This window comes from Photobacterium sp. 1_MG-2023 (assembly GCF_030547945.1).
Taxonomy (GTDB): domain Bacteria; phylum Pseudomonadota; class Gammaproteobacteria; order Enterobacterales; family Vibrionaceae; genus Photobacterium.
Window position 1 is genome coordinate 1 of record NZ_JAUORR010000031.1, and the last position, 48,347, is coordinate 48,347.

Sequence of the window (48,347 nt, forward strand, 5' to 3'; positions counted from 1 at the left end):
GAATTGGTAGACGCGCTAGCTTCAGGTGCTAGTGTCCGCAAGGACGTGAGAGTTCAAGTCTCTCCCTCCGCACCAATAACTTTTCTGATGTCAGTGACATCCTACAATTTGCGGAAGTGGCGGAATTGGTAGACGCACCAGATTTAGGTTCTGGCGCCGCAAGGTGTGAGAGTTCAAGTCTCTCCTTCCGCACCATTTAGGGCTATCGCCAAGCGGTAAGGCAGCGGCTTTTGATGCCGCCATTCCCTGGTTCGAATCCAGGTAGCCCTGCCATATTTTGAAGGTAACGAGCATTACCAACTCGATATCTTTCCTGCTTCGGCAGGAGAATGAATACCACGTGCGGTGGTGGCGGAATTGGTAGACGCGCTAGCTTCAGGTGCTAGTGTCCGCAAGGACGTGAGAGTTCAAGTCTCTCCCTCCGCACCAACTTTCGATCTGTTACAGATCACCTGCAGGGCTATCGCCAAGCGGTAAGGCAGCGGCTTTTGATGCCGCCATCCCCTGGTTCGAATCCAGGTAGCCCTGCCATTTTTCACTTCGTTCGGTTGAACGTTTGAAAATGGCTACGTAGCTCAGTTGGTTAGAGCACATCACTCATAATGATGGGGTCACAGGTTCGAATCCCGTCGTAGCCACCATTCTTATTCTCGACCAAGGATTTGAATGGCAACAGAGTCAATATACGCGGTGGTGGCGGAATTGGTAGACGCGCTAGCTTCAGGTGCTAGTGCCCGCAAGGGCGTGAGAGTTCAAGTCTCTCCCTCCGCACCAATTGACTTCTGAAAATTTGAAATTTTAGGGCTATCGCCAAGCGGTAAGGCAGCGGCTTTTGATGCCGCCATTCCCTGGTTCGAATCCAGGTAGCCCTGCCATTTTGCTTCAGACACACTTTTCAGGTGTTTTGAAAGCTCGAGAAGACCTTTGGGTCTGACTCACCATGTTGCGGTGGTGGCGGAATTGGTATACGCGCTAGCTTCAGGTGCTAGTGTCCGCAAGGACGTGAGAGTTCAAGTCTCTCCCTCCGCACCAACTTTCTGGAATTCCAGGGGGTTGTAAAACAATCAGAAGTTACTCCGGTAACGTCGCAAAATGAGCCAGCATCATGCTGGTTTTTTTGTCCCTGAAATTTGCTGCCCCATCGGGTCATACCAATCGCAGTAATTCACTGATCATCCTAGCTTGTTCAAATGTTCGATGACTGCGTTAGATTTTTTGATTGTAGAATAACTACTTATCTAAAAACCCGCCTTGTTCTCAAACATTTTTCCTGCGCTATTTCTGATCATTAACTTACTTTGATTGGTATCAGTCATATCCGTCGCTCAGCTTTCTTCGTTCACTGATCATAAAAAAAGCCACACGACGGTGGCTTTTTCGACTGACGTTGTTACGGATTACAACCCAAGCGCGTATTTCAGAACCCGATGTTTTATCGGACCTGTATGGTCGGCCAGCTTCAATCCGACATTCCGTAACACGGCAAAAGGCAGTAAATCATTGCTGAACGCTTTGTAAAACACATCCATCCCCGTTTGCATGATCAGGTTATCTGGCCGGCGACGCCGCTCATACCGTTGCAGAACGCATGTCTCAAACCAGAAATCACCGCCATTAGCCATTTCATCCAGCAGAACATCGACATCTTTGAAGCCCAGATTCACACCCTGCCCTGCTAATGGATTGATGGTGTGTGCAGCATCGCCCAGCAGCACAATGCCGTTCTGAAAGTAAGTTTGCGCATGTCGCCGGGTCAGCGGGAAGCAGCCCTTGTTTTGCACCGTGATCTGGCCGAGCTCAGCCGGGAAATTCTTTGCTACTTCCTGTGCCAGTTGCGGATTCGGCATCGCTATTAATTGTTTGATGCGGGCCGGATGATCATACCAGACGAGAGAGCCCTGATGGCCCGGCATAGGCAGAAACGAACGTGGCCCTTTCGGGGTAAATTGCTGCCAGGTGATCTCCTGCTGTGGCAGTTCTGTTTCAACGCTGATCAACAGACAGTGCTGGCGGTAATCCCAGGCTGTGATGCCAATCTTTGCCAGTTGCCGGACTCTGGAATTGGCGCCATCGGCCCCAACCAGCCAGCGGCTTTTCAGACGCTGACCGTTATCCAGTTCGATCTCATAGCCGTCTTCCATGGCCTGAAAATTTTCCAGGCGCGCAGGACAAATCAGGGTCAGGTTCGGCTGTTCTTCAAATGCCTGCCACAAACCCAGCTGGATCAAGCGGTTTTCCACCATAAAACCCAGCTCAGGTAATCCTAAATCTGTGGCGCTGAAACGCGTCCGGCATTCCGGGTGCTCCCAGGTTTCCAGACGCCGGAAAGGACACAAGCGCATCGCCCGGATATGGTCCCAGGCTTTGAGTCGTTCCAGCAGTTTTACCGACTGGGCTGAAATCGCGGAGACCCGTAAATCCATCGGTTGCGATTCATGGTAAGCCTCGGGCTTTTCTCCTTCAATCACAGCGACTTTCCGGCCCTGACGGGCCATGCCCAACGCTGCCGCTGCACCTACCATTCCGCCGCCGGCAATCACGACATCAAACTGTTCCATGCTGGTCTCTCAATGCTTAACGTTGACGACATTCTAACGGCTTTCCTCTGCTTGGCTACCTTCTGACATCAATCGACGGTTTTTTCCTGCTAAATCCACCCGTCCTCCCTTCATGTTTCAGCCACAAGACAGCCAGCCTGCCGATTTTATAATCAGCATTGATGATCTGGTCACACCGGGTCGAAAGCAGTACAATACGCGGCTTGCAATTTAAGCTGGCTAACAGAGAAGGGGCACAGCACCTTCCAGACACAGCCGACGCTGCATTCGCAGCATGAAATGCACCGAATTAACACACGAGTGAAGAGTGAGACATGGCGAAGAAACTGCTGATCAAAACCTGGGGCTGCCAGATGAACGAATACGATTCATCAAAAATGGCCGATCTTCTCAACGCGAATGGCGGTTATGAGTTAACAGAAGAACCAGAACAAGCAGATGTACTACTCCTGAACACCTGCTCCATCCGTGAGAAGGCTCAGGAAAAAGTTTTCCATCAGCTTGGCCGCTGGAAGACCCTGAAAGATAAAAAGCCAGGTCTGGTGATTGGCGTCGGTGGCTGTGTTGCAACTCAGGAAGGCGACTCGATCCGCGAACGTGCGCCTTATGTGGATGTGATCTTTGGTCCGCAAACCCTGCACCGCCTGCCGGAAATGATTGCGAAGTCTCAGTCTGAAGAAGCACCGGTGATGGACATCTCCTTCCCTGAAATCGAGAAGTTCGACCGCCTGCCGGAGCCCCGTGCAGAAGGCCCGACAGCTTTCGTTTCCATCATGGAAGGCTGTTCAAAATACTGTACCTTCTGCGTGGTGCCATACACTCGTGGTGAAGAAGTCAGCCGTCCGCTGGATGATGTCCTGTTTGAAATTGCACAGCTGGCAGAACAAGGCGTCCGTGAAGTGAACCTGCTGGGTCAGAACGTGAACGCATACCGCGGTGTCACCCATGACGGTGAAATCGCTTCGTTTGCTGAACTGCTGCGTCTGGTCGCCGCAATCGATGGCATTGACCGGATTCGTTACACCACCAGCCACCCCATCGAATTTACCGACGACATCATCGAAGTCTACGCAGACACGCCTGAAGTGGTCAGCTTCCTGCACCTGCCGGTCCAGAGTGGTTCCGACCGGATTCTGGCGATGATGAAACGTCCACATACGGCTATCGAATATAAGTCGAAAATCCGTAAGCTTCGTAAAGTCCGTCCGGATATCACCATCAGCTCCGATTTCATCGTGGCATTCCCGGGTGAATCCGATCAGGATTTCCAGGACACCATGAAGCTGATCCGCGATATCGATTTCGACATGAGCTTCAGCTTTATCTACTCTGCACGTCCGGGCACCCCGGCGGCGGATTACCCGTGCGATCTGCCGGAAGATGTGAAGAAGCAGCGTCTGTACGAACTGCAGCAACAAATCAACAGCCAGGCGATGCGTTACTCTCGCCAGATGCTGGATACCGAGCAGCGGATTCTGGTAGAAGGTCCGTCGAAGAAGAACATCATGGAACTACGCGGCCGGACCGAAAATAACCGTGTCGTGAACTTTGAAGGTTCGGTGGATTTGATCGGTCAGTTTGTCGATGTCAAAATCACAGACGTATTCAACAACTCCCTGCGTGGTGAGCTTGTCCGTACCGAAGCAGACATGAACCTGCGGATTGCCGTGTCTCCAAGCGAGATCATGGAGAAAACCCGTAAAGAAGATGAATTGGGTGTAGGCGTTTATACTCCTTAATGAGAGGACAGAAATCTCTGCCCATGCCCAATAATTTCGGCCGCCCGTTACAGTGGGCGGCCTACTGAGAGGCAAATCTTGAGCAAAATTATTACTGTAGAACTGAATCTCGAACCCGCCGATAATCACCGCCTGGCCAGCCTTTGCGGTCCATTCGACGACAACATCAAACAACTGGAACGCCGCTTGGGTGTTGAAATCAGCCACCGCAGCCACAGTTTCAGTATCGTCGGTCAACCCCATACCGCCGAAGCCACGGCCAATATCCTGAAACATCTCTATGTGGACACCGCCCCGGTGCGTAATGTGATCCCGGATATTGAGCCAGAACAAATTCACTTAGCGATCAAAGAATCCGGTGTACTGGAACAAGACACCGCCACCAGTATTCCTTATGGCAAAGAAGTAAACATCAAGACCAAGAAGGGCGTGATCAAACCACGGACCCCGAATCAGGCGCAGTACATTGCGAATATGATTGGTCATGACATTACTTTCGGGATTGGCCCTGCCGGTACGGGTAAAACCTACCTAGCGGTTGCAGCCGCGGTTGATGCACTGGAACGTCAGGAGATCCGCCGGATCCTGCTGACCCGTCCTGCGGTTGAAGCCGGTGAGAAGCTGGGTTTCCTGCCGGGCGATCTGAGCCAGAAAGTCGACCCTTATCTGCGCCCGCTGTATGACGCCTTGTTTGAAATGCTGGGTTTCGAGCGGGTTGAAAAGCTGATTGAGCGCAATGTGATTGAAGTCGCCCCGCTCGCTTACATGCGTGGCCGGACACTGAATGATGCTTTCATCATTCTGGATGAGAGTCAGAACACCACGGTCGAGCAGATGAAAATGTTCCTGACCCGGATTGGCTTTAATTCCCGGGCCGTGATCACCGGTGACGTTACTCAGATCGACCTGCCACGTGGTGCCCGTTCTGGCCTGCGTCATGCCATCGAAGTGCTGGCCGATGTCGAAGAAATCAGCTTTAACTTCTTCCAGGCATCCGATGTCGTGCGACACCCGGTCGTTGCCCGGATCGTTCAGGCTTATGAAGTCTGGGAAACTGAAGATCAGAAACAACGCAAACTGGCAGAACAACGCCGTCGCGAGCAGCAAGCTTCGCGTCAGGCCAGCCCAGAAACGGAAGAATAAGCCCGATGGCGATTTATCTGGATTTACAGCTTGCCACTGCTGATGAAAGTGGCCTGCCGACAGAAGCCGACTTCCAGCGCTGGCTGGAAGCAGCAGTCACCCCGTTCCAGGCCGATGCGGAAGTAACGATCCGTTTGGTGGATACCGAAGAAAGCCAGGCGCTGAATCATGAATACCGTGGTAAAGACAAGCCAACCAATGTGCTGTCTTTCCCGTTTGAGGCACCGCCGGGCGTTGAACTGGAGCTGCTGGGCGATCTGATCATCTGTCGTCAGGTCGTTGAAAATGAAGCACAGGCACAGGAAAAACCGCTGTTTGCCCACTGGGCACATATGGTTGTACACGGCTCCCTTCATCTGCTAGGTTATGACCATATTGAAGATGACGAAGCCGAGGAAATGGAAGCGCTGGAAACTGAAATTATGCAGGCTCTGGGGTTTGCCAATCCTTACGAGGCTGACCAATACTAACATCAGCCCAGGCAGTCATTTTAAAGTAATCCGGTCGGCTCCCAATCGTTTGGCGCCGGCTTTCCGTGGCTTGAGCCACTTATTTGAATAGAAAGCAATGAACGACGATAACCCCCAAAATTCTGACGGTCCGAGTCGAAAGACCTTCTTTGAACGTATTGGCCAGCTCTTTCAGGGCGAGCCACAGAATAAGGAAGAACTGGTCGATGTGATCCGGGATTCCGAAGAAAATGATCTGATCGATCATCACACTCGCGACATGCTCGAAGGTGTGATCCAGATTTCTGAGATGCGCGTCCGGGACATCATGATCCCTCGCTCCCAGATGATCACCATAGAACGTTCACAGAAGGTTGAAGATCTGATTGATATCATTGTTGATGCCCAGCACTCCCGCTACCCGGTCATCAGCGACGATAAAGACCATGTCGAAGGCATCCTGCTTGCAAAAGATCTGCTGCGCTACCTGCGCCCGGACAGCGAGCCGTTTGAACTCGACGCCATTCTCCGTCCGGCTGTTGTTGTGCCGGAGAGCAAGCGGGTGGATCGCCTGCTGAAAGAATTTCGGGAAGAACGCTACCACATGGCTATCGTGGTTGATGAATTTGGTGGCGTTTCCGGCTTAATCACCATTGAAGATATCCTGGAGCAAATCGTTGGCGAAATCGAAGATGAATTCGACGACGAAGAAGAACAGGAAATTCGCCAGCTGAGCAAACACACCTGGAATGTGAAGGCATTAACAACCATTGATGACTTCAACAAAATGTTCCAGACCAGCTTCAGCGTCAATGACATCGACACCATCGGTGGCCTGGTCATGACCAGTTTCGGTCACCTGCCAACCCGGGGGGAAGTGGTCGAACTGGAAGGCTACGCGTTCAAAGTCACAGCAGCGGACAGCCGCCGGATCATTCAATTACAAGTGACGGTGCCGCAGGAGGCACATCAACCAACGATGACGCCCTGATGAGACGAATCGACAATTTAAACCTTTGGGGACGGCTGCTGTTAGCCGTCCCGGCAGGTGCGCTGGCAACCCTGTCTTTTGCACCCTATCAATTCTGGTATCTTGCCCCGCTTTCCCTCATTGTTTTCTTTACCCTGCTGCAAAACCAACGCCCGAAAACGGCCTTCTGGACCGGACTGGCATGGGGTTTAGGCCTCTTTGGCAGTGGCGTGTGGTGGGTGCATGTCAGCATTGCCGACTTTGGCGGCATGCCAATCGCCGCCGGCCTCTTCCTGATGGCCCTGCTGATTGGCTATCTCGCCCTCTTTCCGGCCCTGTTTGGTGCACTCTTTGCCAGACTCGGCCATGGACGCCCTTTCCACCAGCTCATGCTGATTGGCCCGGTACTCTGGCTGTTACTGGACTGGCTGCGTGGCTGGCTGTTCACCGGATTCCCTTGGCTGTGGCTGGGATACGGACAAATCCACGGCCCCTTTGCCAGCTTCGCGCCGATTCTCGGTGTAGAAGGACTCACGCTGGCCCTGGTGCTGAGCTGCGGTGCATTGGTTGCTGCGGGTTATTACCGCAACTGGAAACCGCTGATGCTGCCGGCCCTGATTTTTTTCCTGGCTTATCAGACCAAAGGCATTGAGTGGGTTCAGCCAGATCCCTATAAGCCGGTGAAAGTTGCTCTGGTGCAGGGAAATATCCCCCAGGCAATGAAATGGCGGCCGGATCAGCAATGGCCAACCCTGATGAAATATCTGGATCTGACCCGTGAAAACTGGGACGCCGATGTCATTATCTGGCCAGAAGCAGCGATCCCTGCACTGGAGCAACAGGTCGGCACTTTCCTGAGTCGTCTGGACGAAGCCGCACGCATGAATCAAAGCGCGGTGATCACGGGGGTTCTGGACAAAACCGAACAGGGCGAGTTTTTCAATAACATCCTGACGCTGGGTGTGAACCGGGATGGCGAATATCATTACGATACGGTCAGCCGGTACAGTAAACACCATTTGCTGCCCTTTGGTGAATTCGTGCCGTTCGGAGACATTCTGCGCCCGATTGCGCCATTCTTTAATCTCCCGATGTCTTCATTCAGCCGCGGCGATTTCATTCAGCCCAACCTGGAAGCGAACGGATACGCGCTTGCGCCAGCCTTATGTTATGAAATTGCCTTCAGTGAGCAGGTCCGCCAGAACGTGGGGATGGGCACGGATATGCTGTTAACCCTGTCGAACGATGCCTGGTTTGGTCGCTCAATCGGCCCACACCAGCATATGGAAATTGCGCAAATGCGGGCACTGGAAACAGGCAAACCATTACTGCGTGCCACCAATACCGGCGTGACAGCCGTAGTCGATCATCACGGACAAATCATCGCTGAACTGCCTCAATTCGAGACAGGTGTGCTACGCGCCACGGTCACCCCGACCAAAGGCTTGACCCCTTATGTCTCTTTGGGCAGCTGGCCGCTGTACCTGTACATGCTGTGGTCGGTCACTCTATCCTGGTTACTGGTGAAACGCCGCCGGGGGGATTTCCGGGATACCAATCCGCAGGAAGGTGTTCACTAATCAACATCCCTTCATGACAGGGTGCAATGCGCCCTGTCATGCGTTTGCGTTTATCGCCTTAAGGGGCCAGTGGCTGACGGGTAAACTGCGTTCCGCCGCACTTCACACAAGGCTCAATGGTCCGGACATGGGTATATTGCTCATGATGACCACATTTCTCGCAGACAAGATGACCCAGCCCGACGATTTCTCCGGCCTGATACACACCCCGGTGTTTCAGATCATCCATGACTTCCACCCACTCCAGCTGCGTTTTGTCCGTCACCTCAGCCAGACCGCGCCAGATGGTTTCAGACACCAGATGATAAAACGGGCTTTCTGAAAACGGCGCCGGACTTTCCTGCACATTCTGCCCGAATTCCTGCACGTCGCGCTTCAGATACTGTCGGATCAGCGCCAGCTCGTCTTTGGTCATATCACTGGCCGCCTCCCGGTATTTTTCAGTGGTTTCAATCCAATGCTTCAGCTCTTCCGGGCTGTGCTTTAAGGTTTCCGTCATTTCTTCCAACATGGATTCATAGGCTGCTTTTTGTTTACCCATGCAAGATCTCCCTGGTCCTTGGACTCACTCAGCAGTGGCCGGGCTGAATTATCACAATATAACCTGCCCTATTCGGCCTCAGCTATTGTTGCTACCTTTACCTTTAGTTATTCTATGTCGATTATTTTGACTGTGTTTATGTAATTCACAAAGATTCCGGAAGTCATCGATGCAAGAACAATATCGTCCACAGGACATTGAACCGAAAGTTCAAGAACATTGGGACAACAACCAAACCTTTGTTGTAAGTGAAGACCCGAATAAAGAAAAATTCTACTGTCTTTCCATGTTCCCGTACCCGAGTGGGCGCCTCCACATGGGGCACGTGCGTAACTACACCATCGGTGACGTGATTTCCCGTTATCAGCGCCTGCAAGGCAAAAACGTCATGCAGCCAATCGGCTGGGATGCTTTCGGTCTGCCGGCTGAAAATGCCGCGGTGAAAAACAACACAGCACCAGCGCCGTGGACTTACGAAAACATTGATTACATGAAGAACCAGCTGAAACTGCTGGGCTTCGGCTACGACTGGAAGCGTGAATTCGCAACCTGTACGCCAGAATACTATCGCTGGGAACAAGAGTTCTTCACCAAGCTGTACAACAAAGGCCTGGTCTACAAGAAGACCTCTTCCGTGAACTGGTGTCCGAATGACCAGACCGTTCTGGCGAACGAGCAGGTTGAAGATGGTTGCTGCTGGCGTTGTGACACACCGGTCGAGCAAAAAGAAATTCCGCAGTGGTTTATCAAAATCACAGCTTATGCGCAGGAATTGCTGGACGATCTGGACAATCTGGAAGGTTGGCCTGACATGGTCAAAACCATGCAGCGCAACTGGATTGGTCGCTCTGAAGGCGTAGAACTGGCGTTTGATGTTGAAGGCCAGGACGTACCGCTGGAAGTATACACCACGCGTCCGGACACCCTGATGGGTGTGACCTACGTGGGAATCGCTGCCGGTCACCCGCTGGCTGACAAAGCGGCACAGAATAACCCTGAGCTGGCTGCCTTTATCGATGAATGCCGCAACACCAAAGTTGCTGAAGCTGAACTGGCTACCATGGAGAAGAAAGGCATGGCCACCGGCCTGTATGCCATTCATCCGCTGAACGGCCGCCGTGTTCCGGTTTACGTCGCAAACTTTGTGCTGATGGACTATGGCACAGGTGCCGTGATGGCTGTTCCTGCGCACGATCAGCGCGACTTTGAATTCGCCACCAAGTACGGCCTGGACATTGTGCCAGTCATCAAGCCTGCCGACGGCAGTACTCTGGACATCAGCGAAGCGGCTTACACCGAAAAAGGTGTTCTGTTCGACTCGGGTGAATTCGACGGTCTGGCATTTCAGGCTGCGTTCGATGCAATTGCCGCCAAGCTAGAAACAGAAGGTAAAGGCAAGAAAACCGTGAACTTCCGTCTGCGCGACTGGGGTGTTTCCCGTCAGCGCTACTGGGGCGCACCGATCCCGATGGTCACCACAGAAGATGGTGAAGTACATCCGGTCCCAGCTGACCAACTGCCCGTGATCCTGCCGGAAGATGTGGTGATGGACGGCGTAACCAGCCCAATCAAAGCAGACAAAGCGTGGGCCGAAACCACCTTTGAAGGCAGACCTGCACTGCGTGAAACCGACACCTTCGACACCTTCATGGAGTCGTCCTGGTACTACGCACGCTACTGCTCGCCAAAAGCGGACGAAATGCTGGATTCCGATGCGGCCAACTACTGGCTGCCGGTCGACCAGTACATCGGGGGCATCGAGCACGCATGTATGCACCTGCTGTATTCCCGATTCTTCCACAAGCTGCTGCGCGACAGCGGTATGGTCACCAGTGACGAGCCGTTCAAGCAGCTGCTGTGTCAGGGGATGGTGCTGGCAGATGCCTTCTACTACACCAATGACAAAGGCGCGAAAATCTGGGTGTCTCCGACAGAAGTCACTCTGGAGCGCGACGAAAAAGGCCGCATTACGCAAGCGACGGACGAAGAAGGCAACGCGCTGGTTCACTCCGGCATGACTAAGATGTCCAAGTCGAAGAACAACGGTATCGACCCGCAGGAAATGGTCGACAAATACGGTGCAGACACCGTCCGTCTGTTCATGATGTTTGCCTCTCCGGCGGACATGACTCTGGAATGGCAGGAATCTGGCGTCGAAGGCGCAAACCGCTTCCTGAAACGTGTCTGGAAACTTGTTTTTGAACATACCGCAAAAGGCGTGGTCGAAGCTCTGGATGCTACCTCTCTGACGGCAGATCAGAAAGCGCTGCGTCGTGATGTCCATAAGACGATTGCCAAAGTCAGCGATGACATTGGCCGCCGTCAGACGTTCAACACGGCGATTGCTGCGATCATGGAACTGATGAACAAGTTGGGTAAGGCCCCGCAGGATTCTGTCCAGGACCGCGCACTGCTGGACGAAGCCCTGAAAGCTGTGGTTCGGATGCTGTATCCAATCACCCCGCACGTCTGCTTTGAACTGTGGGCTGCTCTGGGTGAGTCTGACGTTGACCACGCTGATTGGCCAGTCGCAGACGACAAAGCGATGATCGAAGATGAGAAGCTCATCATCGTTCAGGTGAACGGTAAGCTGCGTGCCAAACTGACGGTGGCTGCTGACGCTGACAAAGAACAGGTCGAAGCCATTGCGCTGGCGGACGAAAACGTGTCGAAATTTACGGATGATAAAACCATCCGGAAGGTCATTTTCGTCCCGGGCAAGCTACTGAACATCGTCGCCAACTAATCCGGCACACGAACAACGCCTTCCCACCGGGAAGGCGTTTTCTCTTGAATTCTTGATATGTTTGACAAGGAGTAGACACGGTGAGCACCGCTTCATCCCTGCTGTCCCGTTTTCGTCTGGTGATTGTTGTCCTGCTATCGCTGGCAACAGCCTCTTGCGGCTTTCATTTGCGCGGCAACTATATGCTGCCCGACGACATCGCACGCCTGTCTCTGACCAGTTTTGATAAATACGGGCCGCTGACCCGCATGGTTAAATCTCAGTTTAAGCTTCACGGTATTGAAGCCGTTCCGCCGTCATCCCAGGTGCCAAACCTGCATTTGATCAGCGAGTCTCAGGGCGAACGAACCCTGTCGCTGTATCAGAACAGCCGCGCAGCCGAATATGAGCTGACCTACACCGTAAGCTATCAGGTGGTCGTCCCGGAAAAAGGCGCCAAACGCTTTACCACCAAAGTGAACCGGAGCTTTCTGGACAACCCGTTAACGGCGCTTGCGAAGTCTGTAGAGCGCGACATGTTGCTCGACGAAATGCGTGAGCAGGCTGCCCGTCAGATTATGCGCCAGCTGGCACGTCTGACCGCAGATCTGAACCAGTTGGACGAAGACGAGACGCTGTCTGATGACGTTTCAACGGTTGAAACTGAAACCGACCCGGCTCAAGCAGTCACAAATCAACGGTTGCAGACCGGGGACACAGCAACACCATGAGGATTTACCCGGAACAACTGGGGGAACGCCTGAAACAAGGGCTGTCCTCGGCTTATCTGGTTTGTGGTAACGAGCCTTTACTCCTTCAGGAAACCTCAGATTTACTGAGGCAACATGGCAAAACAGCGGGATTTCTGGAGCGCCACAGTTTTTCGGTCGACAACCAGCTCGACTGGACGGAAGTGCTGGATTGCTGTCAGGCGCTGAGCTTGTTTTCTGCCCGGCAAATCATTGAACTGACCCTGCCGGAAACCGGCCTCAACGCCAATCAGGCCAAATCCTTACAAACCGTCCTTGATGCTTTGCATCCGGATATACTGCTGCTGGTTTATGGCTCTCGCCTGAATAAAAAACAGGAGTCCGGCGCCTGGTTCAAAGCGCTGACTGCCCAGGGCATCTATGTGCCGTGCAATACGCCGGATGCCCGCCAGCTGCCGCGATTTATTCAGCAGCGCTGTCAGCAGCTCGGCCTCAAAGCCGATGCAGAGTCCATCCAGTTACTGGCACAATGGCATGAAGGAAACCTGCTGGCGTTATCGCAAAGCCTGCATAAGCTCACCCTGATTTACCCCGACGGCACCCTGACTGTCCCTCGGATTCAGGATGCGCTCAGTCGCCATAATCATTACACACCATTCCAGTTGCTCGACGCGCTGCTGGCCGGACAGGCCAAACGCAGCCAGCGTATTTTGCGTCAGCTGGAAGCGGAAGGGGTTGAAGCCATCATCATTCTGCGGACCCTGCAGCGAGAGCTGACCCAGCTCTACCGGATGCAGGAAATGGGGAAGCAAGGCACTCCCCTGAACCGGATCTTTGAGAACTTTCGGGTCTGGCAGAACCGCCGCGAGCTTTACGTGGGCGCCCTGCACCGCTTACCACTGCCCCTGTTGCTGCAAGCCCTGCATCAGTTGACTCAGTTGGAACGTCAGGTCAAAACAGATTTCGACAACCATATCTGGCCTGGGTTAAGCACCTTGGCCACCCTGATGTGCGGCATGAGCCAGGGCTTACCCCGAGCGCAGTGAGGCAAATTATTGTTAAATCTGGCTGCTGCTCAAAAAATTCCGCTGAACTGCACGCCGCTCAAACCGCCGCACGGATTGAGCGTGCTATACTCCGGCGTTAAAATGTGAACCTGATCGATGCATCCGACGCTAATCTATGAATAGTGTCAGCCATCCTGAATGACCAAAAATAGAGGGAGTCCCTTTGCAGGTACAAGAATTACACGATTTTATTGTTGATAAAATTGATGACATGAAAGCGCAAGATATCGTCACCCTGGATGTGCGCGGCAAATCCAGCATTACGGATCTCATGGTCCTGTGCACAGGGACCTCAAACCGTCATGTGGCTTCTATTGCCGACAATGTCAGCAAAGCCTCCAAACTAATTGATTTCCCGCCTTTCGGGATCAGCGGTGAAGAAGACGCGGAGTGGGTTGTTGTGGACATGGGCAGTGTCATGCTGCACATCATGCAAGAGGATGCCCGAAAAATGTATCAGCTGGAAAAGCTTTGGGGCTAACTGACGGATGAAGTTACAACTGATTGCCGTTGGTACCAAAATGCCCAAATGGGTAGAAACCGGCTTTGAAGAATACCGCCGTCGCTTTCCGAAAGATATACCACTGGAACTGATTGAAATTCCAGCCGGAAAACGGGGAAAAAACGCTGACATTGCACGCATTCTGCAAAAAGAAGGCGAAGCCATGCTGGCTGCCGTCGCCAAAGGAAACCGGATTGTGACCCTGGATATTCCAGGCAAGCGCTGGGATACCGAGCAACTGGCGGGTCAGTTGGAAAGCTGGAAGCTGGATGGCCGGGATGTCTCGATCCTGATTGGCGGCCCTGAAGGTCTGGCTCCGGCATGTAAAGCCGCAGCTGAGCAAAGCTGGTCTCTCTCTCCGCTGACTCTGCCGCACCCGCTCGTCCGCATTGTGATGGCCGAAAGTCTGTACCGGGCTTGGAGTATCACCGCCAATCATCCGTATCACAGGGAATAAGCCGGTATGCGCAAAAAGCGACTTCAGATCCGCGATCATCAGGCCGAATCCTCGTTGTTTTTCCGCCGGGCGATCGTGTCCTTTGTCGGTATTATTGCCCTGATCGGCGTGTTGATCGCCAATCTCTACCATATTCAGGTCAGCGAGTTTGAGGATTATCAAACTCGTTCCAACGATAACCGCATCAAGATTGTGCCTGTAGCGCCGAACCGCGGCCTGATCTACGACCGGAATGGTGTGCTGCTGGCGGAAAACCGACCGGTCTACTCTCTGGAAGTGGTCACGGAAAAAGTTCCGGATCTGGAGGACAGTTTTGCGCGCCTGAAATCTCTGCTGGGCATTACAGACGAAGAGATTGAACGGTTTGAGCGTGAGCGCCGCCGTACTCGCCGGTTTAATTCCGTACCGCTGCGTAACCAGTTGACGGAAAAAGAAGTCGCCCTGTTTTCAGTCAATCAGCACCGTTTCCCTGGTGTCGAAGTCAAAGCTTACCTGAAACGCTACTACCCCTTTGGCGATGCCCTCACCCATGTGCTGGGTTATGTGGCGAAAATCAACGACCGTGATCTGGACGCGCTGGATCGCAACGGTGTCCTCAATAACTACAAAGCGACACGGGATATCGGCAAGTTAGGGGTCGAAAAATATTATGAAGAGATGCTGCATGGCACGTCCGGCTATCAGGAAGTAGAAGTGAACAGCCGGGGCCGGATCATCCGCACCCTGAAGTATGTCCCGCCGATTCCGGGCAAAGATATCCGGCTGAATCTGGATATTGAGCTGCAGTTGTATGTGAAGCAATTGCTGACGGAGAAGAAAACAGATCCGGAAACCGGTGAAGAGTACACCAAGGTCAAACGGGGTTCTGTTGTCGTTCTGGATCCCAAAGATTCCGCCGTGTTGGCGATGGTTTCCAGCCCAAGTTACGATCCCAACCTGTTCGTACACGGCATCTCGTCCAAACAGTACAGCGAATTACTGAATGATAAAGATCGGCCGCTGGTGAACCGGGTGACGCTGGGGATCTATCCACCTGCGTCAACGATTAAACCGCTGATTGCCGTGGCAGCACTGGCTGAAGGGGTTATCACCACCAGCACCACACGAAACGATCCGGGATACTGGAAAATTCCCAATACCAACAGCCGGCCTTTCCGTGACTGGCTGCGCTGGGGCCATGGCCGGGTGAATATTCACAAAGCCATTGAAGAGTCGGTCGATACCTTCTTCTACCAGATTGCGTATGACATGGGGATTGATCGCCTGTCTTCCTGGATGAGCCGGTTCGGTTTCGGTGAATACACCGGGATTGATATCCATGAAGAAAGCAGTGCCAATATGCCGACCCGCGAGTGGAAGCAAGCCCGTTTCCGCCAGCCCTGGTATCAGGGTGATACCATTCCGGTTGGCATCGGTCAGGGATACTGGACAGCAACGCCACTTCAGATCGCCAAGGCAATCACGGTCCTGGTGAACGACGGGGTTGTTCGTGCACCGCACTTGCTGAAAGATATTATGGGTCCGGAGGGCGAACAACCCGGCATGTATGAAGTCTTCCCACCGATTACCGGCGTCGATCCAAAGTACTGGCAAGTTGCAAAAGACGGGATGTACCGGGTGCTTTTCGGCAACCGGGGAACCGCCCGCCGCGCATTTTATGGCTCAGAATATAAGGCTGGTGGAAAATCCGGTTCAGCACAGGTCTTTGGTCTGGCTGAAGATCAGGAATACAACGCAGAAGAACTGGAAGAACATCTGCGCGATCACGCCCTGTTCACCGCCTTTGCGCCTTTTGAAAACCCTCAGGTTGTTGTGGCGATGGTTCTGGAAAATGCCGGTGGCGGTTCCAGAAATGGGGGGCCGGTCGCCCGTAAAATTTTCGACCACATGCTGCTTGAACACAAGGAAGCACATGACACAAATACATCCGCACGTGCAGAGGTAGCACAATGAGTATCATGGCTGCAGCAGGCAGCAAAAACACACTGAGTGATCGCCTGCATATTGATGTCCCTTTGCTGCTGGGCATTCTCACGCTGATGGGATTCGCCCTAGTGGTGATGTACAGCGCCAGCGGGCAGAACATGGCGATGATGGAACGTCAGGCTGTCCGGATGCTGCTGTCGCTGGCGATTATGTTCATTCTGGCGCAGGTTGCGCCAAGGCACTACGAGACCTGGGCCCCCTATCTGTTTGGAGTCGGACTCTTGCTTCTGGTGGGCGTGCTGCTGTTCGGTGAGATCTCAAAAGGTGCCCAGCGTTGGCTGGATCTCGGCGTTGTCCGCTTTCAGCCCTCGGAGTTGATCAAACTGGCTGTGCCGCTCATGGTGGCACGCTTTATCGGGAATCACCCACTGCCGCCCAGCTTGAAAAATATCGTCATTGCCACCCTGATGATCTTCATCCCGACGATTATGATTGCCAAACAGCCGGACCTGGGGACATCAATTCTCATCGCTGCTTCTGGGGTCTTTGTGCTGTTTTTATCCGGGATCAGCTGGCGGATTATTATCTTTGCCGGCATGCTGATTGCCGCTTTCGTGCCGGTGCTGTGGTTCTTTCTGATGCATGACTACCAGCGGACTCGCGTACTGACTCTGTTCAACCCGGAATCCGATCCGCTCGGGGCTGGTTATCACATCATCCAGTCGAAGATTGCCATTGGCTCTGGTGGGATCACCGGCAAAGGCTGGCTGCACGGCACTCAGTCCCAACTGGAGTTTCTTCCGGAACGCCACACAGACTTTATTTTTGCCGTCATTGCCGAAGAGTGGGGCTTGTCTGGCGTCATTGGCCTGCTGGCCCTGTATGTCTTCATCATCGGCCGTGGGCTGCTTCTGGCCAGCCGTGCACAAACCGCATTTGGTCGCATGATGGCTGGTAGTATCGTGCTGAGCTTCTTCGTTTACGTCTTCGTGAACATCGGCATGGTCAGCGGCCTGCTGCCAGTTGTTGGCGTTCCTTTGCCTCTGGTCAGTTACGGCGGAACCTCCATGGTTACCCTGATGGCTGGCTTCGGCATTCTGATGTCAATTCACACTCACCGAAAAATGTTGTCCAAGGCCAATTGATGCGCACTGCTATCCGTATTCTCACACTCACACTGGGCTTCACCCTGTTTCTGGCAGGGTGTAGCACGACCTCTACGTCAAAACGCTACGATATTGAAGATGATCATGCGCCGGAAAGCTCGCCTTCCCTGGATCATATTGAAGATGCCCAGCCAAGGTACGAACCCAAAAGTCTGGCCGGAAACAGCAACTATACCCTGCGGGGCCAGCATTATCAGATTCTTTCTGCAGACCAGCCATTCAGCCAAAGCGGTCTGGCCTCGTGGTATGGCAAAAAGTTTCACGGACACCAGACGTCCAATGGCGAAATCTACGATATGTTCTCCATGACTGCAGCTCATAAAACGCTGCCCTTGCCCAGTTATGTCAAAGTCACCAACACCAGCAATGGCAAAACAGCCATTGTCCGGGTCAATGACCGCGGGCCGTTCCACGAAGGGCGTATCATCGATCTGAGTATGGCCGCTGCCACCAAGCTGGATGTGATTGGCCACGGCACGGCGCCCGTGAGTATTGAGTTGCTCCAGATGCCCAAGCCAGATACAGAAGAATGGCAAAGCGCCAATCCGAAATGGTTTTTCGTTCAACTGGCCGCTTTCAGCGATCTGAGCAAAGCACAACTTGCCGCACAGAAACTGAAAGCGGCATTCCACACACCAGTCGACGTCAAGAAAGCGGAAGCCGCCGCGATCTATCGCCTGCGGCTGGGACCTTATCTGGACTCCCAGGAAGCCGAACAACACCGTGACCAAGCCAGAGAAAATCAGTTCCCCGAAGCTTTTATCGTTTCGGAGCAACGCGTATTGAACTAATTTGTCATTTAAAAGTCTGACAGAAGAATGTCAAAAATTCACAAGATTCCTGAAAGGCCCACTATTCACCGGGTTGAGCACTGTTTATCAGGGCTCAATCTGATATAGTGGTTCCAATTTTTTTGTTATCCGCAATCCAAGTAACCAAGTATCATGAATAAATCTGCTGCATTTTTTCGCTCTGTCGCCGCCTCAGCCGTACTACTGGCAAGTATTTCGGTGGCTGCGGCACCTGCCGCTGTTCCAGACGCCCCGCAGGTAGCCGCAAAAGGTTATATCTTGATGGACTACCATTCAGGCAAGATTCTGGCCGGGAATAACGAATACGAAAAGCTTCCACCAGCCAGTCTGACCAAAATGATGACCAGTTACGTCATTGGTCAGGCGGTAAAAAGCGGTAAAATTTCGCTGGATGATACTGTCGTCATCAGTAAAAACGCCTGGGCGAAAAACTTTCCCGGCTCTTCCAAGATGTTTATCGAGGTGGGCACCGAAGTCAAAGTTGCTGACCTGAACCGCGGGATCATCATTCAGTCCGGCAACGATGCTTGTGTTGCGATGGCTGAACATGTGGCCGGATCTGAAGACTCTTTCGTGAGCCTGATGAATCAGTGGGCTCAGGCACTGGGTATGAATTCCACCCATTTTGCGAATGTGCACGGCCTCGACAACCCAGACCTGTATACCACGCCGTATGACATGGCACTGCTGGCCGAAGGCCTGATTCGTGATGTGCCGGACGAGTTTGCCATCTATAAGGAAAAGTCATTCCGCTACAACGGCATTGAGCAATTCAACCGGAACAGCCTGCTGTGGGACAAAAGCCTGAATGTTGATGGCCTGAAAACAGGTCATACCGACAAAGCGGGTTACAGCCTGGTTAGTACCGCAACGGATGGCCAGATGCGCCTGATCGCTGTGGTCATGGGAACCCAGAACGCCAATGCACGAAAAGCCGAGAGCAAAAAGCTGCTGAACTATGGTTTCCGTTTCTTTGATACCGTTTCACCGCATAAAGCCAACGAAACCTTTGTGACCGAGAAAGTCTGGATGGGCGACAGCGATGAAGTCTCTCTGGGTGTGAGTCAGGATACTTTCGTCACGCTGCCACGCAACTCAGTCAAAGATCTGAAAGCAAGCTTTGTGCTGGAAAAAGAACTGAAAGCACCGATCCGCAAAGGCGATGAAGTCGGTAAGCTGTACTATCGTCTGGGTGATGAAGATGTGGCTGAATACCCGCTTCTGGCCCTGAATGATGTTGAACAGGGCAGCATCTTCAGCCGACTGATCGATTATATCGCATTGTTATTTAAAGGCTGGTTGAGCTAAAGCAACCCAAACGATGAAAGGACAGCCATGCTGTCCTTTTTCTTTGGACAGTCTGAGTTGTCTCAGTAAGTGCGCCCTCTCCCGAACCTCGACTTGAGTTATGGACAGCTTGCCATTAATATGCTGCCCTTACTTGTGATATACCGCATACCTTCCCGGGAGTTCAGCATGCAACAGCAAGAACAGCCAAAATTAAAAGATCTCTTAGAGTTCCCTTGCCAATTTACTTATAAGGTGATGGGTTTTAACAAGCCTGAGCTGCCTGATCTGGTCGTGGAAGTGATCCAGCGCCACGCTCCGGGCGACTATACCCCAAACGTGAAGCCAAGCGGTAAAGGCACTTACAGTGCCGTCTCTATCACGATCACGGCCACAAGTATCGAGCAGGTGGAAACCCTGTATCAAGAACTGGGCGACATTGAAATTGTCCGTCTCGTACTTTAAGGTCTGGTCTTACCGAACAATTGGCGGCTGAAATTTCAGCCGCCAAGCTTTATAATGCACCCATATGGGTATCTGCTGTATCTGAGCGGCTGCCGAAAGACAACATAGGTGTGAATGTGCAACAAAATCTCATTGTCCGTAATCTGGGCCTGATTGACTACGCTGTCACTTATGAGGCCATGCATGATTTCACCGCCGATCGCAACGACGACACTGTTGATGAGATCTGGCTGGTTGAGCATCTGCCTGTCTTTACTCAAGGCCAGGCCGGGAAAGCCGAGCATGTCTTGAATCCCGGTGAGATACCGATTTTTCAGAGCGACCGTGGCGGACAAGTCACCTATCACGGCCCCGGGCAGCAAATGATGTATCTGATGATCGATCTGCGCCGCCACAATCTGGGCGTTCGTGAACTGGTCACACAGATTGAAAGCACAGTCATCAACACACTATCCCGTTTTGGGGTAACCTCCAATGCCCGTCCGGATGCGCCTGGCGTATATGTTGACGGGAAAAAAATCTGCTCACTCGGTCTACGTATTCGTCGCGGCTGTTCTTTTCATGGCCTCGCCCTCAACGTCAACATGGATCTGTCGCCATTTCAGCGTATTAATCCCTGTGGCTATGCAGGCATGGAAATGACGCAGCTGGCTATGTTCAATGGCCCTACAGAACTGGCTGACGTGCAACCTGTACTTGTCGATGAGTTAGTGAAATTGCTCGATTATCAGAGCATAGAGTGGATAACGGAAAGCAATCAATCATGAGCAAACCGATCGTAATAGAACCTGGCGTCAAATACCGCGACGCCGAGAAAATGGCCCTGATTCCGGTACGTAATGTGGAACAGGAAGAAGCACCACGCGAAATGCTGCGCAAGCCGGAATGGATGAAAATCAAACTTCCGTCCGACACCCAGCGGATCCGGGACATCAAGGATGCGATGCGCAAAAACAACCTGCACTCGGTCTGTGAAGAAGCATCGTGTCCAAATCTTGCTGAGTGCTTCAGCCACGGTACGGCAACCTTCATGATTCTGGGTGCCATCTGTACTCGTCGCTGTCCATTCTGCGACGTTGCGCATGGCCGCCCGCTACCACCGAGTGCAGAAGAACCGGTTCATCTGGCACAAACCATTGCCGACATGAAACTGCGCTATGTTGTGGTGACATCTGTTGACCGGGACGACCTGCGTGACGGCGGTGCACAGCACTTTGCCGACTGTATCCGCGAAATTCGCGTGAAAAACCCGGATATCACAATCGAAACTCTGGTTCCGGACTTCCGTGGCCGGATGGATCGTGCGCTGGACATCCTGCGCGACAACCCGCCAGATGTGTTCAACCATAACCTGGAAACGGCGCCACGCCTGTACCGTAAAGCTCGTCCGGGTGCGAACTACCAATGGTCGCTGGATCTGCTGAAAAAGTTTGGCGAGATGCACCCGAACGTGCCGACCAAGTCCGGTCTGATGATGGGTCTGGGTGAAACCAAAGAAGAAATCGTTGAAGTTCTGAAAGATTTGCGGGCGCATGGCGTTACCATGTTGACACTGGGCCAGTATCTGGCACCTAGTCGTCATCACCTGCCGGTTGAACGCTACGTGCCGCCTTCTGAATTTGATGAGCTGAAAGAAATTGCACTGGAGCTAGGCTTTACCCATGCGGCCTGTGGTCCGTTTGTTCGTTCGTCTTACCATGCCGATCTGCAGGCGAAAGGCGAAGAAGTGAAGTAATTCTGAGCAGGCAGTACAGACTGCCTGTTTCATCGCCTCAGCCACCCGTTCTGAAGACATAAAAAACGCTTCATTCGAAGCGTTTTTTGTTTCCTCTGTTTTTCTGCGCAACCATCAACTCTGGTTTTCTTTATCAATCGCAGCAGCCAGCACAGGTGCAAAGCTTTGTAATGCTGCTTCAGTCACTGGTTTGCCGTCCTCATCCGTCACCGTAATCGATGTCCGGTTGCCCAAATCGCCAAGCTGCAGCTGATACTCACGATTATTCAACTGAAGCGGCTGAATACCCAGATCAATCCAGAACGGATCATCCGGCGCACGGAAAGTCACATCCACGGTGCCCTGAGAGCGATTTCGTCCATCAACGGTAAAGCCCAGCGTCTGCAACAGACCCGGCAAACGTTCCCAGAAGACATTGTAAGGTGCACGTGCAATGACCACAGGCAAACCACCGCGATCCTGACCCATGGTGATCGGAATTTGTTTCACCAGCTCCTGAGCCCGCAGGCGCGCTTTCTCACGCTCATACGCATCATACTTCGCCATGACCAGATTGGTCATCAGAATGCTGTAGCGCTCCTGATTCACGAGACTGACCGGCTTCTCTGCACCACCTTCACGCCAGTCCAGAAGCTTAATGGTATACAAGTACTGGCCGTTCTCCGCGGAGCGGCTGATTCGGTAGCGGCTGCTAATCTCTGTGTCTTCATCCTCGTTGTTCCAGTTCACCCAACTGGTTTCCAACATTTGAGGTGTATTCACATCAAAAGCGACCTGACGCTCCTGACCCAGACGTTTGGTCAGTGTCCAGAGCTCATCCAATTCTGCAGCATTCACCAATTGCAAGCTGACCGTACCATCGGTGTTATTGACCGTTCTGGCACCAGGGATCAACGCCAGGACCTGCTGCGGCGGACGGATATCAACAGCTTTGCCAATCGAGCCCGGATACTCCTTGGGGGGAATAGCATACTCATTGGAAACCGTTGCAACGCTCTCGCTGGGGCTGTTCCAACTGCCCAAGGCCGCAGTTTCCAAATAATTAAAGTCCTGATTTGCCTGACGTCGGCGCTCCGCGCCTCCTGAACAACCAGCCAGTGCAGCAACCATGACAGCCGTAACTGCCAGCTTGTAATTTACATTCATGTAGCGCTCTTACGTTCCTATGCGGTGGCCAGTGAAGGCAGCAGTTTCGCATCTTTCAACGCTTGCAGCACAACAGGTTCAGCCTCTTTGCTCAACGGCGTCAGTGGCAGACGCAGCGTGGCATGCTGGATCAGTCCCAATTTGTGCGCTGCCCATTTCACTGGAATGGGATTCGACTCAACAAACAGGTTTTTGTGCAGTGGCATCAACCGGTCATCAATGGCTTTCGCTGCATCCAGCTCGCCATCTAATGCCAGTTTGAACATGGTTGCCATCTCCTGAGCCGCAATATTCGCTGTCACAGAGATCACACCGTGACCACCAAGAGCAACAAATTCTAAACCGCTTGCATCATCACCGCTGAATTGGAGGAAATCTTCACCACAAAGTTCCCGGGTTTTTTCCACACGAGACAAATCACCCGTCGCATCTTTAATGCCGATGATATTGTCCAGCTTCGACAGACGTGCCACAGTTTCCGGCTGCATATCGACAGACGTACGACCCGGTACGTTATAGAGAATTTGCGGTAGATCAGTCGCTTCAGAAATTGCTTTGAAATGCTGGTACAAACCTTCCTGAGTCGGCTTGTTGTAATAAGGCGTGACAGTCAGACAAGCGGCAACACCCGTACCCGAGAAAAGTTTGCTGAAAGTGATCGCTTCATGGGTGGCATTTGCGCCTGTGCCGGCAATAATAGGAATGCGGCCCTGAGCAAAATCGACAGTTTTCAAAACCACCTTGACGTGCTCTTCAACCGTCAGCGTGGCGGACTCACCTGTTGTTCCAACAGCAACCAGCGCATCTGTGCCTGCTGCAATATGATATTCAACCAAGGATTTCAGGCTGGCGTAATCTACCTCACCGACTTCATCCAAGGGCGTAACTAGCGCTACCATGCTACCAGTAAACATGTCGATCTCCCTTTTTTATTGATTTCTCATGGTACTTTTCAGTGGCCGTAAACACAAGCGACGAGAATGTAAAATAGCTGTCATACCTGAGCAGAATATACCCGGTTTTTCTAAGGCTGTGATCCCTTGTCAAAAGTCGATAAAACCAATCATTTATGTCGCTCACAGCGTATTCCATAACAAAATACACAATTGCTCACCATATTGTGATTTGCCCTTGTTACGACATGGCCGGGAATAAGTTGGCTGTGCTACCATGCAATCATGTACGTCATCAATGTGAAACTGTATGGAACACTACCTCGTTATTACCGCGATAGGCACGGATCGGCCGGGCATCACCGATGAAATTACCCGGCATATTTCCCAGAGTGGCTGCAATATCGAAGACAGCAGACTGGCCATTTTCGGCAGCGAGTTTACCTTTATTCTGCTCCTGTCCGGTACAGCATCTGCTATTTCCCGGGTCGAGGCGACGTTGCCTCTGCAAGCCCAGCAACTTGATTTGCTGACGATGATGAAGCGGACCACCCGGCATGAGCACCGTTTTTATCCTTATACAGCTGAGTTTCATATTGAGGGCACTGATGCACCGGGACTGATTGAAAAATTCACTCATTTCTGTGCAACCCGCCAGATAGATATCTCGGCCCTGAGTGCGCATTCTCAGGAAGATGAAAACCACGGTGAAGACGATCAACTCACGCTTCAACTGAGCACCAACCTGCCCGAAGGTTGTAACCTGATGTCTTTACAGGAAGAATTTGAAGCCTTATGCCAGGACCTAGACGTCCTTGGCACTGTGACATTTACCGGACATAACCCCAAAGAGAAAATAGAAAGGTAAGGAACAAGACATGCAAACCTTGACTGCAGGAACACCCGCACCTGATTTCACCCTCCTGAATCAAGAGGGCGAACCTGTCAGCCTGAACGATTTCAAAGGAAAAAAGGTTCTGGCTTATTTTTATCCGAAAGCCATGACACCGGGCTGCACCGTTCAGGCTTGCGGCCTGCGCGACAGCAAAGCAGAACTGGATGCCCTGAATGTCGTCGTGCTGGGGATCAGCATTGATCCGGTGAAACGCCTGCCGAAGTTCATCGAACGAGACAACCTGAACTTTACCCTGCTTTCAGATGAAGACCACGCCGTCGCCGAGCAGTTTGGCGTCTGGGGTGAGAAGAAGTTTATGGGCAAAGTGTACGATGGCCTGCACCGGATCAGCTTTCTGATCAACGAAGAGGGGATGATTGAGCATGTCTTCAACAAATTCAAAACCAAAGATCACCACGACGTGGTTCTGAACTATCTCAACGAAAATCAGTAATCAGACTCATGCACTTCCCGTCAGGCCGCACCTGCGGTCTGATGGATGAGCGCCTGCCACACCACAATGTTCTACTGCTGACGTGGAACAGATTTGTATCTCAAAACAATTGCAATCCCGCCCAGAATGGCAGCAGATGCCATCATTAACCGGAACGAGACCGCTTCCGACAAAAAGAATACCCCACCCAGAGCTGCCAGCACAGGCACACTTAACTGAATCGTTGCCGCGGTCATCGCCGTCAGTGATGGCAGCACCTGATACCAGATGGCATAGCCAATCCCGGAAGCAATCGCACCAGATAGCACAGCATATAGGATGCCAGCACCATCAAAACGCATGTCACCCGCCAGAAACCAGCACAACATTGCCAGTGGGACCGCCCGAAGGAAATTCCCGGAGGTCGTTTGCAGTGGGGTTGAGCTGCCCTTGCCCAGCAGGGTATAAAATCCCCATGAAACACCGGCAATCACCATCAGGATGGCGCCATCCCAGGCGGGTGCAGAGACGCCGGGCAGCAACAAAACAACCAAGCCACCGAGTGCAAGCGCAAACCCCGCCAGTTGCACTGGTGTTAATCGCTCACCCCGGCACCATCCTGCCGTCATCAGGGTGATTTGAACGGCAGCAAAGAGTAACAATGCGCCAGTGGCAGCAGTCAGACTCTCGTAAGCAAATGAAAAGCCAGCAGCATAGATAAACAATGCTGCAGCCGATGGCCAGTGACCGGTGCGGGTGATGAATCGAGGGTTGATTCCGGATTGCATGGATAGAATCAGCCACAGAAACAATGCGCCTGAAGCGATTCGAAGAAGGGTAAAACTGGCCGGGTCGATTTGCGTTTCGGATAAGGCGACCCGGTTCAGCAGCGAGTTCGCGGCAAAGAACAGCATGGCCAGAGAGGTCAGCAGCAACACCTTCAGGGATGTATTCATCCTCACCTCTCTGCCCAGCATCAGTTAAGGCGTATCCTCAAGATGATCTGTGGCCGGCAACGCATGCCAGACGGCCTTCACCAGTGTCGCAAGCGGGATAGCAAAAAAGACGCCCCAGAACCCCCACAATCCGCCGAAGACCAGCACGGAGACAATGATGGCCACCGGATGCAGGTTCACCGCTTCCGAGAACAGCACAGGCACAAGCACATTACCATCCAGCGCCTGAATGATGCCGTAAGCCACCAGCAGCCACCAGAAATCCGGGGTCAGCCCCCACTGAAACAGTCCGACCATGGCAACTGGCACAGTCACAGCCGCGGCGCCGATGTAAGGGATCAGCACCGAGAAACCAACCAGCACCGCCAGCAGCAACGAGTACCGCAAATCAAGCAGCGCAAAAGTAATATAGCTGGCAATCCCGACGATGATGATTTCAGTCACTTTACCTCGAATATAGTTGGAGATCTGCTCATTCATCTCTGCGCCAACTTTACTGGCAAGACGGCGATTTCTCGGCAACAGACGGCCAAGCGTCGCCATCATTTCCTCTTTGTCTTTCAGCAGGAAGAACACCAGCAACGGCACCAGGATCAGATAAACGGCCAGCGTCGCCAGACTCAGCAGCGAAGCCACAGACCCCTTCAGCGCGGTTTCGCCCATACCCAGCACTTTTTCGCGCAGGCTGTTCATCACTGTGGTGATCTGCTCTGGCTGAACCAGTTCCGGATAACGCTCCGGCAGGCTTGAGACATAACGCTGCAGGTCATTGAACATGCTAGGCACATCAGACAACAGGTTCGTAACCTGATGCCAGATCACCGGGATCAGGCCGAACACCGCCATCACCATCAGCCCGGAAAACAGCAGCAGTACCAGAGTGACAGCAAGGGTTCGGGGCACCCGGAGCCGTGTCAGGTACATCACCGGCCATTCCAGCAGGTAAGCCAGCACAATGGCTGCAAGCAGGGGTGCAATCAGGTTGCCGAAAAAGTAAATGGTGATGAAACCCACCAAGAGGATCGCCACCAAACTGACCGCGTGCGGGTCAGAAAATCTGCGCTGATACCAGCGACTTATCATTTCCAGCATAAATGCGTCACAACCTTTTAGTTACGGTAATCACAAATAACCGTGAATTATCTGTCTGAACAAGCACGTCATAGCCCTGATTCAGCAGATAGCGGGGTATATCCTGTCGGGCGCCGGCATCACAGATTCGGATCTCCAGAGACTGCCCAGACGCCAGTTCACGACACTCCCTTTTGGCCAGCAAAAGCGCCATCGGACAACGGGTTTGGGTTAAATCCAGAGCAGGTATTTCCATTCTTATGCACAGGCGGTTATTATCCAACAGGTTATTGTAAATAACATGATGACGACAAGAAAGAAACAGCGCAGAACTTTTGTTGTCATATCAGGTGTGACACCGACAGATGCAGCCTTCTTTTTGCTGCAATCGAGATTACAACGACACGGAATAAAGGCGACCACCATTTCTATGCTTCGATTTGTCAAAAAGCCAGTTTGTTTGCTGCTCTGTGCTTTGCTGAGCACCCCGACGATGTCCTGGGCCGATGCCTCGCTGGAAGATCTGCCTGAAATCGGCACGACTGCAGCTGCTACGCTGACCATCGAAAAAGAGTTGGAATACGGCGATGCGTACATGCGGATGCTGCGCGCCAGTAAACCCATCATCAATGACCCGCTGTTGTCTGAATATGTTCAGAACCTGGGCCATCAATTAGTGGCCAATGCACAGGATGTCCGCACGCCGTTCGAGTTTTTTCTGATCCAGAACCGCGAAGTCAACGCATTCGCATTCTTTGGCGGACATGTCGCACTACATTCCGGACTCTTCCTCCATGCGCAGAGCGAAAGTGAACTGGCCTCCGTGGTCGCGCACGAAATTGCGCACATCACGCAGCGCCATCTGGCCCGGAGCATGGAAGATCAGGCGAAGAAATCTCCGGCAACCATGGCCGCACTCATCGGATCGCTGATGCTGGCCATTGCATCCCCTGAAGCTGGCATTGCGGCGATTCAAGCCACCACAGCCGCTTCAGTGCAAGGGCAAATCAATTACACCCGCAGTAACGAAATGGAAGCGGATCGGATCGGGATTGCAACACTGGCAAAATCCGGTTTCGATGTTCAGGCCATGCCAACTTTCTTTGGTCGTCTGGCCGATCAGTACCGCTATGCCAGCAAGCCGCCAGCCATGCTGCTGACACACCCCCTCCCCGAATCCCGGATTTCCGATACCCGAAGTCGTGCGGCACAATATCCGCCGCGCCGGGTGCCAATCTCTGAAACCTACTTGCTGGCACAGGCTCGCATCATTGCGCGATACGCCAATTTAGACAGTCGCAATGCCATGGACTGGTTGAACCGGAAAGGTAAAAATGCCAGCGGTGCGGAAAAAATGGCCGTCGATTACGGGAAAGCACTGGTTCTGATGGACAGCGGAAAATACGACGAAGCATCCGCTTTACTGACGCCTCTCCTGTCGGCAGAACCGGGCAATCGCTTTTTTATTGATTCGGCAACCGATCTGGATCTGTTCCAGAAACGCTATGACACTGCCATCAACCGATTACAGCAAGCGCTCAAGTCAAACTCGGCCAATGCCGTGCTCAGACTGAATCTGGCCCATGCTTTTCTGGAAGCTGGCCGGGCTCAGGACGGCCTGTCTATCCTGAGTCGTTACAGCTACGACAACCCCAATGATGTGAATGGCTGGAGCATGATGGCTGAGGCCTATGCCACCATCGGACGACGCGACGGCGAGCTGGCTGCCCGTGCCGAACTCATGGCACTGCGTGGCGACTGGGAAAAAGCGATTCAGAACTACATTCAGGCCAGCCAGATGGTCAAAGTCGGCTCGCTGGATCAGGCCCGATATGATGCCCGGATCGATCAGCTGCGGTTGGCGCGAGCCCGTTTTGCGGATTTATAAACCGCACGCGCCGCGTAAAACGGAGCCAGCTAACACTCTCACAGGAATTGCTTTTTCTGTCTTCCAACTGTCCACTACAATATCAGACATTTAGCCCGTCGCTTCCGGCGGGCATGATGATTCCGATCCGCTCAGGAGAACTTTATGCCAATTACGATTTATCACAATCCACGCTGCTCAAAAAGCCGCGAAACGCTGAACCTGCTCGAAAACCAGGGCATTGCTCCGGAAGTCATTCAATATCTGAGCGACACACCAACGGCTGCTCAGCTGGCTGAATTACAACGGAAACTCGGGTTTGACTCTGCCCGTCAGATGATGCGGACCAAAGAAGACCTCTATCAATCCCTGAACCTGGGCGATGCGTCTGTTTCTGAACAGGATCTGCTGGATGCCATGGCAGCCAACCCGAAACTGATTGAGCGCCCGATTGTTGTCAATGGCGACAAAGCCGCACTGGGCCGCCCTCCCGAGCAAGTACTGGATATTCTGTAATGCATCAGATTCTGGTGCTTTATTACAGCCGTCATGGCAGTACCCGCCAGCTCGCCCGCCAGATCGCCCGGGGGATTGCTCAGATCCCCGGCTGTGAAGCAGTGCTCAGAACCGTGCCGGACATTGACGACCATGCCCAGCTGATGTCCCAGCCTTCCGGCGACCCTTTCGTCACACAATCAGATCTGGAACATTGCGCGGGTCTGGCGCTTGGCAGCCCGGTTCGGTTCGGCAACATGGCTGCCCCGCTGAAGCATTTTATCGACAGTACCAGCGCGCAGTGGTTATCAGGTACCCTGATTGGAAAACCCGCCTGTGTCTTTACCGCCTCCTCTTCCATGCATGGTGGTCAGGAAACGACACTGCAATCGATGATGCTGCCGTTATTGCATCATGGCATGCTGGTGCTGGGGCTGCCTTATTCTGAACCCTTGCTGCACACCACCCAGTCTGGCGGAACGCCCTACGGCGCTTCACATCTGAATCAGAATGATGGCCTGACGCAGGAAGAAGCCACACTGGCACAGGCACTGGGCAAAAGACTGGCGCAAACTGCCAGACTGCTTCATCCCTAAGTGATGCACTGTGCACTGCCACAGTAAAAGGAAACAATCATGAAACCAATGAGCCAGACCACGCAGAATCTGCGCTATTTTGCCCTGACCGCCAACCTGTCCCTGCTGCTTTGGGTCGTGCTGTGGCAAAGTGTGATTTCTCCGCACCCACACCTGAACAACTATGTGGTTGCGGGGATGTGGAGTTTGCCTTTACTGCTGCCTTTAAAAGGCATGCTGGCAGGAAAACCCTATACCCACGCCTGGGCGAACTTCATCCTGATGTTCTATTTTCTGCATGCACTGACATTGCTTTGGACCGATGGCGGGGAACGCTGGCTGGCGCTGGTTGAACTGGGCCTGACGACCGCAGCCTTCTTCGGCAATATTTTATTTGCCAGAGCCAGAGGGCGCGAGTTGGGCAATCAACTGAAAAAGCTGTCCCAGGTTGAGCGTGAAGAGCGTGAAGCTCACGGTGACAAGTAATACCAACCGCAGTCAATCACTGGTCATCCTAGCTTGTTCAAATGCTTGATCACTGACTGACTTTGATTGGTCTAAGCATCGGTGACAAAAAACCCGGCATGGCCGGGTTTTTTATGACTTTCGTTTATGAATTCGGATGCCAGACATACTGACTGATGCCAGATGCTGCCGATTCCCGAGTCGCACTGACATCCAGCTGAGGCAGTGGCTGAGACGCTGAACCTTCCCGGGAGGTCGGGGTAATGATCCCTTCCGTGACGGGTTGAGCGGCGGACGCTTCTTGCGGCATTTCACGAACCAGGGCTGAAACAGACTGCGCCCTCAGTCGCGGTTCCATCTCCAGCTCACGGGCAAATGCCTGTTCGTTGCTCAGTAGCTTAATGGCAAAGCGAACCCGGTCTCCCTGCAAATGGGTGGCATCAACATCTGCCACAGAGCTCATCGCTTGCAGCAATTTTTCCAGCTGGAAAAAATCTTCAACATGACGGACATTGGCAACCTCAATCGCAAACCCGCCTTCCGTCGCACCGCCCAGCTGTACCGCATAACGCGCAGCCAGTTCATCTGCAAGGGTATTCATCATTCCCTGAATCGCATCCTGACCCTGGCTGCGTCCTTCAATCGGCGCTGCATTACCTTCTAACATCTCGGCCGGAGTATTCGGGAATAATTGCCAGTTCACCTGGCTTTTCGCACCCCTGCCGCTCACGCGGGCAATCAGAATCGCTTCCGGTTGATACCGTGCACTGGCCTGAGCCACAGGCTGAGCGAACCCGCCCCACAGATCCGGTACGCTGATTGCGGTGACATCTTCAAAATCGCCAATCGGCAGCAACACAGGCAGACCCCGCATTGCTGCGAACTGATTCAAATTGCTCTGTAGCTGATTGCCAGACTGATCCCAGACAATATTCCGATCACGTCCCTGATCTTCCACCAGCCAGACCAGTATAGTCGGACGTTGTTCCGACCAGAACGTCGCGTTCGCCTGTGTCAGCAAATCCCGGACTTTTCCGCGGTCAAAGCTAACCGCCAGTGCAGGTTGCCCGTTGACCGTACTTTGTCCCAATTGGCTGACATAAGCACTGTTATTGTCCAGTGCTTTCTGAATCACCTCATTCCCGGCGATATCACTCTGGCCAGACACTTTGATCAGCACCTGCTGCAAAGCAGTTGCCCGGGCGGCACGTTCCGTCTGAGTATCGGTATCCGGCAGCAACACCTCTGCCTGATATAGGGTATTCACGGTTGCAGCCTGCAGCGGTAAGGTCACCAGTGCTACAACGAAAAAAGCAAAACGCCACATAAGTCACTCGTCGTTTTTTCTTGATCATTCACGGCTGTCAGACAACCGGATCATCATTTTTTATCCATCGAAGCCTCATCTTATCAGACGCGGGCTTAATTCTCGGGCCTTGCAGCCGCTGGAGCTAATATACCTCAGGCATCCGCAAATAACGTAAATTGTCATAAAAAAATCCTAAAAACGGGCAGCAGTTGGCGTTCCGCTGTGCATCCAATGATACGCATGATCGGATTCAGCCCGTTGTGTTATCCACGATTAATAAAAAACAAGATGCATAAAGTCGGACATCCGGGATGCGCCGCAGTCAAATCACCTCATTCAGTAACAAGATTATCAAATTAATGTCCGGGATCACTGGGGAATCGTTTGCGCTTGTGCTAGCATTGCGCGATTTTTTTATACCGAGGGAGAATTGTGACAATGATGCAGATCTTACAAGGGGTCCAGATGCTGTTTGTGGCATTTGGTGCGTTAGTCCTGGTACCACTGTTAACCGGGCTTGATCCCAATGTTGCCTTGTTCGGCGCCGGTCTCGGCACTTTACTCTTTCAAATCATCACCAAACGCAGCGTTCCCATTTTTCTTGCCTCTTCTTTCGCGTTTATTGCTCCCATCCTTTACGGTGTTCAAACTTGGGGAATCCCCTCAACTCTCGGTGGCCTGATGATGGCCGGGATCGTCTATCTGATGATGGCTGCCGTGATTAAGGTCCGGGGCGTCGGCATCATTCACAAACTCTTGCCGCCTGTCGTGGTTGGCCCGGTCATTATGGTCATCGGTTTAGGTCTGGCTCCGGCGGCCGTCAACATGGCTCTGGGAAAAAGCGGTGATGGCGCGATTCAGATTGTGGACGGCGATCCGGCTTTATGGATTGCAGGGTTCTCCCTGCTGGTCACGATTGTGGTCAGTGTGTTTGCCAAAGGGATCTTTAAGCTGGTGCCGATCATGGCAGGGATTCTTGCCGGTTATGGCGTCAGCCTGTTCTTTGGTGTGGTGGACTTTACACCTGTCCAGCAAGCCAGCTGGTTCGCAGTTCCCAACTTCACGCTGCCTGAGTTCAACATCAACGCCGTTCTGTTCATGATCCCGGTAGCGATTGCCCCTGCTGTTGAACATGTGGGCGATATGCTGGCGATTTCGAACGTCACGAACAAAGATTATCTGAAAAAACCTGGCCTGCACCGCACCATGGCCGGAGACGGTGTCGCAACCATCGCCGCTTCCATGGTTGGCGCACCACCCAATACCACCTACTCCGAAGTGACGGGCGCCGTGATGCTGACCAAAGCATTCAATCCGGCCATCATGATCTGGAGTGCTGTGACTGCCATCGTGCTGGCTTTCGTTGGGAAACTGGGCGCAATTCTGCAAACCATTCCGGTGCCCGTGATGGGCGGGATCATGATTCTGCTGTTTGGCTCAATTGCGACCGTCGGGCTCAATACGCTGATCAAAAATCAGGTGGACCTGCACAAATCACGCAATCTGGTGATTGTCGCGGTCACGCTGGTATTCGGAATTGGTGGTATGGCATTTGGCATTGGCGAGTTCAGCCTGCAGGGTGTCAGCCTGTGCGGTATCATCGCTATCGTACTGAACCTGGTTCTGCCAAAAGATCTGGGTGAGAGCAACATTGTCGACAACGCCCAAATGGAATCAGACAATCATTAAGAGACGTGCCTTCAGCCGCGATTGACGTCGCGGCATTCAAACATAAAAAAACCGGCAATCAGCCGGTTTTTTTATGTTTGAATCGGTCAGATAACAGAATTATTTGGTCCCGAAGATTTTATCGCCAGCATCGCCCAGGCCCGGAACGATGTAGCCTTTGTCATTCAATTTCTGGTCAATGGCAGCCGTGTACAGCTCAACATCCGGGTGCGCTTTTTCCAGCGCTGCAATCCCTTCAGGCGCAGCCACCAGCACCAGCACTTTAATGGAGTGACAACCGTGCTCTTTCAGCAGATCAATGGTTGCAATCATGGAACCGCCAGTCGCCAGCATCGGGTCAACAACCAGCGCCATACGCTCATCAATGTTTGAAGCCAGTTTATGGAAGTAAGGCACAGGCTCCAGCGTTTCTTCATCACGGTAAATACCGACCGTACTGATACGGGCACTTGGCATGTGCTCCAGCACGCCATCCATCATGCCAAGACCAGCCCGCAGGATTGGCACGACAGTGACTTTTTTCCCTTTGATCTGATCCACGTCAACCGGGCCGTTCCAGCCTTCAATGGTAATGGTTTCTGTCTCGAAGTCTGAAGTCGCTTCATACGTCAGCAGGCTACCCACTTCAGTCGCCAGTTCACGAAACCGCTTGGTGCTGATATCCGCTTCACGCATCAGACCAATTTTATGCTTCACCAGCGGGTGTTTTACCTCAACGACTTTCATCTTGGACTCCTACACAACAAAATTTCAAAAAAATCGATCTATTATACACTAGTCCATTGTCTTGCAGGTAGGGAATAACCGTCCATCTGGTCAGGTTTCCGTCATACAGAATATTTGACGCAAACGTTTTCCTTTCCGCCCTGACTACTGTTATCATACTGCGGATTTTGCGATTTAACCGGTGAGGATCTGTTGTGAGCGGTAATCATTCTTCTCTAAGTTACAAAGATGCAGGTGTCGATATTGATGCAGGGAATGCTTTGGTTGATCGAATCAAAGGTGTAGTCAAGCGCACGACACGTCCTGAAGTCATGGGCGGTTTGGGCGGATTTGGCGCACTGTGTTCGCTGCCAACCAAGTATAAAGAGCCGGTTCTGGTTTCAGGGACAGACGGTGTGGGCACCAAGCTGCGTCTGGCGATGGATCTGAAAAAACACGACACCATTGGCATAGACCTGGTGGCGATGTGTGTGAACGACCTGATTGTTCAGGGTGCAGAACCTCTGTTCTTCCTCGATTACTACGCCACTGGCAAACTGGATGTCGACACCGCCGCAAGCGTGGTGAGCGGAATTGGTGAAGGCTGCGTTCAGTCCGGTTGTGCACTGATTGGTGGTGAAACCGCAGAAATGCCAGGCATGTATCACGGTGAAGACTATGATGTCGCGGGTTTCTGTGTCGGTGTTGTTGAGAAATCTGAAATCATCGACGGCACCAAAGTCCAGGCAGGCGATGCGCTGATTGCTGTCGCTTCAAGTGGCCCTCACTCCAATGGTTATTCTCTGATTCGTAAAATCCTTGAAGTTTCTCAGGCCGACCTGAACCAGGATCTGGAAGGGAAGCCACTGTCTGAGCACCTGCTGGAACCTACCCGAATTTACGTGAAACCTGTGCTGAAGCTGATGGAAAGCTGCGAACTGCACGCGATTTCTCACATCACTGGCGGTGGCTTCTGGGAAAACATTCCACGCGTTCTGCCTCAGAACACCAAAGCCGTCATTGACGGCAAAAGCTGGGAATGGCCAGCGGTGTTCAACTGGCTGCAACAAGCAGGCAATGTGGATACCCGTGAAATGTACCGGACCTTCAACTGTGGTGTCGGCCTGGTCATTGCCCTGCCGCAAGACCAAGCCACCAAGGCCGTTGAATTACTGACCGCCGAAGGTGAAAACGCCTGGTTGCTGGGTTCAATTGCAGATGCTGCCGAGGGTGAAGCCCAGGTGGAGATTCGCTGAACAATGAAAAATATCGTTGTGCTGATTTCCGGCAGTGGTTCGAATCTGCAAGCCATCATCGATGCCTGTGAAAACGGGACGATCAGCCATGGTCGGATTGCTGCGGTCATTTCCAATAAGGCCGATGCATATGGCCTGGAACGCGCGCGCAATGCCGGTATTCCGACAGCGCACCTCGCGGCAGCCGATTTTGCAGACCGTGACAGCTTTGACCGGGCTTTGGCTGATCTGATCGACGGCTATCAACCCGATCTGGTTGTCTTGGCAGGTTATATGCGGATCCTCAGTGGCGACTTCGTTCGCCACTATGAAGGCAGGATGCTGAATATCCACCCGTCCCTGTTGCCTAAATATACGGGCCTGCATACGCATCAGCGAGCGCTGGATGCAGGGGATTCCGAGCACGGCACCAGTGTTCACTTCGTAACAGAAGAGCTGGATGGTGGTCCGGTTATCCTGCAGGCAAAAGTCCCCATCTTTGACGGCGATAGCGCTGAAGCAGTAATGGCGCGGGTCCAGCAGCAAGAACACCGGATTTATCCGCTGGTTTGTCAGTGGTTTCTGGAAGGACGTGTGGTCATGCAATCCGATGCAGCGGTTCTGGACGGAGAACGCCTGCCACAGCACGGCTATGCTTCAGAAGAGTAAGTTGTGGGCAAACACGCCTGATGATGCACACAAAAATGCGGCTTTGAAAGCCGCATTTTTTATTTGAGGAACCTCTGAGCCTGGCAAAAATCAGGATCAACGGGGAGCTGGTGACGGCGGTGGATCCTCTGGCACTTCAAGCTTCCGCTGATTGATCAGCTCACCATAGTGGAACACAGCAAACTCACCGGTTTCCATTTTATGCCAGCGCTCATCATTGGTCAGCGGCTGTGTCGCGATCACAGTCACCACATCATTGGGTGTGGTTTCCTGCTGAAAGTCTATCGTCACATCTTCATCAATCAGCGATGCTTTACCAAAGGGCGCACGCCGGGTGATCCAGTGCAGGTTGTTCGAGCAGTACACCAGCACGAACTCGCCATCACTGAGCAGCATGTTATAAACCCCCAGCTTTCTCAGTTGATCACATTGCTTGGCGATCAGCTGGAATATCTGCCCCCAGTCCTGAGGTGGTTGCGGGAAGTGGGAATCAATCTGGTTCATTAGCCAGCAAAATGCGATTTCACTGTCTGTGTCTCCGACCGGCTGATAGCGACCCGTCTCCAAAGCCTCATATCCGGTCAGTTGACCATTGTGCGCGAAAGTCCAGTAACGTCCCCAAAGTTCCCGGGTAAACGGATGTGTGTTTTCAAGACACACCCCACCCCGGTTTGCCTGGCGGATATGACTGATCACCGCACAACTTTTGATCGGATATTGCTGGACCAGCGCCGCGATTTGAGAATGGCAGCTCGGCTTGGGATCTTTAAAGGTCCGAAAGCCCTTTCCTTCATAAAAAGTGATCCCCCAGCCATCAGCATGCGGGCCGGTCCGACCGCCCCGCTGCATCAGTCCGGTAAAGCTGAAGCAAATATCAGTTGGCACGTTTGCACTCATGCCAAGCAATTCACACATGTTTCCCTTTCCTCTGTCAGACGTCCGGCTTACGCGACGCCTTCCATTTCCTTCTCAACCAGCATGATCAGGATGTGAATGATCTTAATATGAACTTCCTGAATACGATCAGCATAGCCGAAATGCGGCACACGGATTTCAACATCCGCCAGCCCGGCCATCTTACCGCCGTCTTTACCGGTCAGCGCAATCACTTTCATGCCTTTGGCTTTCGCCGCCTCAATCGCTTTCAGAATATTGCCGGAGTTCCCTGAGGTCGACAGGCCGAACAGCACATCACCTTTGGCACCCACAGCTTCCAGATAGCGGGAAAAGACATATTCGTAGCCAAAATCATTACTCACGCAAGACAAATGGCTTGGATCTGAAATCGCAATCCCCGGATAGCCCGGACGGTTATCACGATAACGACCAGTCAGTTCCTCAGCAAAATGCATGGCATCGCAATGCGAACCGCCATTACCGCAAGACAGTACTTTACCACCCTGCTTGAATGAGTCCGCTAGCAGCTTTGCCGCTGCTGCGATATCCGCCAGATTCTTTTCATCACTGATAAATCGATTCAGTACTTCTGCCGCTTCCGTTAGCTCGGAACGAATGAGATCTTGGTACATAGGCTTTTCTCTGTGGATTATTGATGATGCAAGGCCATGCCTTGCTGGATATGCCCTGGCAGGCAGTTTACATAGAAACCCTAGGAAGTGTCGACTCGCACGTCGGGAAAACCAGTGATTTATCCCTCATATCAGCCGCTCTGCCGGGAAGGAAACCGTTTTCCCGCCGATTTTTCATCCCAGATGTTCCTCAATCGTTCAAATGACAATGCGAAGTTACTCAGCAATTCTCAAAAAAAGTTTTTACATTTTGGCAAACTTCATCTTACACTTAAACCAAGTGGTATGACCTCTTACCTATTCGTTTTGTCAAACGATAAATACCCACACAGAATATTCCTGACTAAGGAGAAGATAGAATGGCTACACTCGTGTACCTGCTCGGGTTACTGGGAATCGCAGGGCTGCTCGCCTATCACAGAGCCAGCCTGAGAACCTTTACGCTGGTGATTGCTGCCACACTGGCTGTCGGCACCTTGCTGGACATCACTGGTGAATTCAGTTGGCTGGCTTTTCTGGTCATCGCATTGCCACTGAACCTGCAGGCAATCCGCCAGAAACTACTGAGTAAACCCGCTCTGAAAGCCTTCAAAGGCGTGATGCCTGAGATGTCGCGGACCGAAAAAGAAGCGATTGATGCAGGCACCGTCTGGTGGGAAGCTGATCTGTTTCGCGGTGCGCCAGACTGGAACAAACTCCACGACATTCCGGCCCCGCGCCTGAGTGCCGAAGAAAAAGCCTTCCTGGAGGGTCCGGTCAATGAAGTCTGCCGCATGGTGAACGACTTTGAGATCACCCATGATATGGCCGATCTGCCTCCAGAAGTCTGGCAATATCTGAAGGACAAGAAGTTTTTTGCCATGATCATCAAGAAAGAATTTGGTGGTCTGGAGTTCTCTGCCTATGCGCAATCTCTGGTGCTGCAAAAGCTCTCCAGTGTCTCCATGGTGCTTTCTTCAACCGTTGGTGTACCGAACTCCCTCGGTCCGGGTGAGCTGCTGCAACACTACGGTACAGAAGATCAGAAAAATCATTACCTGCCTCGTTTAGCTGAAGGGAAAGAAATTCCATGTTTCGCCCTAACCAGCCCGGAAGCGGGTTCAGATGCCGGTGCCATCCCTGATTTCGGGATTGTTCGCAAAGGCGAATGGCAAGGCGAAGAAGTGCTGGGCATGGAGCTGACCTGGAATAAGCGTTATATCACGCTTGCCCCTGTCGCGACTGTACTGGGCCTGGCTTTCAAACTATACGATCCGGAACACCTGTTAGGGGATGAGGAAGAACTCGGCATTACCTGTGCGCTGATCCCGACTGATCTGGAAGGTGTGAAGATTGGCCGCCGTCACTTCCCACTGAATGTGCCGTTCCAGAATGGTCCGACACAGGGTGACAAAATTTTCGTGCCGCTGAGCTTTATCATCGGTGGTCAGGAGATGGCCGGTCAGGGCTGGCGGATGCTGGTTGAATGTCTGTCTGTTGGCCGTGGCATCACGCTGCCATCGAACACCACGGGCGGCCTGAAAACCACAGCGCTGGCAACTGGTGCCTATTCGCGCATCCGTCGTCAGTTCAAACTACCCATCGGTAAAATGGAAGGTATTGAAGAGCCATTGGCTCGTATTGCAGGCAACGCCTATGTTCTGGATGCTGCCAGCAGCCTGACGGTTTCGGGGATTGACCTGGGCGAGAAGCCTTCAGTGATCTCGGCCATCGTGAAATACCATTGTACCCACCGCAGCCAGCGCGGCATCATTGATGCCATGGATATCATCGGCGGGAAAGGGATCTGTCTGGGCCCAAGCAACTTCCTGGCCCGTGGTTATCAGGGCGCCCCGATTGCGATCACTGTTGAAGGTGCCAACATTCTGACCCGTTCCATGATCATCTATGGCCAGGGGGCGATTCGCTGCCACCCTTACGTGCTGACGGAAATGAATGCCGCTTATAACGAAGATCAGCGTCAGGCACTGACCGACTTCGACAGTGCTCTCTTTGGCCACGTCGGCTTCGTCTTCAGCAATCTGATTCGTTCATTCTGGCTGGGCCTGACTGATGGTCGCGGTTCGTCTGCCCCCCGGAAAGATGCCACCAAGCGCTATTACCAGCAACTGAACCGATACAGTGCCAACATGGCATTGCTGTCTGACATGTCAATGGCTGTTCTGGGCGGCTCTCTGAAGCGGAAAGAGCGTCTGTCTGCCCGTTTGGGTGACATTCTGAGCCAGCTGTATCTGGCTTCAGCCACTTTGAAACGTTATGCCGATGACGGGTGTAAGCAAGAAGATCTGCCACTGGTTCATTGGGGCCTGCAGGATGCACTGTATCAGAGCGAGCAAGCGATTGATCAGTTCCTGCGTAACTTCCCGAGCCGTGCGTTGGCCGGACTGCTGCGCGTGTTGATTCTGCCGCGTGGTCTGTCCCGCGTCCAGCCTAGCGACAAACTGGACCACAAGCTGGCAGTCATGCTGCAAACCCCTTGTGAAACCCGTGATCGTCTGGGCCGTGGTCAATTCCTGGAAGCGATTGAAAGCAACCCAGCCGGAATGATGGAAGACGCGCTGAAAGACATTCTGGCCGCAGAACCGCTGTATGACCGCGTCTGTCAGGCAGCGGGTAAGAAACTGCCATTCATGCAACTGGACAAAGTGGCCGATACCGGTCTGGAACTCAAAGCCATCAATGAAGATGAAGCCGCCCTGCTTCGCCGTGCTGAAGCCGGCCGTCTGCGGACCATCAATGTGGATGACTTTGACCCCCAGCGTTTGGTCGCAGGCGTGTCAGAGCCGCAGAAAGCAATTGAAAACGCTGCGTAAACCGCTTGCATCACCACAAAAAACAAAGGGAAGCTTCTGCTTCCCTTTGCTGTTTTCCGGGTTCCTTCAGACTTTCATGTCCGGCGGAATTTCCAGTCTCGGTTCATCCTGTTCGCTGGCCGCAGACCGATGTCGGCGTCTGCGCAGGAACACCCAAACCGCAGCCAGCAGCACAATCACTGCATTCCCGCCCAGAATCATGTTCCAGGTCTGACTCCGGGCAGCCAGTTGCGCTTCAAGCCGACGCTTTTCTTCTTCCAGCCTGGCTTTCTCTTCCTGTTGTGCCCGATATTCGGCCAGATTTTTATCCAGATGCAGAACCGATGTGATTGCGAAATGGCTTTTCTGCATCGGGAACACCAGCGCACGTTGCTGGTAAGTATCTGTGGCATATAACCAGCCCGACCACGCATAGCTGCCCGGGTTGAGCAGATTCGGCACACTGGCTTCAAGCCGGGTCGCATCCGGGGCAGCCTGCTCCTGACTCACCGTCACCGAGCCGTCTGGCGCCTCCTGATCCAGATGAACTGAGAGCGACCCGGGCTGAATCATGCCTTCATCCGAGGTCACGACCAGCGTATGATTTTCTTCGGTATTTCTTGCCTGAATAAAAGACGGTAACAGCGGCGGCGGATAGACCATGACCTCCTGCTCATACGTTCGCAGAAATATCCCGTTCCCGGAGGTCATTTTCACCCGGTAACGACCCGGCTGAATTTCAATGGGCAGGGCGACCGTAAAAACGCCATCTCCCGGCGCTTCATCCAGCTCCAGGCCGTCATCCGAAAACTCACCCAGCTTCAGCGGCGTGGGTAACGCATCTTCAGCCAGCGCCTCGGGGTCATCCACATACTCATAGAAGTACACCGACATCTTCACCCGATCAAGAAAATCCCGATCAGTCAGCAACTGATCATCCTGTGTCAGGCGCGCCGTAAACTTATAGGTTTCGGTCTGATAAAAGCGTTCCGGCAAAGTGGCAACGTCCAGCTTCAGGTTTGACAACACCTTCACCTGGTTCTTTGTGCTGACTTTACCCACCGCCTGCCATGGCCCCGGCATCGGATTCTCAATGGTGATGATGTCCATGCCTGCTTCTTCATGCCAGGCGACATTATCCGGATGGCGCCACGGATAATATTTCACGCCATCCGGACGCACCAAAACCACATTCTGGTTTTTGGTTTCTCTTTCTACCACGAAGGCCACCTGTTTGATGGTCGGATCCACCCGAAAGCGGTTATCCAACCAAGACGCCGCCGACGCACTTTGTGCGCCAAGCAGAGCCGGGATCAATGTCGACAGTAACGCTAGCCTTCGCATACTTCTCCTATTGACGCCAGAGTGTGACGTCACCTTTCTTTTCAATGATATCTAAACGCGCTTCGTGCGCTTTTAGTTCATCGGCAGAAGCCCGGATAATCTTTAATGTTTTCCGTCCGCTGGTTAGACGACGGATACCACTTTCTGCACCACCGTCACTCTCTTCCCCTGCGGCATGCAGCGCCAGTGATGTCTGGCCGCCGGTCATCATCAGATAGACATCAGCCAGAATCTCGGCATCGAGCAAAGCGCCGTGCAGCGTTCGATGGGAGTTATCAATGCCGTAACGTGAACAGAGCACGTCGAGGTTGTTCCGTTTCCCCGGGAAGATTTTCTTCGCCATATCCAGGGTATCGGTCACCGTACAGAAATCGGTGGTTTTGCCTATCGACGGATTGAGTTTCTGAAACTCATAATCCATAAAGCCGATATCGAAGGGCGCGTTATGTGCGACCAGCTCGGCGCCACGGATAAAGTCCATAAACTCATGATGGATGTCTCCATACGTGGGCTTATCGCGCAGAAATTCATCGGTGATCCCGTGAACCGCCACAGCTTCGGCATCAATCGGCCGATCCGGTTTGATGTAGACGTGGAAAGTCCGGCCGGTGAATTTACGGTTAATAATTTCAACCGCGCCGATCTCGACAATACAGTGCCCTTCGTAGTGAGGGCCGGTCATATTCATACCCGTAGTTTCGGTATCGAATACAATTATGCGTTCATTAGTGGCATTCATAGTGTTGGTTATGTCAGACTAAGTTTTTTTATCCTAAGACGAATACTACCAAAGATGACCAAACAGGTAGAGATTTTCACCGATGGTTCTTGCCTCGGAAATCCGGGACCCGGAGGATACGGTACCCTTTTACGGTACAAAGGCCATGTAAAAGAGCTGAATGATGGCTTTTTTATGACCACAAACAATCGCATGGAATTACTGGCCGCTATTGTCGGGCTAGCATCTCTGAAAGAGTCGTGCATTGTCGATCTGACCACAGACAGCCAATACGTCCGTCAGGGAATCACACAGTGGATTCATAACTGGAAAAAACGTGGCTGGAAAACAGCCGACAAGAAACCCGTGAAGAATGCCGATTTATGGCAACGGCTGGACACCGAAACCCAGCGCCATCAGGTTCGCTGGCACTGGGTGAAAGGCCACGCCGGACATCCGGAAAATGAACGTTGTGATGAACTGGCACGCCAGGCCGCAGAATCGCCGACTCAGGACGATACAGGCTATCAGGAAGCCTGACTCTGCACTGTATTACCCCCGGCGCTTTTCACTCGCCTGCGTCCGGCAGTTGACTGAGATGGGTGTCAGTTGCCGGCGCAGTTTCCAGCTGGGTTTGATCGGTTTGAGCGGGAACGTCCGCTTTCTTGCAACAATCAGATAGATCCCCCCCACTCCGGAGAGTGAACCGGATAACATGCTTTCCGCCCAGGCAGAGAAAGCCGGAGAGCGTGTCGGGGGCAAAATGGCAAGGTTTTCGTGAAACACCACTTCGTAATTCAGCACCCCCAGCCAGTCTTTCACACGCATCGGCATGAACATCCGCCCCGACCAGGGTGCCCGCTTGCGGTTCCAGGGTAAAAGCCCCCTTAATCCATGCAGGCTCAACGGATTAAAACCACTGATCAGTAAATAACCGTCATCGACCAGCACCCGATCCACTTCCCGTAACAGTGTGTGAGGATCCGGACAGAAATCCAGCTGGTGCGCCAGTACACAGGCATCGAAAGATTTTTCCAGAAATGGCAGGGCCAGAGGATCGGCTTCCAGATTCCGAAGCGGATTAACGCGGTCAATACAAACCTGATGCCGGATGTTACAATGCCCACTGACAAGTTCGCAGCTCAGGCCACCGAGCTTCAGCAGATGGTAGCCAAACAATCGCGGCCACCACTCATCCAGCTGCGCCTGCAGTAACTGCGCCGCCCATTCTCCCTGTACAAGCTGAGACCAGGTGTTGGGGGTGTCGATAGGTTTTATCGTGCGGGCTGGCTTCATAAATGATGACTCACCACATCAAGGACCGGAGACAATTAGATGCTAACAATGAAGAGCATACCTGCATTTCACGACAATTACATCTGGCTGATTCAGGGCCCGGATAATCGCTGTGTTGTCGTTGATCCAGGTGATGCCACGCCAGTACTTTCCCGGTTGAAAGAAGAAACGCTGACCCTGGACGCCATTCTCATCACCCACCACCACCACGATCACGTGGGCGGGATCAGTGAAATCAAACGCGCCTTCCCCAACTGTAATGTCGTCGGCCCCGGCGATGAAGCCATTCCGGGCCTGACCCAATCTGTTGAAGATGGCGATCAGGTCGATATTTTCGGCGAACGTTTCATGGTACTGGGCGTCCCCGGTCATACCGCTGGTCATATTGCCTATGTCGGCGACGGTAAACTTTTCTGCGGTGATACTTTATTTTCTGCCGGCTGCGGTCGCCTTTTCGAAGGCACACCTGCACAAATGTACAATTCCTTACAAAAATTGTCCGCCCTGCCCGATGAAACAGAAGTTTTTTGTGCACACGAATATACCAGCAGCAATCTTGCATTTGCCCTGGTTGCAGAGCAGGACAACCCGCACCTGCAGCGTTACCGGGAAGATGTCAGTCAGCGCCGAGCCAGAGGAATCAGCACCATTCCAACCTCACTCGGCCTGGAAAAAAGAGTGAATCCCTTCCTGCGTTGTGATCAGCCGAGCATCAAAAAAGCTGTTTCTAATAAAGCAGTTAATGAAAGTGACCTGGAAACCTTCGCCGCCCTGCGCCGGTGGAAGGATAATTTTTGAAGGGCTGTCACTTGTAACCTGCACCAATCGCCAAGTATTATCACCTGCGATTTTGGTTAAAGGCAGGTTACATGAAATCCCGATTTTTTTTAGCAAGTGCACTGCTGCTGGCTGGTTGCCAGATCACAGAAAACTCACAACAAGAAACTGTGGCAACCAATCAAGAAAGTGCAGGCACAACGCAAAACAACAAGAATGAAGTGCCGGGCAACACTCCGGCCAGCGCGACAGCGACTCTGGCTCCAGCTGCAGAACAGCTGATTCCTCCTCCGGCGCCTGTCATCAGCCCGCAAGAACAAGATGACGTCTGGCAACGCATTGCCCTGCAACTTCAGTTAGACACGCCAAACAACAAGCAAATTAACTACTATCGGAACTGGTACTTAAAACATCCGGGCCACCTGACCATTGTGGCATCCCGTGCCGAGCCTTTCCTTTATCACATCACTGAAGCGGTCGAAAAACGTGGCATGCCACTGGAATTGGCGCTTTTGCCGATAGTTGAAAGCTCATTTGATCAGTTTGCATATTCTCACGGCCGGGCAGCCGGTCTGTGGCAAATCATTCCGGGAACCGGCCGACAGTTTGGCCTTGAGCAAAACTGGTGGTACGACGGCCGCCGCGACGTGGTTCAGTCGACCGAAGCGGCTCTGGATTTGCTCGCCTACCTGAACCGCCGTTTCGATGGCAACTGGCTCCATGCACTGGCGGCTTACAACACCGGGGAAGGCCGTGTTTTCCGTGCCATTCGTGCAAACAAAAAAGCCGGCAAACCAACGGACTTCTGGTCACTGGATTTACCAAAGGAAACCAGTGGTTATGTCCCCAAACTGCTGGCCGTTGCGGATATCATTAAAAACCAGAGCAAATATGGGGTTGATGTCCCTTTCATCGCCAATGAACCCGCCGTTCAGACCGTCGATCCAAAAACCCAGATGGATCTGGCAATGGCAGCAAAGTACGCTGGCCTTTCGCTCTCTGAACTCAAAGCCCTGAATCCTGCCTACAACCAATGGGCAACGGCTCCGGACAACCAAACACATTTACTGCTTCCGGCAGATAAGGTCGACACGTTCAACCAGGCTTTTGAAAACAGTGGCCGACAAGGCATGAAAGTCATTCGCTACCAGATTCAAACTGGCGACAGCCTGAGTGTTCTGGCGAAAAAACACCACACGACGGTTGATTTGATCCAGCGCGCAAACAAAATTTCTGGTTCAGGTATTCGTGCGGGCAAACACATCCTGATCCCGGTTGCGTTGAATGGGGAAAACGCATTTCCGAGCCTGACCAGCCAAGTTCGCTCACAAGCCAAACACGGAGGCGGCTACCGCACGATTTACAAAGTCGAATCGGGTGACAGTCTCTGGACGATTGCGAAGAAGCAAAATGTCAGCATCAAAGAACTGATGAAATGGAACGGATTAAAGAAAAGCGCCACACTTCGGGTTGGCCAGAAACTGAATGTCTGGAAAACCAGCAAGAATGGCGGTGTCATTCGTACCGTCTATTATGAAGTTCGCTCTGGCGATAATCTGAGTGTGATCGCAGACAAATTTAAGGTGAAGCTGGCTGATGTGATTAAGTGGAATCAACTCAACAACCAGAAATACCTGAAACCGGGCCAGAAACTGAAACTCTATGTGGATGTGACGAAGGTAAGCGTATGACGGCACCAACCAATCCATTCATTGCACTTCTGGATACATTCCGCTCCCCCGTGGATTGTTTTACCGCCGTTCATCAGCGCCCTAAATGGGCGCTCTTGCCTTATCTGTTACTGATATTAGCCCCATTCGGCTTATGGGGAGCTTACTTCAATCAGGTCGATTTTGCTTGGTTGCAGGAGACACTCCGCAGCCAGTTACCCATGATGTCAGAAGACAATCAACAGCAATGGCTGACCAAAGAAGTCTTGCTGGCTGGAGAAGTCTTTGGTGATATCTTTGGCCGCACGGCTAACCTCTTGATGCTGGCCCTTTGGCTGAATCTGGCCACCAAAAGCAGCCAGATGCCGCAAAGTTTTGGCAAGTGGCTCGCCGCAAGCTGTTTTATCATGTTTCCCAGCCTGATCGGTGATATCGCCAGCTATCTCAACATTCTGTTTAATCCAGAGAACATCCTGCCGAATGCCGCGGATCTGAATAGCCTTAATGCTTTCCTTCAATTACCAATGGGACATCCATGGGCTGCATTTTCCGCCAGTATTCCTTTGCTGATGCCCTGGTATATCGCACTCACCTATATCGCCGTGAGTGTCTGGTGTGGGATTGAGCGCGCGAAAGCCATCGTCATCGCCGCCCTGCCGTGGCTCCTGGTTGTGATTGTCTGGCCATTACTTATTTGGTCAGCCTGAAGCGCGCAATAATCGGGTGATGATCAGAGGCGTCTGTAGCAGGCGCCTCTGCCGTTTCCAGAACCATGCCACGATAAAACAAATGATCCAACGGCCAGCCCAAAACACGGGTGCGCAAATCTTTTTCCAACGTGGCTTCATGCAGACCCAGCTGCGCAATGAAGTGATTCACAACGGCCATCCGCTCCTCCCGCCATGTATTAAAATCGCCAGCCAATAAAATAGGTCCTTGCGCTTCGTTGAGCTGTTCAGACAAAGCTTCAAACTGCGCACGGTATTCCTCCAGGCCCCATGCGAAATTAATTCCATGCAGATTGACCACGGTTAACTGTTGTCCATTGCTCAAAGGATATCTGGCGAGCAGCGCGGATTTAGGAATTCGCAGCCAGGGTTCAACCGCAAGATACGCGCAGGTTTGTGCCGCCTCTTGCCGGGAAAGATTCATCACGCCCGCAGGTGTATCCAGAAAAGCAAACGCATTTGCCATCGTGACTTGCCATGGGCTCTGCGCCAGATAATTGCTGAATGACTCACTCAGCTTGGCTTCCTGAATCAAGACCAGATCGCTTTCTGCGCTGAAAGTTTCCAGAGCGGACTGCCAGTTGTCACGTTGCTGTTTGTAAATATTCCAGACCGTGACCTGAAGAACACCATTTCGGTCTATCGCCGCTTTCGGCTTCACATCCAGGCAATGAATGCTGTACGACCTCCCTTCTACCGCGTCAGTCACTTGCGCCTGTTCAGGAATATCAAAAGAATAATAGGTTCCGCCTCCGGCAAAGAGCAGAATCAACACGAAAACAACGAGGAGCCTTTTCAACATTCTGTACCTGCAACAATTCTTGGCCAGATCAGCATGTTATCACTCTACGTTTTCTGCACCAAAGCGCTATCTCCGCGACTTTTATTCAAAAAGAACACGCACAGGTTTTAATGGTTCACACTGACCTTCAGATACGACAAAATCCCGTCCGAAGACGAGGTTTTTGAAGAGTGGCAGGGGATGACGGACGATCGGACTGGCGTTCCAGCCGCTGACATCAGCGCAACGCGCTGACCTTCAGAAACGACAAAGCCCCGTCCGAAGACGAGGCTTTCAAAAGTGGCAGGGGATGACGGATTCGAACCGCCGACATTCGGTTTTGGAGACCGACGTTCTACCGGGCTGAACTAATCCCCTACAGAGCTATTTCTAGCTAAATAAGTGGCGGAGCGGACGGGACTCGAACCCGCGACCCCCGGCGTGACAGGCCGGTATTCTAACCAACTGAACTACCGC

At 52.6% G+C, this 48,347-nt stretch carries 46 protein-coding genes and 9 tRNA genes; 39 read left to right on the plus strand and 16 right to left on the minus strand.

Translation table 11 applies throughout. The annotated features are described in order from the left end of the window. Nucleotides 1–110 precede the first annotated feature (110 nt). The 8 genes from Q4579_RS19575 (at nt 111) to Q4579_RS19610 (ending at nt 1,032) form a co-directional block, all read left to right on the plus strand. A tRNA-Leu gene (locus tag Q4579_RS19575) sits at nt 111–195 on the plus strand. A 3-nt stretch (nt 196–198) separates the two neighbouring features. Beyond that, a tRNA-Gln gene (locus Q4579_RS19580) sits at nt 199–273 on the plus strand. A 69-nt stretch (nt 274–342) separates the two neighbouring features. Further along, nucleotides 343–429: transfer RNA gene (locus Q4579_RS19585), tRNA-Leu, on the plus strand. A 27-nt stretch (nt 430–456) separates the two neighbouring features. Then, nucleotides 457–531: transfer RNA gene (locus Q4579_RS19590), tRNA-Gln, on the plus strand. A 33-nt stretch (nt 532–564) separates the two neighbouring features. Then, nucleotides 565–641: transfer RNA gene (locus tag Q4579_RS19595), tRNA-Met, on the plus strand. Nucleotides 642–687: 46 nt separating this feature from the next. Then, nucleotides 688–774, plus strand: a tRNA-Leu gene (locus tag Q4579_RS19600). Nucleotides 775–800: 26 nt separating this feature from the next. After that, nucleotides 801–875: transfer RNA gene (locus tag Q4579_RS19605), tRNA-Gln, on the plus strand. Nucleotides 876–945: 70 nt separating this feature from the next. After that, nucleotides 946–1,032 (plus strand) — tRNA-Leu (locus tag Q4579_RS19610). 365 nt (nt 1,033–1,397) lie between these two features. Here the strand turns inward: Q4579_RS19610 and Q4579_RS19615 are convergent. Next, nucleotides 1,398–2,558, minus strand: coding sequence for a 2-octaprenyl-3-methyl-6-methoxy-1,4-benzoquinol hydroxylase (locus tag Q4579_RS19615; RefSeq protein WP_303566441.1), 1,161 nt, complete (start codon nt 2,556–2,558; stop codon nt 1,398–1,400). Nucleotides 2,559–2,872: 314 nt separating this feature from the next. Here Q4579_RS19615 and miaB point away from each other — a divergent pair, with 314 nt between their 5' ends. The 5 genes from miaB (at nt 2,873) to lnt (ending at nt 8,439) form a co-directional block, all read left to right on the plus strand. Continuing rightward, the gene (gene miaB, locus Q4579_RS19620) at nt 2,873–4,297 is read left to right on the plus strand and encodes a tRNA (N6-isopentenyl adenosine(37)-C2)-methylthiotransferase MiaB (RefSeq protein ID WP_303566443.1); all 1,425 of its coding nucleotides are present in this window, start codon (nt 2,873–2,875) and stop codon (nt 4,295–4,297) included. A gap of 75 nt (nt 4,298–4,372) precedes the next feature. Beyond that, nucleotides 4,373–5,440 carry a PhoH family protein gene (locus Q4579_RS19625; protein WP_303566491.1) on the plus strand — a complete coding sequence of 356 codons (1,068 nt, stop codon included), beginning with the start codon at nt 4,373–4,375 and terminating at the stop codon, nt 5,438–5,440. A gap of 5 nt (nt 5,441–5,445) precedes the next feature. Further along, on the plus strand, nt 5,446–5,910 hold the full coding sequence (gene ybeY, locus Q4579_RS19630; protein WP_303566445.1) for an rRNA maturation RNase YbeY: 465 nt from the start codon (nt 5,446–5,448) through the stop codon (nt 5,908–5,910). A gap of 97 nt (nt 5,911–6,007) precedes the next feature. After that, nucleotides 6,008–6,880: a CNNM family magnesium/cobalt transport protein CorC gene (gene corC, locus Q4579_RS19635; RefSeq protein WP_211646063.1), complete on the plus strand. Its 873-nt coding sequence runs from the start codon at nt 6,008–6,010 to the stop codon at nt 6,878–6,880. After that, nucleotides 6,880–8,439: an apolipoprotein N-acyltransferase gene (lnt, locus tag Q4579_RS19640; protein WP_303566447.1), complete on the plus strand. Its 1,560-nt coding sequence runs from the start codon at nt 6,880–6,882 to the stop codon at nt 8,437–8,439. The genes corC and lnt overlap by 1 nt, the downstream gene beginning before the upstream one ends. Before the next feature lie 58 nt (nt 8,440–8,497). Here lnt and Q4579_RS19645 read toward each other — a convergent pair whose 3' ends face one another. Then, on the minus strand, nt 8,498–8,980 hold the full coding sequence (locus Q4579_RS19645; protein WP_303566448.1) for a zinc ribbon-containing protein: 483 nt from the start codon (nt 8,978–8,980) through the stop codon (nt 8,498–8,500). 169 nt (nt 8,981–9,149) lie between these two features. Here Q4579_RS19645 and leuS point away from each other — a divergent pair, with 169 nt between their 5' ends. The 12 genes from leuS to lipA all read left to right on the plus strand — a co-directional run bounded on the left by leuS (nt 9,150) and on the right by lipA (nt 21,832). Beyond that, the gene (gene leuS, locus Q4579_RS19650) at nt 9,150–11,726 is read left to right on the plus strand and encodes a leucine--tRNA ligase (protein ID WP_303566449.1); all 2,577 of its coding nucleotides are present in this window, start codon (nt 9,150–9,152) and stop codon (nt 11,724–11,726) included. Between the two features lie 80 nt (nt 11,727–11,806). After that, nucleotides 11,807–12,436 (plus strand): LPS assembly lipoprotein LptE, encoded by a 630-nt coding sequence (gene lptE, locus Q4579_RS19655; protein WP_303566450.1) that lies wholly within the window; start codon nt 11,807–11,809, stop codon nt 12,434–12,436. After that, on the plus strand, nt 12,433–13,461 hold the full coding sequence (gene holA / locus Q4579_RS19660) for a DNA polymerase III subunit delta (protein ID WP_303566452.1): 1,029 nt from the start codon (nt 12,433–12,435) through the stop codon (nt 13,459–13,461). The genes lptE and holA overlap by 4 nt, the downstream gene beginning before the upstream one ends. A gap of 184 nt (nt 13,462–13,645) precedes the next feature. After that, entirely contained in the window at nt 13,646–13,963 is a 318-nt protein-coding gene (gene rsfS, locus Q4579_RS19665; protein WP_211646068.1) for a ribosome silencing factor, read from the plus strand. A gap of 7 nt (nt 13,964–13,970) precedes the next feature. Continuing rightward, on the plus strand, nt 13,971–14,441 hold the full coding sequence (rlmH, locus tag Q4579_RS19670) for a 23S rRNA (pseudouridine(1915)-N(3))-methyltransferase RlmH (protein ID WP_303566453.1): 471 nt from the start codon (nt 13,971–13,973) through the stop codon (nt 14,439–14,441). Nucleotides 14,442–14,447: 6 nt separating this feature from the next. Continuing rightward, on the plus strand, nt 14,448–16,394 hold the full coding sequence (gene mrdA / locus Q4579_RS19675) for a penicillin-binding protein 2 (protein ID WP_303566455.1): 1,947 nt from the start codon (nt 14,448–14,450) through the stop codon (nt 16,392–16,394). Then, the gene (gene mrdB / locus Q4579_RS19680; protein ID WP_303566456.1) at nt 16,391–17,512 is read left to right on the plus strand and encodes a peptidoglycan glycosyltransferase MrdB; all 1,122 of its coding nucleotides are present in this window, start codon (nt 16,391–16,393) and stop codon (nt 17,510–17,512) included. Before mrdA ends, mrdB begins: the two co-directional genes overlap by 4 nt. Beyond that, nucleotides 17,512–18,324, plus strand: a complete 813-nt coding sequence (locus tag Q4579_RS19685) for a septal ring lytic transglycosylase RlpA family protein (RefSeq protein WP_303566457.1) — start codon at nt 17,512–17,514, stop codon at nt 18,322–18,324. The genes mrdB and Q4579_RS19685 overlap by 1 nt, the downstream gene beginning before the upstream one ends. Before the next feature lie 153 nt (nt 18,325–18,477). Beyond that, the gene (locus tag Q4579_RS19690) at nt 18,478–19,653 is read left to right on the plus strand and encodes a serine hydrolase (RefSeq protein WP_303566458.1); all 1,176 of its coding nucleotides are present in this window, start codon (nt 18,478–18,480) and stop codon (nt 19,651–19,653) included. Between the two features lie 168 nt (nt 19,654–19,821). Beyond that, complete coding sequence (ybeD, locus tag Q4579_RS19695; RefSeq protein ID WP_211646074.1) at nt 19,822–20,097, plus strand: DUF493 family protein YbeD; 276 nt, start codon at nt 19,822–19,824, stop codon at nt 20,095–20,097. A gap of 116 nt (nt 20,098–20,213) precedes the next feature. Next, nucleotides 20,214–20,864: a lipoyl(octanoyl) transferase LipB gene (lipB, locus tag Q4579_RS19700; protein WP_303566492.1), complete on the plus strand. Its 651-nt coding sequence runs from the start codon at nt 20,214–20,216 to the stop codon at nt 20,862–20,864. Further along, nucleotides 20,861–21,832 carry a lipoyl synthase gene (gene lipA, locus Q4579_RS19705; RefSeq protein WP_303566461.1) on the plus strand — a complete coding sequence of 324 codons (972 nt, stop codon included), beginning with the start codon at nt 20,861–20,863 and terminating at the stop codon, nt 21,830–21,832. The genes lipB and lipA overlap by 4 nt, the downstream gene beginning before the upstream one ends. A gap of 114 nt (nt 21,833–21,946) precedes the next feature. On the opposite strand, the gene bamC is transcribed toward lipA, so the two are convergent. Both bamC and dapA read right to left on the minus strand, forming a co-directional pair. Continuing rightward, nucleotides 21,947–22,978 carry an outer membrane protein assembly factor BamC gene (bamC, locus tag Q4579_RS19710; protein ID WP_303566463.1) on the minus strand — a complete coding sequence of 344 codons (1,032 nt, stop codon included), beginning with the start codon at nt 22,976–22,978 and terminating at the stop codon, nt 21,947–21,949. A 17-nt stretch (nt 22,979–22,995) separates the two neighbouring features. Beyond that, nucleotides 22,996–23,892 (minus strand): 4-hydroxy-tetrahydrodipicolinate synthase, encoded by an 897-nt coding sequence (dapA, locus tag Q4579_RS19715; protein ID WP_303566464.1) that lies wholly within the window; start codon nt 23,890–23,892, stop codon nt 22,996–22,998. 289 nt (nt 23,893–24,181) lie between these two features. On the opposite strand from dapA, the gene Q4579_RS19720 reads away from it, so the two are divergent. Together Q4579_RS19720 and bcp are read left to right on the plus strand one after the other, a co-directional pair. After that, complete coding sequence (locus Q4579_RS19720; protein ID WP_211646078.1) at nt 24,182–24,739, plus strand: glycine cleavage system protein R; 558 nt, start codon at nt 24,182–24,184, stop codon at nt 24,737–24,739. 10 nt (nt 24,740–24,749) lie between these two features. Further along, nucleotides 24,750–25,220, plus strand: coding sequence for a thioredoxin-dependent thiol peroxidase (bcp, locus tag Q4579_RS19725; RefSeq protein WP_303566465.1), 471 nt, complete (start codon nt 24,750–24,752; stop codon nt 25,218–25,220). A 71-nt stretch (nt 25,221–25,291) separates the two neighbouring features. Here the strand turns inward: bcp and Q4579_RS19730 are convergent, their stop codons facing one another. The 3 genes from Q4579_RS19730 to Q4579_RS19740 are packed head-to-tail and all read right to left on the minus strand — an operon-like array spanning nt 25,292 to nt 27,482. Further along, a complete protein-coding gene (locus tag Q4579_RS19730; RefSeq protein WP_303566467.1) occupies nt 25,292–26,155 on the minus strand; it encodes a DMT family transporter in 864 nt (287 codons plus the stop codon). A gap of 24 nt (nt 26,156–26,179) precedes the next feature. Then, a complete protein-coding gene (locus Q4579_RS19735) occupies nt 26,180–27,247 on the minus strand; it encodes an AI-2E family transporter (RefSeq protein WP_303566468.1) in 1,068 nt (355 codons plus the stop codon). A gap of 7 nt (nt 27,248–27,254) precedes the next feature. Then, a complete protein-coding gene (locus tag Q4579_RS19740) occupies nt 27,255–27,482 on the minus strand; it encodes a sulfurtransferase TusA family protein (RefSeq protein ID WP_303566470.1) in 228 nt (75 codons plus the stop codon). A 174-nt stretch (nt 27,483–27,656) separates the two neighbouring features. Here Q4579_RS19740 and Q4579_RS19745 point away from each other — a divergent pair, with 174 nt between their 5' ends. The 4 genes from Q4579_RS19745 (at nt 27,657) to Q4579_RS19760 (ending at nt 30,649) form a co-directional block, all read left to right on the plus strand. Next, nucleotides 27,657–29,114, plus strand: a complete 1,458-nt coding sequence (locus Q4579_RS19745; RefSeq protein ID WP_303566471.1) for a M48 family metallopeptidase — start codon at nt 27,657–27,659, stop codon at nt 29,112–29,114. Nucleotides 29,115–29,258: 144 nt separating this feature from the next. Continuing rightward, the gene (arsC, locus tag Q4579_RS19750; RefSeq protein WP_303566473.1) at nt 29,259–29,609 is read left to right on the plus strand and encodes an arsenate reductase (glutaredoxin); all 351 of its coding nucleotides are present in this window, start codon (nt 29,259–29,261) and stop codon (nt 29,607–29,609) included. Then, entirely contained in the window at nt 29,609–30,184 is a 576-nt protein-coding gene (wrbA, locus tag Q4579_RS19755) for an NAD(P)H:quinone oxidoreductase (protein ID WP_303566474.1), read from the plus strand. The genes arsC and wrbA overlap by 1 nt, the downstream gene beginning before the upstream one ends. A gap of 39 nt (nt 30,185–30,223) precedes the next feature. Further along, nucleotides 30,224–30,649, plus strand: coding sequence for a DUF2069 domain-containing protein (locus tag Q4579_RS19760; protein ID WP_303566475.1), 426 nt, complete (start codon nt 30,224–30,226; stop codon nt 30,647–30,649). Nucleotides 30,650–30,773: 124 nt separating this feature from the next. Here the strand turns inward: Q4579_RS19760 and Q4579_RS19765 are convergent, their stop codons facing one another. Next, on the minus strand, nt 30,774–31,955 hold the full coding sequence (locus tag Q4579_RS19765; RefSeq protein ID WP_303566476.1) for a DUF2066 domain-containing protein: 1,182 nt from the start codon (nt 31,953–31,955) through the stop codon (nt 30,774–30,776). A gap of 420 nt (nt 31,956–32,375) precedes the next feature. On the opposite strand from Q4579_RS19765, the gene Q4579_RS19770 reads away from it, so the two are divergent. Next, nucleotides 32,376–33,626 (plus strand): uracil-xanthine permease family protein, encoded by a 1,251-nt coding sequence (locus Q4579_RS19770; RefSeq protein ID WP_303566477.1) that lies wholly within the window; start codon nt 32,376–32,378, stop codon nt 33,624–33,626. Between the two features lie 99 nt (nt 33,627–33,725). Here Q4579_RS19770 and upp read toward each other — a convergent pair whose 3' ends face one another. Then, nucleotides 33,726–34,352, minus strand: coding sequence for a uracil phosphoribosyltransferase (upp, locus tag Q4579_RS19775; RefSeq protein WP_211646092.1), 627 nt, complete (start codon nt 34,350–34,352; stop codon nt 33,726–33,728). A gap of 194 nt (nt 34,353–34,546) precedes the next feature. On the opposite strand from upp, the gene purM reads away from it, so the two are divergent. Both purM and purN read left to right on the plus strand, forming a co-directional pair. Next, nucleotides 34,547–35,587: a phosphoribosylformylglycinamidine cyclo-ligase gene (gene purM, locus Q4579_RS19780; RefSeq protein WP_211646093.1), complete on the plus strand. Its 1,041-nt coding sequence runs from the start codon at nt 34,547–34,549 to the stop codon at nt 35,585–35,587. A gap of 3 nt (nt 35,588–35,590) precedes the next feature. Next, nucleotides 35,591–36,235, plus strand: a complete 645-nt coding sequence (gene purN, locus Q4579_RS19785; RefSeq protein WP_303566478.1) for a phosphoribosylglycinamide formyltransferase — start codon at nt 35,591–35,593, stop codon at nt 36,233–36,235. 96 nt (nt 36,236–36,331) lie between these two features. Here the strand turns inward: purN and Q4579_RS19790 are convergent, their stop codons facing one another. Together Q4579_RS19790 and lpcA are read right to left on the minus strand one after the other, a co-directional pair. Continuing rightward, the gene (locus Q4579_RS19790) at nt 36,332–37,150 is read right to left on the minus strand and encodes a class II glutamine amidotransferase (RefSeq protein WP_211646095.1); all 819 of its coding nucleotides are present in this window, start codon (nt 37,148–37,150) and stop codon (nt 36,332–36,334) included. A gap of 29 nt (nt 37,151–37,179) precedes the next feature. After that, on the minus strand, nt 37,180–37,764 hold the full coding sequence (gene lpcA / locus Q4579_RS19795; protein WP_303566479.1) for a D-sedoheptulose 7-phosphate isomerase: 585 nt from the start codon (nt 37,762–37,764) through the stop codon (nt 37,180–37,182). Between the two features lie 359 nt (nt 37,765–38,123). Between lpcA and fadE the strand changes: the two genes are divergently transcribed. Continuing rightward, complete coding sequence (fadE, locus tag Q4579_RS19800) at nt 38,124–40,577, plus strand: acyl-CoA dehydrogenase FadE (protein ID WP_303566480.1); 2,454 nt, start codon at nt 38,124–38,126, stop codon at nt 40,575–40,577. Nucleotides 40,578–40,643: 66 nt separating this feature from the next. Here fadE and Q4579_RS19805 read toward each other — a convergent pair whose 3' ends face one another. After that, a complete protein-coding gene (locus Q4579_RS19805; RefSeq protein WP_303566482.1) occupies nt 40,644–41,900 on the minus strand; it encodes a TIGR03503 family protein in 1,257 nt (418 codons plus the stop codon). A 7-nt stretch (nt 41,901–41,907) separates the two neighbouring features. Then, nucleotides 41,908–42,639 carry a DNA polymerase III subunit epsilon gene (gene dnaQ, locus Q4579_RS19810; protein ID WP_211646099.1) on the minus strand — a complete coding sequence of 244 codons (732 nt, stop codon included), beginning with the start codon at nt 42,637–42,639 and terminating at the stop codon, nt 41,908–41,910. Between the two features lie 54 nt (nt 42,640–42,693). Here dnaQ and rnhA point away from each other — a divergent pair, with 54 nt between their 5' ends. Beyond that, nucleotides 42,694–43,158: a ribonuclease HI gene (gene rnhA, locus Q4579_RS19815; protein ID WP_211646100.1), complete on the plus strand. Its 465-nt coding sequence runs from the start codon at nt 42,694–42,696 to the stop codon at nt 43,156–43,158. A gap of 12 nt (nt 43,159–43,170) precedes the next feature. Here rnhA and Q4579_RS19820 read toward each other — a convergent pair whose 3' ends face one another. After that, nucleotides 43,171–43,914 carry a class I SAM-dependent methyltransferase gene (locus Q4579_RS19820; protein WP_303566484.1) on the minus strand — a complete coding sequence of 248 codons (744 nt, stop codon included), beginning with the start codon at nt 43,912–43,914 and terminating at the stop codon, nt 43,171–43,173. Between the two features lie 39 nt (nt 43,915–43,953). Here Q4579_RS19820 and gloB point away from each other — a divergent pair, with 39 nt between their 5' ends. The 3 genes from gloB to Q4579_RS19835 all read left to right on the plus strand — a co-directional run bounded on the left by gloB (nt 43,954) and on the right by Q4579_RS19835 (nt 47,068). Then, the gene (gene gloB / locus Q4579_RS19825) at nt 43,954–44,712 is read left to right on the plus strand and encodes a hydroxyacylglutathione hydrolase (RefSeq protein WP_303566485.1); all 759 of its coding nucleotides are present in this window, start codon (nt 43,954–43,956) and stop codon (nt 44,710–44,712) included. A gap of 71 nt (nt 44,713–44,783) precedes the next feature. Beyond that, nucleotides 44,784–46,382, plus strand: a complete 1,599-nt coding sequence (locus tag Q4579_RS19830; protein ID WP_303566486.1) for a LysM peptidoglycan-binding domain-containing protein — start codon at nt 44,784–44,786, stop codon at nt 46,380–46,382. Then, the gene (locus Q4579_RS19835) at nt 46,379–47,068 is read left to right on the plus strand and encodes a YIP1 family protein (RefSeq protein ID WP_303566488.1); all 690 of its coding nucleotides are present in this window, start codon (nt 46,379–46,381) and stop codon (nt 47,066–47,068) included. The genes Q4579_RS19830 and Q4579_RS19835 overlap by 4 nt, the downstream gene beginning before the upstream one ends. Here the strand turns inward: Q4579_RS19835 and Q4579_RS19840 are convergent. Both Q4579_RS19840 and Q4579_RS19845 read right to left on the minus strand, forming a co-directional pair. Further along, nucleotides 47,052–47,891 (minus strand): endonuclease/exonuclease/phosphatase family protein, encoded by an 840-nt coding sequence (locus Q4579_RS19840; protein ID WP_303566490.1) that lies wholly within the window; start codon nt 47,889–47,891, stop codon nt 47,052–47,054. The genes Q4579_RS19835 and Q4579_RS19840 overlap by 17 nt on opposite strands. A gap of 280 nt (nt 47,892–48,171) precedes the next feature. Continuing rightward, nucleotides 48,172–48,248: transfer RNA gene (locus Q4579_RS19845), tRNA-Trp, on the minus strand. Nucleotides 48,249–48,347 lie beyond the last annotated feature (99 nt).

Excerpts from the sequence above, each read along its gene's own strand:
- Q4579_RS19615 (WP_303566441.1), bottom strand. The coding sequence starts at position 2,558 with ATGGAACAGTTTGATGTCGTGATTGCCGGCGGCGGAATGGTAGGTGCA.
- miaB (WP_303566443.1), top strand. The coding sequence starts at position 2,873 with ATGGCGAAGAAACTGCTGATCAAAACCTGGGGCTGCCAGATGAACGAA.
- ybeY (WP_303566445.1), top strand. The coding sequence starts at position 5,446 with ATGGCGATTTATCTGGATTTACAGCTTGCCACTGCTGATGAAAGTGGC.
- corC (WP_211646063.1), top strand. The coding sequence starts at position 6,008 with ATGAACGACGATAACCCCCAAAATTCTGACGGTCCGAGTCGAAAGACC.
- lnt (WP_303566447.1), top strand. The coding sequence starts at position 6,880 with ATGAGACGAATCGACAATTTAAACCTTTGGGGACGGCTGCTGTTAGCC.
- Q4579_RS19645 (WP_303566448.1), bottom strand. The coding sequence starts at position 8,980 with ATGGGTAAACAAAAAGCAGCCTATGAATCCATGTTGGAAGAAATGACG.
- leuS (WP_303566449.1), top strand. The coding sequence starts at position 9,150 with ATGCAAGAACAATATCGTCCACAGGACATTGAACCGAAAGTTCAAGAA.
- holA (WP_303566452.1), top strand. The coding sequence starts at position 12,433 with ATGAGGATTTACCCGGAACAACTGGGGGAACGCCTGAAACAAGGGCTG.
- rlmH (WP_303566453.1), top strand. The coding sequence starts at position 13,971 with ATGAAGTTACAACTGATTGCCGTTGGTACCAAAATGCCCAAATGGGTA.
- mrdA (WP_303566455.1), top strand. The coding sequence starts at position 14,448 with ATGCGCAAAAAGCGACTTCAGATCCGCGATCATCAGGCCGAATCCTCG.
- mrdB (WP_303566456.1), top strand. The coding sequence starts at position 16,391 with ATGAGTATCATGGCTGCAGCAGGCAGCAAAAACACACTGAGTGATCGC.
- Q4579_RS19685 (WP_303566457.1), top strand. The coding sequence starts at position 17,512 with ATGCGCACTGCTATCCGTATTCTCACACTCACACTGGGCTTCACCCTG.
- Q4579_RS19690 (WP_303566458.1), top strand. The coding sequence starts at position 18,478 with ATGAATAAATCTGCTGCATTTTTTCGCTCTGTCGCCGCCTCAGCCGTA.
- ybeD (WP_211646074.1), top strand. The coding sequence starts at position 19,822 with ATGCAACAGCAAGAACAGCCAAAATTAAAAGATCTCTTAGAGTTCCCT.
- lipA (WP_303566461.1), top strand. The coding sequence starts at position 20,861 with ATGAGCAAACCGATCGTAATAGAACCTGGCGTCAAATACCGCGACGCC.
- bamC (WP_303566463.1), bottom strand. The coding sequence starts at position 22,978 with ATGAATGTAAATTACAAGCTGGCAGTTACGGCTGTCATGGTTGCTGCA.
- dapA (WP_303566464.1), bottom strand. The coding sequence starts at position 23,892 with ATGTTTACTGGTAGCATGGTAGCGCTAGTTACGCCCTTGGATGAAGTC.
- Q4579_RS19720 (WP_211646078.1), top strand. The coding sequence starts at position 24,182 with ATGGAACACTACCTCGTTATTACCGCGATAGGCACGGATCGGCCGGGC.
- bcp (WP_303566465.1), top strand. The coding sequence starts at position 24,750 with ATGCAAACCTTGACTGCAGGAACACCCGCACCTGATTTCACCCTCCTG.
- Q4579_RS19730 (WP_303566467.1), bottom strand. The coding sequence starts at position 26,155 with ATGAATACATCCCTGAAGGTGTTGCTGCTGACCTCTCTGGCCATGCTG.
- Q4579_RS19735 (WP_303566468.1), bottom strand. The coding sequence starts at position 27,247 with ATGCTGGAAATGATAAGTCGCTGGTATCAGCGCAGATTTTCTGACCCG.
- Q4579_RS19740 (WP_303566470.1), bottom strand. The coding sequence starts at position 27,482 with ATGGAAATACCTGCTCTGGATTTAACCCAAACCCGTTGTCCGATGGCG.
- Q4579_RS19745 (WP_303566471.1), top strand. The coding sequence starts at position 27,657 with ATGCTTCGATTTGTCAAAAAGCCAGTTTGTTTGCTGCTCTGTGCTTTG.
- arsC (WP_303566473.1), top strand. The coding sequence starts at position 29,259 with ATGCCAATTACGATTTATCACAATCCACGCTGCTCAAAAAGCCGCGAA.
- wrbA (WP_303566474.1), top strand. The coding sequence starts at position 29,609 with ATGCATCAGATTCTGGTGCTTTATTACAGCCGTCATGGCAGTACCCGC.
- Q4579_RS19760 (WP_303566475.1), top strand. The coding sequence starts at position 30,224 with ATGAAACCAATGAGCCAGACCACGCAGAATCTGCGCTATTTTGCCCTG.
- Q4579_RS19765 (WP_303566476.1), bottom strand. The coding sequence starts at position 31,955 with ATGTGGCGTTTTGCTTTTTTCGTTGTAGCACTGGTGACCTTACCGCTG.
- Q4579_RS19770 (WP_303566477.1), top strand. The coding sequence starts at position 32,376 with ATGATGCAGATCTTACAAGGGGTCCAGATGCTGTTTGTGGCATTTGGT.
- upp (WP_211646092.1), bottom strand. The coding sequence starts at position 34,352 with ATGAAAGTCGTTGAGGTAAAACACCCGCTGGTGAAGCATAAAATTGGT.
- purN (WP_303566478.1), top strand. The coding sequence starts at position 35,591 with ATGAAAAATATCGTTGTGCTGATTTCCGGCAGTGGTTCGAATCTGCAA.
- Q4579_RS19790 (WP_211646095.1), bottom strand. The coding sequence starts at position 37,150 with ATGTGTGAATTGCTTGGCATGAGTGCAAACGTGCCAACTGATATTTGC.
- lpcA (WP_303566479.1), bottom strand. The coding sequence starts at position 37,764 with ATGTACCAAGATCTCATTCGTTCCGAGCTAACGGAAGCGGCAGAAGTA.
- fadE (WP_303566480.1), top strand. The coding sequence starts at position 38,124 with ATGGCTACACTCGTGTACCTGCTCGGGTTACTGGGAATCGCAGGGCTG.
- Q4579_RS19805 (WP_303566482.1), bottom strand. The coding sequence starts at position 41,900 with ATGCGAAGGCTAGCGTTACTGTCGACATTGATCCCGGCTCTGCTTGGC.
- dnaQ (WP_211646099.1), bottom strand. The coding sequence starts at position 42,639 with ATGAATGCCACTAATGAACGCATAATTGTATTCGATACCGAAACTACG.
- rnhA (WP_211646100.1), top strand. The coding sequence starts at position 42,694 with ATGACCAAACAGGTAGAGATTTTCACCGATGGTTCTTGCCTCGGAAAT.
- Q4579_RS19820 (WP_303566484.1), bottom strand. The coding sequence starts at position 43,914 with ATGAAGCCAGCCCGCACGATAAAACCTATCGACACCCCCAACACCTGG.
- gloB (WP_303566485.1), top strand. The coding sequence starts at position 43,954 with ATGCTAACAATGAAGAGCATACCTGCATTTCACGACAATTACATCTGG.
- Q4579_RS19830 (WP_303566486.1), top strand. The coding sequence starts at position 44,784 with ATGAAATCCCGATTTTTTTTAGCAAGTGCACTGCTGCTGGCTGGTTGC.
- Q4579_RS19835 (WP_303566488.1), top strand. The coding sequence starts at position 46,379 with ATGACGGCACCAACCAATCCATTCATTGCACTTCTGGATACATTCCGC.
- Q4579_RS19840 (WP_303566490.1), bottom strand. The coding sequence starts at position 47,891 with ATGTTGAAAAGGCTCCTCGTTGTTTTCGTGTTGATTCTGCTCTTTGCC.